The sequence below is a fragment of the Calidithermus timidus DSM 17022 genome (assembly GCF_000373205.1).
Taxonomy (GTDB): domain Bacteria; phylum Deinococcota; class Deinococci; order Deinococcales; family Thermaceae; genus Calidithermus; species Calidithermus timidus.
In genome coordinates this window covers 164,999-221,452 of record NZ_KB890700.1, presented here as the reverse complement: position 1 = coordinate 221,452, position 56,454 = coordinate 164,999, and the positions used below count along the sequence as shown (strand labels likewise).

Here is a 56,454-nt window from a genome sequence, read left to right as displayed (position 1 = left end):
CCCTGCCCCTGTCGCGGCTGGAGTTCGACCTGCTGCTCACCCTGGCCCAGCACCCTGGGCTGGTGTGGAGCCGGGCGCGGCTGCTCGAGCGGGTGTGGGGCGGGAACTTCCCTGGCGTCGAGCGCGTGGTGGACGTGCACATCGCGGGCTTGCGCCGGAAGCTGGGCGAAGACGGCGACAACCCCCGCTACATCGAGACGGTGCGCGGGGTGGGCTACCGCTTCCGGGAGGAATGATGTTCACACGGCTGTTCCTGACCCACCTGCTGGCGGCGCTGGTGGCGCTGGTGGCCTTGCTGGGCTTCGCGGAGTGGCTGGCCCCACGCTTCTACCAAAGCCACATCGAGCGGATGGTGGCGGCCATCGGGCCGCAGGGCCACGAGCTGCAAACCGACCTCGAGCGCGGCCTGCGCTCGACCCTCACCGCCGCCTGGCTGGCCTCGCTGCCGCTGGCCGGGCTGCTGGCGGCGGGCACGGCCTGGGTGGTCTCGAGGCGGGTAAGCCAGAGCGTGCGGCTGCTGGCCCGCGGCAGCCGAGAGATTGCCCAGGGGCATTACCGCAACCGCCTGAAGGTTCAGGGGCGCGACGAACTGGCCTCACTGGCCCAGGACTTCAACCGCATGGCCGAGGCGCTGGAACGGGTCGAGCAGGGACGAATTGAACTCATCGGCTCCGTCGCCCACGAGCTGCGCACGCCCCTGGCCGGGCTGCAGGGCTACGCCGAGGCCCTGGCCGACGGGGTGCTGCCGCCCGAGCAGGCCGCCGAGCGCATCAGCCACGAGGTGCGGGCCATGCGCCGCCTGGTCGAGGATTTGTCGCTGGTCTCGAGGGTCGAGGCCGGGGCGGTGGAGATCCGCCCGCAGACGCTCGACCCCGTCGAGGCCCTGAGGCAGGCCCTCGAGCGCTTCGCGCTGGTGTTCGCCGAACAGGGGGTGGCCCTGCGGCTCGAGCCCTGCGGGCCGCTGCCGGCGGTGTGGGGCGACCCCGAGCGCCTGCAGCAGGTGCTCTCCAACCTGCTCGCCAACGCCCTGCGCCACACCCCGCCCGGCGGGGAGGTAGCACTGAAGGCCGAGCCGGCGCGGGGCGGGGTGCGCTTCAGCGTGCGCGACACCGGCCCTGGCATACCCCCCGAGCACCAGGCGCGGGTCTTCGAGCGCTTCTACCGCGTGGACTCGGCCCGCAGCCGCCAGGACGGCGGGAGCGGGGTGGGCCTCACGGTCGCGCGGGGATTGGTCGAGGCCATGGGGGGCAGTATGGGCCTGAAGAGCGGGGTCGGGCGCGGCAGCACCTTCTGGTTCACGCTACCGCCAGCCCGATCCTGAGCCCTGTCGCGCTCTTCCCTCGCGCTGCGCCTGATCCGGTGGGAAGGGGCGCCCTAAAGCGTCACGAAGGGCTCGAGCCGCCCTTTGACGAGGGCCAGCACCCGGTAGGGCTGGGTCTTGGGGCCGGGCATCCCCGGCGTGCCCGAGGGCATGCCCGGCAGGGCGATCCCCTCGATCCTGGGCCGCTCGCGCAGCAGCTTCTGGAGGGCGGCCAGCGGGACGTGCCCCTCCACCGTGTAGCCCGCGAGGCGCACGGTGTGGCAGCTCTGGGCCTCGGGCGGGATCCCGTAGCGGCGCTTGAGGGGGCTGAGGTCGTCCTGCAGCACCACCTTCACCAGGGCGCCTTGGGCCTGGAGGAACTTCACGTACTCCCCGCAGCAGCCGCAGGTGGGCGACTTGTAGAGGGTGGCCTCGAGGCCCTTTAGGGCACTCCCCTGCTGCGCCAGGGCTCCGCCGGCCAGGCCCAGGGCGAGACCGCCGAGTATCTTCAGCGCTCGTCTTCGATCGGGTTGATGGGTCATAAGCTTCCTCTCCGACAGAGGCTAATGCCTTGGTGTTAAGCCTTTGTAAACCCGGTAGTTTCAGCCGGCACTCAAGGCAATTTCAGGCGGGAGGGCTAAAGTTGAACCTCCTCCCCCGCCGGCTCGAGCTTTAACCCTGCCTCTCGTCGTCCGGAATTGCCAGCAGGATCAGGGCCGAAAGGCCAAATTTCAGGAGATCCAGCCATGCAGCCAGCACCACCCCCACGGCACCACCGGCATGAGCCCCACCATGCAGGCTTGCATCGGAACCTGCGGGCAGTGCCGCACGCCTCACCACCGTTCAACCCTGCCTGCCGCACGGCGGCCAGCACGTCGGGCCCAACCGCATGACCATTATGATGGACTGTGTACAGATTTGCGAAACGGCCAAGGACTTCATGCTGCGGGGCTCGCGGCTAAACGCCCGGGTCTGCCGGGCCTGTGCCGACGCCTGCCGCCGCATGGCCCAGGCCGCCGGATGCCCGCCCCCTCGAGCCCCCGGCCGTGGCCGGGGGTTGCCCTTTGCACAGGCTTAACACTCCACGCGTAGGCTCAAGCAGGAGGAATTATGAACCGACGCGAACTGTTGAAGTACGGAGCCCTGGGCCTGGCGAGCAGCTACGGGCTCTTTAGGCTCCCCGCCTTTGCCCAAAGCCCCTTTCCCCAGCCCCGCACGCTGGAGGTGCGCCGGGCCGATGGCGTGGTGGAGGCCCAGATCACCGCCCGGCAGGGCAACCTGATCCTGAGCGGCAAGCCCGCCCGGCTGATGACCTACGGTGGCTTCCCCGGCCCTATCCTGCGGGTGCGCGAGGGCGAGACGGTGCGGCTGAACTTCACCAACAACCTTCCCGAGCCCACCAACCTGCACCTGCACGGCTTGCACGTGCCCCCCAGCGTGGACGACCCGCTCGCCGTGATCCCGCCCGGCGAGAGCCGCCTTTATGAGTTCGCGATCCCCAAGGGCTCGGCGGGGACTTACTGGTACCACCCCCACCTCCACGGCCGGGTGGCGGAGCAGCTCTACGCGGGGCTGGCGGGCCTGCTGGTGGTGGAGGGGCCCATGGACGCCCTGCCCGAGTTGAAGGGGGCCGAGGAACACTTCTTGGTGCTCAAGGACTGGGCTTTCTCCGGCGACCAGATCCCGGCCTGGACACAAATGGACTGGATGAACGGCCGGGAGGGCAACCTGCTCACCGTCAACGCCGCCGTGCGCCCGACCCTGCGGGCCCAAAAAGCCACCCTGCGCCTGCGCCTCCTGAACGCCAGCAACGCCCGCTACTACCGGCTGGCGTTGGAAAACCATCCCCTCTACCTCATCGCCACCGACGGCGGCTTCCTGGAGAAGCCCGTCGAGCTCACCGAGCTCCCGCTGGCCCCCGGCGAGCGGGCCGAGGTGCTGGTGCGCCTGAGCCGGCCCGGCAACTACCGGCTGCAGGCCCTCCCCTACGACCGCGGCGCGATGATGATGCACGGGAGCATGAACGGCATGAGGGGCGACCAGGGGATGGGCCAAGGGATGGGGGGCATGGGCGACGCGGGGATGATGGGCCCCATGATGGGCATGGGAGCCACCCACCTCGAGACCCTGCTCACCCTCGTGGCCCCGGCCAACCCCAAGCCCCTGCCCCTGCCGGCCTCGCTGGCCCCCGTCGAACCGCTCGAGCCCTCCAGGGCCGCCGCCACCCGCCGCCTGGTACTGGGCGAGCGCATGATGCAGGCCGAGTTCTTCATCAACGACCGGATGTTCGACCCCGGCCGGGTGGACATCCAGGCCAAGCTGGGGACGCTCGAGGTCTGGGAGATCGTCAACAAGACCGACATGGATCACCCCTTCCACCTGCACACCTACCCCTTCCAGGTGCTCTCGCGGGACGGCAAGCCGGCGCCCTACCGGGCCTGGAAGGACACCGTGAACCTGCGCAAGAACGAGACCGTACGGATCGCGGTGCCCCTGCGCGACTTCAGCGGGGTCACCGTCTACCACTGCCACATCGTCGAGCACGAGGATCGGGGGATGATGGGGGTGCTCGAGGTCCGGCCTTAGCCCCCCTTCCCCGGCAGCGGAGGTGAGCCATGGAATCCTCGAAAAAAGCCCAGCACGTTCGGCGGCAGGCCAGGGTGGTCGCGCTCCCCCCGCCCCGGCCCCTGCCCCAGCTACCCCTGAGGTCGGAGGTGGGCTGCTGGTCGCCGCGGGCGACTTCCTTGGGACGGTCGGGCCGGAGGTGTAGGCCGGCCCTCCGCCTGCGAGGTGGAGGCCCACCTGAAGACCCTCCGGGGCGACGAGCGTTTCCTGGGACGCTAATGGGTCTGTGCCACTTCGGGGAGCACCGGCCAACGGGGGATTTTCCTCTTCGGCGAGGAGGAGTGGGCCACGGTGCTGGCTTCCTATGCCCACGTCTACGCCTGGGGCGCGGTCGCACGGGGCCTGGCCGAGGCCATGGGGGGCAGTATGGGCCTGAAGAGCGGGGTCGGACGCGGCAGCACCTTCTGGTTCACCCTCCCCACTTCGGCTTGGTAAGGCGGCTTCTACTCGAGGCAGCCTTGCGAGTTTAATTTTGACCCATGAAGCCCAGCCGGCTCCTTTCGGCAGTGACGGCTGTGGGCCTCGGCACAGCTCTGGCCCAGCCCAACCCCCTCGAGCACCCCATGGCCATCGAGGCCATGCGGCAGGGCAGCTACCCCGGCTCTGCCATCGTCCTCGAGCAGCGCCTGGCCCCCGGCTCCAACTACCAGCGCTACATCGCCTCTTACCGCTCAGAGGGGCTCAAGATTTACGGGCTGCTCACCATCCCCAACGGCAAGAAGCCCCAGGGAGGCTGGCCAGGCATCGTCTTCGTGCACGGCTACATCCCCCCCGAGCAGTACCGCACCACTGAGCGCTACGTGGCCTATGTCGACGGCTTCGCCCGCCGGGGCTACGTGGTGTTCAAGATCGATCTACGCGGCCACGGCAACTCCGAGGGCGAGCCCAGTGGGGCCTACTGGTCGCCGGGTTACACCATCGACGTGCTCAACGCCTACGCCTCGCTGCGCCGCTTTGGGGAAGTCAACCCCGAGCGCATCGGCATGTGGGGGCACTCGATGGGGGGCTATCTGACCCTGCGGGCCATGGTGATCGACCGACGCATCCGGGCCGGGGTGATCTGGGCGGGGGTGGTGGCTCCCTACAGCGACATCCTGGGCGGCTGGCGGCGGCCCAGCCGCCCAGGCACCATCCCCTCACAAGCCCGTCGCCGACGTGAGGAGTTCATCCGTCAGCACGGCACCCCCCAGAGCAACCCGGCTTTCTGGAACGCCATCTCGGCCAACAGCTACCTAAGCCAGGGGATCTCGCCCATCCAGCTCCACCACGGGCTGGCCGATAGCGTGGTCCCGGCGAGCTTCTCCCAAAAGCTCTCGGCCCAGCTCAAGGCAGCCGGGCAAAGCCACGAGCTCTACCTCTATCCCGGAAACGACCACAACCTCAGCCAGAGCTTCGCCACCGCCATGCGCAAGTCGGTGGCCTTCTTCGATCGCTACCTCAAGTAACCACCTTCCCATCACCTCCCAGCGAGGTTTTACGCCAGCTTAACAATACCGCCGTAGGATATAGCTGGAGGTCGAGATGATGGGATGGCCTTATGGCTACGGAATGATGGGCGGCTGGGGTTGGCTCGGGATGCTGATCCAGTTAGCCGTCCTGGTGCTGCTGGTCTACCTGCTGGTACGGGCCTTCTCCCGTCCATCGAGCGAGGGGCGGGATCGCGCGCTGGAGATTCTGCGGGAACGCTACGCCAGAGGGGAACTCGACAAGGAGAGCTTTGAGCGGATGAAGCGCGACCTGAGCGGGTGAGGAGGCATGCCGTGAAACGCAAATTGCTCTGGTTGGGAATCGCAGGCCTGGCCGTGTTGGGGATAGCCCTCACCCAGGGCATGTGGGGCAATCCGGGCTACGGGTACGGCCCTGGAATGATGATGGGCGGGGGGATGGGAATGGGCATGATGAGCGTTTACCCCGCCCAAGCCCAGCCCATCTCCCCAGCCGAAGCCAAGGCCCGGCTCGAGGCCTTCGCCAAACGCTTTAGCCCCGAGGCCAGGCTCAAGGACTTCATGAGCTTCAGCGAGAACTACTACGCCCAGGTGGTCGACGCCAGGGGCAACGGCCTGGTGGAGATCCTGGCCGACCGCTACACCGGCAACGTCTACCTCGAGCCCGGCCCCAACATGATGTGGAACACCCGCTTGGGCATGGGCTACGGCATGATGGGCATGATGCAGAGTCAGCCTCCAGCCACCACCCGCTACAACAAGGCTGCCGCGCAGAAGTTGGCTGAGCAGTTCCTCAAGGGCTACCTGCCGGGGGCCAAGGTTCTGGAAGGTCAGGCCTTCGGTGGTTACTACACCTTTGACTTTGGCCGCAAGGAGATCGAGGGCATGCTCTCGGTGAGCGCCTACACCGGCGAGGTCTGGATCCACACCTGGCACGGGATTTTCCTGGCAGAGTAGCGGGCATGCGTACCGATTGAGGGTCGGCAGGTGGAAGCCACCGAACCTTCGCTGGGCCAGTACGTCGCCAGCCTCAAGACCAGCAAAGCCCTCGTGCGCGACCGTGAGGCCTTTCTCGAGCGCTGTCGGCGCAAATACCAGACCCCGAGCCTCGCAGGTTTTCCCATGGTGGGCCTGGGTGGAAGTTGCGGAAAGCCCGCCTTTTTGCTACCTTTCGTCATTCGTTTCGACCGGGATACCGTGCTGGCTCTGGAGGCCGTGGCCGAGCGTTTCGGCATGTACGTGGAGTACGGGGCCTACCCCCACCTCAAGCTACCCGACGAAACCGAAATTGCCGCCGTGCAGGACTGGACAAACGCCACGCTGGTGTTTCTGCGGCCTTCTTACGAGCACAAGGAAGAATTGCTCGCCGCGGTTGCCGAGGCTCTGAAGCCCTAAGCCTCACTCACCGGCAGGGAAAGTTGGTGGGGGTTGACCTTTTGCATGATCCGGACTACTTTGATCCTATACCCCACCTCAGGTGGGGTGGGTATGAGACTGGAGGTCTAGCCATGTTGAAAACCCCAGGGCACGGCGATCGGCGTGAAGGGGTGCTCGAGCTCACCCTCAAAAACTGCCACGACGCCTCCGAACAAGCTGGCCTAGAAAGCTATCTGGCCCGGCTGCCCGGCGTCAGCGGTGTCCACTTTGACCGCACCCGCGCCGTGGCGCACGTGAGCTACGACCCTGGGCGAATCGGTGCCGAGGCCCTGCGCCGGCGGCTCGAGCAAGGCGGCTATGGCTGCACCTGCCGGGACTGCCAGGCTTCGGCCAGCCAGCCCGGCCATCCCGGGGCCGGTCACGCGCATTCGCATCCCGGCCCCACCCAGCCTCACGCGCATGGTACCGCTCCGCTCAAAGCCCATGACGCACATGCCGGGCACGGGGCAGCCATGGTAAATGACATGCTGCGGCGCTTTGTGGCCTCGCTGCTGCTCACCCTGCCCATCGTGCTCTTCTCCCCCATCGGAGGGGCGCTGGGCTTCCCCGAGATGCCGCCCTTCGGCCTCTCGATGGGGCTGTGGGGTTTCCTGCTGGCAACGCCGGTGGTGTGGTGGGGGGGCTGGCCCTTCATTCGTGCGGCCTGGCGGGCCCTGCTGCGGGGCGAGGCCAACATGATGACCCTCATCGCCACGGGCATTTTGGTCTCCTACACCTACTCGCTGGGGGCCACTTTCTTTTTCGAGGGCGAGGTGTTTTACGAGGCGGCGGCCATGCTCACCACCTTCAGCCTGGCGGGGCACTGGCTCGAGATGCGCGCGCGCTTCGCCACTGGCCGGGCGGTAGAGGCCCTGCTCAAGCTGGCCCCCGCCACGGCCCGCGTCCGGCGGGGCGGGCAGGAGGTGGAAATCCCACTCGAGCAGGTGCTGGTGGGCGATGAGGTCGTGGTCAGGCCCGGCGAGAAGGTGCCGGTGGACGGGGTGGTGATCTCGGGGCAGAGCTACGTCGACGAATCCATGATCACCGGCGAGCCCATCCCCGTGGCCAAGACCCCCGGCGCGAAGGTGATTGGGGGGACGGTGAACCAGACCGGGGCCTTCACCTTCGAGGCCACGGCGGTGGGTGCCGACACCGCGCTCTCGCGCATCGTGCAGATGGTGCGCAACGCCCAAGCCTCCAAGGCCCCGGCCCAGCGCCTGGCCGACCTGGCCGGGAAGTACCTGGTGTTCATCGCGCTGGGCTCGGGCGTGCTCACCTTCCTCTTCTGGTACTTCCTGGGGGCGCAGGGGTTGGTCTTCGCGCTCACCGCAGGGGTTTCGGCCATCGTGGTCGCCTGCCCGGACGCCTTGGCCCTGGCGACCCCCACGGCCATCACCGTAGGGGTGGGGCTGGCGGCCCGGGAGGGCGTGCTGTTCAAAAACGCGGCGGCGCTCGAGGCCACCGCTGCCCTGGATACCGTGGTCTTCGACAAGACCGGCACCCTCACCGAGGGCAAGCCTGCCCTCACCGACCTGATCCCCGCTCACGGCATGGACGAGAAAGCGCTGTTGCGCTTCGCTGCCTCCGCCGACCAGCCCTCGCAGCACCCTCTGGCCCGCTCAATCCTGCAGGCGGCCGAAGAGCAGGGCGTGGGTGTGCAGCCGCCCGACGCCTTCGACTCGGTTCCAGGTCACGGGGTCGTGGCGACGGTGCAGGGCCGGAGGGTACTCATCGGCAATAAGAAGCTGATGGAGCGGGAGAGGATAGCGCTGGGGGACCTCGAGGCCCAAGCGGCCGAACTCGCCGCCCAGGGGAAGACCGTCGTATACGTGGCGATAGACGGCAAGGTCGTGGGGCTCGTCGCCGTGGCCGACGTGATCCGCCCCAGCGCGGTGGAAGCGGTCAGAGCCCTGCACGCGCTGGGACTGAAGACGGTCATGCTCACGGGGGACAACCGCCGCACCGCCGAGGCCGTGGCCCGCCAGCTCGGCATGGACACGGTGATCGCCGAGGTTCTGCCCGAGGAGAAGGCGGCTAAAGTGAGGGAGCTCCAGGCTCAAGGGCGCAAGGTGGCGATGGTGGGCGACGGGGTGAACGACGCCCCCGCCTTAGCCCAGGCCGAGGTAGGCATGGCCATCGGGGCCGGCACCGACGTGGCCGTGGAGACCGCCGACGTGGTGCTGGTGAAGAACAACCCCGCCGACGTGGCCCGCAGCATCGCCCTGGCCCGCAAGGTGCGCGGCAAGATCAAGCAGAACCTCTTCTGGGCGGCCATCTACAACCTGCTCGCCATCCCCGTCGCGGCGGGGGCACTCTACAACAGCTACGGCATCCTGTTGCGGCCCGAGTGGGCGGCGCTGCTGATGAGCGCCTCGACCGTGACCGTGACGGTGAACGCACTGCTGCTGGGGGTGAGGTCGCGGCGGCGCTTTACACGGGCTTAACACAAGTCCCCCACTATCTTGCACGGAGGTAGGAGAGATGATTCGAAGAATCGTGGTGCTTACACTCGCGCTCGGCTTAGCCCTGGCCCAGACCGACCATTCGCAGCACGGCGGGATGCCGATGAAGAGCATGGGAGCGCTCGAGAAGCTCTCGGGCAAGGACTTCGACGTCGCCTACATGTCCATGATGATCGAGCACCACAAGGGCGCGGTGGAGATGGCCCGGGCGGCGCTCGAGGTGTCGAAGGATGAGCGCGTCCGCAAGGCGGCCCAGGACATCATCGCCGTGCAGAACAGGGAAATCGCCCAGCTCACCGCCTGGCTCAAGGGCTGGTACGGCCTGGCGCCCTCCCGGATGTACATGGACATGATGCGCGACGACATGAAGACCATGATGGACGCCGCCATGACGGGGATGAAAGGCCAAAACCCAGACCGGGCCTTCCTCGAGGGCATGATCCCCCACCACCAGGACGCCATCGACATGTCCGAGCTCGCCCTGAAGAAGGCCAACCAGCCCGAGCTCAAGAAGTTCGCCCAGGAGGTCATCGCCGTGCAGAGCCGCGAAATCCAGCAGTACCGCCAGTGGCTCGCGACGCTCTAGCCTTCAACATCCCAACTTTTCCCACCCCACCCGGGGTGGGGTTGACTTTATCCGGTACGGGGCCTAAGCTGATCCCGTACCCCTCCCCTAGGGGGGTGGATGGAGGCAAGCGATGATCACGGAGCTCAAGGTCGAAGGCATGAGCTGCGGCCACTGCAAGATGAGCGTCGAGAAGGCCCTCAGGGGCGTGCCGGGCGTGGAGAAGGTAGAGGTCTTCCTTCAGGAAGGCAAGGCCATCGTCGAGGGCAGTGCTCCCGTAGAAGCGCTCATCGCCGCGGTGCAGGAAGAAGGCTACGGCGCGTCGGTTCGGCAGTGAGAGGGGCGAGCGTGAACCCTATCGCCGAACACACCCTGCACCTCGAGCCCAAAGTGCGCGAAGACGCCCGCAACCGGCTGCTCTCGGCCAAGGGGCACCTGGAGGGCATCTTGAAGATGCTCGAGGGCGAGCCCTACTGCGTGGACGTGCTCAAGCAGATCAAGGCCGTGCAGGGCGCTTTGGACAAGGTGGGCGACCTGGTGTTGAAGAGCCACCTCGAGCACCACGTGGCCAGCGCTGCCCTGCGGGGTGATACCCAGCGGATGGTGGAGGAGCTGATGGAGGTGCTGAAGTACCGCTAGGGGCGCGGTTGGGGTCTGGCTGGTGAAGCGAATGAAAGAGCTGCACATTGGCGTCGAGGGCATGACCTGCGCGGCCTGCGTGAACCGGGTCGAGCGCGGGCTCAGGAAGGTCGAGGGGGTCGAGGTGGCCTCGGTCAACCTGGCCACCGAGAACGCCAGCGTCGTCTACGACCCCGAGAAGACTACCCCGCAGACCCTCGTGGAGAAGGTCAGGGAGGTGGGCTACACCCCTGTGGTGGCCGAGGTCGAGCTCGGGGTCACGGGCATGAGCTGCGCGGCCTGCGTGGGGCGGGTGGAACGGGCCTTGAAGCGGCTGGACGGGGTACTGGAGGCCAGCGTCAACCTGGCCACCGAACGGGCTACGGTCAGGTTCCTTCCGGCCAGCGTGGGCCCGGCCCAGTTCAAGCGGGCCATCCGCGACGCGGGCTACGGGGTGCTCGAGGCGGGGGCGGGCCAGGACCGCGCCGACCTCGAGCGCGAAGCCCGCGCCCGCGAGATCGCCAGCCTGCGCCGCTCGGTGCTCATCTCGGCGGTATTCGCCCTTCCCTTGCTCCTCATCGCCATGCTGCCCATGCTGTTTCCCGCGGTCGAGGGGTGGCTGATGAGCACCTTCGGGCACGGGGTCATGGTCACGCTGAACTGGGTGATGCTGGCCCTGGCCACCCCGGTGCAGTTCGGCCCCGGCCTGCGCTTCTACCGCCACGGCTGGGCCGCTTTGCGCGCGGGCTCGCCCGACATGAACAGCCTGGTGATGATCGGCACCAGCGCGGCCTACTTTTACAGCCTGGGCGTGGTCCTCTTCCCTGGCGTCTTTCCCCCACAGGCCCGGCACGCCTACTTCGAGGCCTCGGGTGTGGTGATCACGCTGATCCTGCTGGGCAAGTACCTCGAGGCCCTCGCCAAGGGCCGCACCTCCGAGGCCATGAGGCGGTTGCTCTCCCTGCAAGCCAAGACGGCGAGAATCGTCGAGGGCGCGCTCGAGCGGGAAATCCCTGTAGACGAGGTGCTACCGGGCGACGTGATCTCGGTCAGGCCCGGCGAGAAGGTGCCGGTGGACGGGGTGGTGGTCTTTGGGCAGAGCTACGTCGACGAATCCATGATCACCGGCGAGCCCATCCCCGTGGTCAAGACGCCCGGCTCCAAGGTAATCGGGGGAACCGTCAACCAGCATGGGGCCTTCACCTTCCGGGCTACCGCGGTGGGCGCGGATACCGTGCTCGCGCAGATCATCAAGCTGGTCGAGGGTGCCCAGAACTCCAAGCCCGCCATCCAGAACCTGGCCGACCGGGTGGTGGCGGTGTTCACCCCCATCGTGCTGGGGATCGCCCTCTTCACCGCCCTCACCTGGCTGCTTCTCGGCGGGGAAAACGCCCTAAGCTTTGCCCTGGTCAACACGGTGGCGGTGCTGATCATCGCCTGCCCCTGCGCGATGGGTCTGGCCACCCCGGTGAGCATCATGGTGGGCACCGGCAAGGCCGCCCAGATGGGGGTGCTCTTCCGCAAGGGCGAGGCCCTGCAAACGCTGCAACAAGCCCAGGTAATCGCCCTCGACAAGACCGGCACCCTCACCAAGGGCAAGCCGGAACTCACCGACCTGCAGGTCATGGGGGGCTTCGAGGAGGCCGAAGTGCTACGCCGGATCGCCTCCCTCGAGCAGAAATCCGAGCACCCCATCGCCCGCGCGATCGTGAAGGCAGCCGAGGCCCGGGGGCTGGAGCTCGTCGAGCCCCAGGGCTTCGAGGCCCTCCCCGGCTTTGGGGTGGGCGGATGGGTAGGGGAGAACCGGGTGGAGGTGGGAGCCGAGCGCTACATGGCGCGGCTGGGCATTGACGTGAGCCCCTTCGCCGCCCTGGCCCAGCGCCTGGCCGAGGCAGGCAAAACCCCGCTCTACGCTGCGGTGGGCGGGAAGCTGGCGGCGGTTTTAGCGGTGGCCGATCCCCTCAAGGAGGGGACCCCCGAGGCCATCGCCCTGCTGCACCGCCAGGGCTTCAAGGTGGCGATGATCACCGGCGACCATGCCCGCACCGCGCGGGCTATCGCCGAGCAGCTCGGCATAGACGAGGTACTCGCCGAAGTCCTGCCCGAGGGCAAGGCCGAGGCGGTGAAGCAGCTTCAGGGCAAAGGCTACAAGGTCGCCTTCGTGGGCGACGGCATCAACGACGCTCCCGCGCTGGCCCAGGCCGACGTGGGGCTGGCCATCGGCACCGGGACCGATATTGCCATGGAGACCGCCGACGTGATCTTGATGTCGGGCGACCTGCGCGGCGTGCCCAACGCCATCGCGCTCTCGCGGGCCACCCTGCGCAACATCCGGCTCAACCTGTTTTGGGCCTTCGCCTACAACATCGTGCTGATCCCGGTAGCCGCGGGCGTGCTCTACCCCTTTACCGGCTGGCTGCTCTCGCCGGTGCTGGCGGGCGCGGCCATGGGCCTGTCCTCGGTCCTCGTGCTCTCCAACGCCCTGCGCCTGCGGCGCTTCCGGGCACCGCTGAGGGCGCCGGTGATCGATGATCGCAGGGGTCGTACGCCCCACATCCTGCCTCGCACGCAAGACGCTAGGCGCGACAGCCCATAGCTTGTGGCCCTCAACCACGCCCTCCCGCATGGGATATATTCCCCTTGTGAAGCTGGCAGGTCGCTACAGACTCGAGGCTCCCCTGGGCGAGGGGGGCATGGCCGAGGTGTGGCGAGCCACCGATGAGCGCGTGGGGCGGCAAGTGGCGGTGAAGATACTGCACGCCTACGTGCACCCCGCCGAGCGCCAGCGCTTTTTTCAGGAAGCCAAGGCCCTCTCCAAGCTCTCCCATCCCGGCGTGGTGCAAGTCTACGACCTGGGGCAGGAGGAGGGCCGCACCTTCTTCGTGATGGAGCTGGTGCAGGGCGGAAGCTTTGACCAACTGGGCCCCTTTGAAGACGGACTGGAGGGCCTGCGGCTGCTGGAGGCGGCGCAGAAGGTGCTCGAGGCGCTGGCTCACCTGCACGAGCGCGGGGTGATCCACCGCGACCTCACCCCCCACAACATCCTGCTCACCGCCGAGGGCCACCCCAAGGTGATGGACTTTGGCCTGGCCTACTTAATCCAGGAGAGCCGCCACCTCACCCGCACCGGCTACACCCTGGGCACCCCGCAGTACATGGCCCCCGAACAGGCCAAAGGCCTGCCGCTGAGCCCCAAGGCCGACCTCTACAGCTTCGGTGCTGTGCTCTACCGCACCCTCAGCGGCAGGCCGCCCTTCGAGGGCGAGAACGATCAATCGGTGCTGTATCAGCACGTCTACGAGGAGCCCAGGCCGCTGCTCGAGGTCAATCCCGCCGTGCCTCCTTCGGTCTCGAGGCTCTCCCAGAGCCTGCTGCACAAGGACTCCGGTCCCAGGCCCTCCGCGGCGGCGGCGGCCCACAGCTTGGGTGAGGTGCTGCGGGAGTACCGCGAACACCTCAGCGCCACCCCCAGGGGCGGCCTCAGCCGGAGCGGTCGCTACCCCGGTGGCCCCGCCGAACCGGGGCGGCTCGAGATCGCCGGAAACTACGACCTGGGGGGTGAGGTGGCCTGGCCGGGCGAGCTGGTGGCCTGGGAAGGCCGGTTGTGGGTTGGGTCTGGGCGGGGAGTGGCCCGCTTCGACCTGGCCGAGGGCCGGGTGCAGCGCCTTCCCCTGGCCGACGAGGTCAGCGCCCCACCGGCCTTCGGCAACGGGCGGCTCTACGTCGGGGCCTGGGACGGCACGCTGAGCGCACTCGAGCCGTCCGGACGCCTGGCCTGGAGCTTCCCCACCCGCGCCGAGATTACCGCCGCCCCCCTGGTCCTGGACGGGCGCATCTACCTGGCCGGGCGCGACGGCTTTTTGCGCTGCATCGACGAGGGGGGAAGCCTGATCTGGGCCTTCCAGGCGGGCGGTCATCTCTCGGCCTCCCCTACCCTCTACCGCGGGCTCCTGTTCGCCGCCGCCGAGGACGGCTGGCTCTACGCCCTCGATCCCCTCAGCGGTCACCTACGCTACAAGGTCGAGACCGGCCCGGTTCACGCCAGCCTCCCCGCTGCCCGGGGCATCCTGCTGATCCCTACGTGGGCGGGGGAAGTCCACGCCTTCGACCCGCTGGGGCGCGAGGTGCTGTGGAGCTTCGAACTCGAGGGCGAGGTCTGGGGGCCGCCCGCCCTCGACCACCGGCGGGCCTACCTCAGCAGTTGGGGCGGCAAGCTCATCGCCGTGAACCTGGAGAGCGGCGAGGAGTGCTGGAGTTACCCGGCGGGCAAGGTCACGGCGGGGCTCTCGCTGGCCGGAGGCCACGTCTTCGCCGCCACCGAGGAGGGCCGGGTGCTGGCGCTCGAGGCCAGCAGCGGCAGGCTGATCTTCGAGGCCAGCGGCCTGGGCCCCGTGCAGGTCCCCCCGCTCCCCTACCGCGCCGCGCTCTACGTCGCCAGCCTCGAGGGCAGGCTCTATCGCTTCACGGAGAATTGGTGAGCGGATGGGAGCCGTCAACGGACAGCATGCCTGGGTCGTGCGTCGAACGCCCAATCTAAAGGCCCTTATCCCATCCACGCCAACCCTGTCGGGCCTGCTCGATGGCCTCTCGCAGGCTGACCTCGAGCCGCTTTTTGTAGCTCGCGGCGACCTTTCCCCCCTGCTGCTCGAAGTGCCGGAGGTAGGCCAGGGTGAAGTCCAAGTCGCCGGCCCGGCCCAGGGCATCCTGCAGGCGCCTGAGGTCGTCGGCGTCGTGCCCTAACCACTCCCTGGCGTAGCGCAGGCGGCGTAGGGCTCTGCGCAGGCTGTGCAGGGCCTCGAGGGTGTCCTCCTGGGCCCAGGTGGCGGCCCGGCGTCGCAGGCGGCGCTCGAAACGGGGCAGGCGGGCTTGGGCCTGGGGAATGGGGATGGGGGGTAGGCTCGGTAGGGCCCACAGCAGCCCCGCCATCCGGGGGGAATCGAGCGCGGGAACGAAGGCGGCTCGAGCGGCTTCGAGTTCCTTCCGGAGCCACCTGGCGAAGGCTCGGGGCTGCTCGCCGCTCAGCAGCACCTCGAGGTCGCGCACCCGGCCAGCCACCCGCACCAACCAGGCCAGGTCGTCCTCGAGCACGCTCATGCCCGCCAACTCGAGCCACACCCGCAAGCGCCGAGCGGCCACCCGCAGCTGATGCACTCCCTCGGGGTCGGAACCCTCGCGAGCGATGGGCAACTGTTCACGCAGGTGAAGGATCCAGCGCCCTGGGTCAATCACAGTTTTCTCCCGATGGCCGGGGGCAAAAAGGCCAGCAGGCGCATCCCGCCGGGCTCGAGACGGCCCTCGAGGTGGGCCGCCCCGCCCTTCTTGAAGGGAAAGCGCTCACCCAGGCGTTCCCCGGTGAGCAGCCAGGCGCACAGCTCGCCCATCCAGGGCTCGTGCCCCACCAGGGCCACCGACTCCCCCCGCAGCTGCTCGAGCAGCGCGCTCGAGGGGGCTTCGGCCAGATGGGGCGTCACCTCGGCCTCCCCCCGCAGCAGCGGCTTCAGCAACTCGGCGGTCTGCACCGCCCGCAGCTTGGGGCTGAAGTAGAGGCGATCGAAGCCGACGCCCAGCTTCTTCAGGGCCCTGACCATGAGCTTGAAGCGTTCGACCCCCTCCGGCGTGAGGGGCCGGGCATCGTCGCCCTGGCCGGGGAGGGCGTTGGCGGCGATGGCGTGGCGCACCAGGAAGACTTCCATCTCCCTCACCTCGCCCACTCCACCACCAGCTCCCGCCCAAAGGCCTGCCTGAAGAGCTTGGCTTGCTTGCTGGCCTCGGCGATCTCGACCCAGGGTTCCTCTTCGGCCTGCAGGCCCAGTCGCACCCGCTGATCCCCCAGCCCCACCTCCAACCCCCCTACCCGACCCGCGCGGGAGCGCTCGAGGTACTCCGCCAGGCGCAAAATGGCCGCCAGGCGCAACAGGCGGCGGGGGTCGCCGTCCTCGAGCAAGCCCTTATAGATGCCCACCTTGGGCTCGCCCTTGCGGTGGTAGCGCACCAGCAGGCCCAGCAGCGCCTGCTGGCGGTGGGTCATACCGGGAATGGCCGCACCCATGATCAAGTACTCCCCGTGCTTGTGGTGGTCATAGTAGGCCACGCTCATGCCGATGTCGTGCAGCAGAGCCGCCTCGTCGAGCAAGCGCTCCTCCTCGGGGCCATAGCCGTGCAGGGGCCCCAGGGCGCGGAAGAGCTGGCGGCAGAGGTGGCGCACCCGTGCGGTGTGCCCGAAGTCTTGGGGGTAGCGCGCGAAGAGGTTGCGCACGCTGAAGCCGCGCACGTCGCCGAGGAGATGGGGAGCGGGACAAAACTCCTCGTAGAACACCCCTTCGCGCACCCCCTGCCCCGAGACCCACAACCCCCTGAGCCCACCCTCGCGCAGCACCGTGCGGTAGACCAGCCCCCCAGCCACGATGATGTCGGCGCGGTCGCTCTGCAAGCCCTCGAGTTCACGCCGCTCGGTCAGCGGCATCTTCAGCAGGCGCTCGAGCAGCTCCTCCAAAGCGGAGCGCTCGAGCCAGTAGCCGTGCAGGAGGTCCAGCGGGTAGTTTTGCTGCTTCTGCACGAGCTTGGCCAGGTTGCGGATGGTGCCCCCCATCGCCACCAGCGGCAGCGGCTCCTCGCGCACCTGCTTCAGCACCTCGCGCATCTCCTTCTTCACGAAGCGCTCGAGGTCCTCGACCTCGCCCTTCCTGGGCGGGTCGGACTTCAAGAACAACTCGGTCAGCCGCACCGCCCCCAACGGGTAGGCCCGCCCGAAGCTGTAGCGGCGCTGCGCCATGCGGGAGAGCTGGGCGCTGCCCCCGCCTAAGTCCATCACCCAGGCCTCCTCGAGGGCGAAGCTGTTGGCGACGGCCATCACCCCGTAGCGGGCCTCGTCCTCGCCCGAGAGGATGCGGATGTTGAGCCCGAGCTCGCGCACCCGGCGCAGGAATTCGGGCCCGTTCTCGGCGTCGCGGGCGGCGCTGGTGGCAATCACGCGCACCTCCTCGAGCTCGGTGGCCTCGGCAAAGTCGGCATAGAGCTTGAGCGCCGAGAAAGCCCGCTCCATGCCCTCCTCGCTCAGCCGGCCCTTACTGGCCAACCCCTCTCCCAGTCGCACCGGCTCGCGGATCTCGTCGATCAGTCGGAAATGCTTGCCGGGCTCGAAGAGGTAGACCACCAATCGACTGGTATTAGAGCCCAGGTCCACGATACCGATGCGCTGCATGGCCTAAATCATAAGACTTCTGCAGAGCTCGCCGATGGGCGAGGATCATTCAGGGCAGCTTCTGCCCGTCGTGCTTGCCTCCCCACAGCGCCTCCTGGCCCTCGGGGCCGAGGAGGAAGGTGTTGCGGTCGTCGTTGAGCTGAGCCCGCAGGAGCTCGAGCACCTTGCTTTTAGCCCGGCTGCTCTGGATGGGGAAGAACAGCTCGTAGCGGTGGTCGAGGTTGCGGGGCATGAGGTCGGCGCTGCCGGCCCAAACGCGCCACTTACCCTTGTTTTTGAAGGCGGCGATGCGGGCGTGCTCGAGGTAGCGCCCTACCAGGCTGCGTACTTTGACCCCAGGCCAAAGCACGGTGAGGGTAGAGCGCACGATCAGGTGGACCCTGGCTCCCTTGTGCAGGGCTTTCTCGAGGGCAGCCAGGATGGTGGGATCGGTGAGGTGGTTGCACTTGAGGATGATCTCGCCCTTTTTGTGGGCCTCACCCTCGATGGCTTCACACAGCGCCTCGCGGATACCCTCGGCGGTGCGCAGAACCGCGAGGTGGGGAACGTGGTTGCGCTCGAGGGCCCCGAAGAACGTGGCCACGTCCTGGCCGATGCGGGGTTCGGCGGTGAAGAGGGATAAGTCGGTGTAGAAGCGTCCGTTGAGCGGGTTGTAGTTGCCGGTGCCCAGGTGGACGTAACCCTGCCCCTCCCGCCGCACGTAAAGGGCCTTGGCGTGCACTTTCTTGCTCGGCAGGGGCAGCACCCGCACCCCCGCGCCCTGAAAGCGCAGGCTCCACTCGAGGTTGATCAGCTCGTCGAAGCGGGCCCGGCCCTCCAGCAGCACCGCCACATCCTTGCCAGCCTTGGCGGCCTGGATCAGGGCCTCGGCGATGCCGTTGCCCTGACCGATGCGGTAGAGGGTGGCGCGGATGGCCTCGACCTTAGGGTCCTGGGCGGCGGCGAGGGCGAAGGCTTCGACCTGGCCGTAGTCCTCGAAGGGGTGGTAGAGCACCAGGTCGCGCCGGTCCAGGTAGCCCCAGGGGTCCGCGAGGAAGCCCTTGACCCTGAGGGGCTTGTTGGCCGCGAAGCGGGCGCTGGCCGGTCCCCCCTCCACCATGGTGTTCACGAAGCGTAGGTCCAGGGGGGGGAGAAGCCGGAACACCTCCTCCGGCTCCAGGCCCAGGGCCACCCGGATGCTCTCGGCCCACAGCTGAGGGAAGTCCTCCTCGAGCTCGAGGTGGCTCACCCGGCCATCCAACCTCGCCTCCAAGGCCTCGGGCAGTTCGTCCCAGTCGGCGCGGGAGCGCTCGAGCTGGGCCAGCCGGATCAGACGGAACTCGAAGAGCTGGCTCTTGGTGGGCACGAAAAGGTCGGAACGCATGCGGATGAGCGCCCCCAGCCGCACGTAGCCGCCCTCGCGCCCAGGAATGGGCAGCAGGCGGGGCAGGCTGTCGGGCAGGCGGATGAGGTGGTGCATCAAGCCGTCCCCGGCAGCGAAGTACAGCGCCCTGGGCGAGAGGTCGGCGATGGCCTCGGGGGGGATCAGGTCGGTGCGGGGGGCCACCTCCTCAGCCAGATAAGCCCCGAAGTACTGCTGTTCGGCCTTGGTGAGCTGGGCGGGCTCGAGCACGTGGATCCCCAGCCCGGTGAGTTCGCGCAGAAACTCGCGGTAAAGGCGGCTGGCCTCCTGCGCCTGGCTGAGGGCTTCTTGCAAGAGGGCCAGGTAGCTTGACCCACCGCGCTCCTCGAGAAAGGCCCGTGAAACGCGCGCGGCGAAAAACTCGTCGGTGTTGCTGGCCCAGATGGCCAGAAAGCGCAGCCGCTCGAGCAGGGGAAAGTCCGGGCGCAGGCTTTGCAGCAAGACCCGCCGGTTGAAGGAAAGCCAGGAGGCCTCCTGGCTTAGGTACACCCCACGGATCTCGAGGTTCCCCCCGTTCCTGGGCTTCATCAGCCTGGAGTCTGTCGCTTTTTTGTCAGGGGAGTGTGGGGAGTTTTTGTTCTTGCGCTTACCCACGCCACCTACGAGTGTAGCCAAAGATCCCCCATGGAGGCCAGAGCGGGGTTCAGGAACTGCTGGTGGCGGCTCGAGGCTGCTGCTGCGTTGGGGTATAACACTTCCATGCCCCCCCACACGGCTCCCAGGCGCTTCTACGGCTGGAGGATCGTCTGGGCGCTGGCCCTGACCACGACCATTTCTTACGGCATCCTCTACTACGGCTTCGGCGTGCTGGTCAAACCCATGGAGGCCGAGCTGGGCTGGAGCCGGGCCCAAACCTCGGGGGCCTACTCGCTGGGGCTGTTGATCTCGGGACTGATGGCGATCCCGGTGGGCTACTGGGTGGACCACCGGGGAGCGCGGGGCCTCTTGCTGCTGGGCTCGCTCTTGGGCAGCCTGATGCTGCTGGCCTGGTCGCAGGTGCACAGCTTGGGCGCCCTCTATGGGGTATGGGTGGGGATGGGCCTGGCGATGGCCCTGGTGCTCTACGAGGTGGCCTTCACGGTGGTGGCGGTGTGGTTTCGCCGCTGGCGCCACCGGGCCACCTTCGTCATCACCATGGTGGCCGGGCTGGCCAGCACCCTCTTCGTACCGCTGGAAACGCTGCTGGTCGAGAGCCTGGGCTGGCGCAGTGCCCTGGTGGTCCTGGCCCTGATCTTCGGGCTGCTCACCCTGCCCCTGCACGCCGTCGTGCGCCGCCGCCCCCAGGATTTGGGCCAGTGGCCCGACGGCGAGCCCGACCCCGGCGTACAGCTTCCCGAAACCAGCGTGAGCGCCCGGGCCGCTTTCGCGGAGGCGAGCTTCTGGTGGCTGGCCACCGCCTTCACCCTCTTGAGGCTGACCACTGCCGCCATTGGAGCGCACGGGGTGCCGCTATTGCTCGAGCGCGGCTACAGCCCGGCCTTCACGGCGGCTGCCGTGGGCTCCATCGGGCTGGTGCAACTGCTGGGGCGAGCCTTCTTCCTGCCCGGCAGCCAGCGCTGGTCGCTCTACCACGCCACGCTGGGGGTGATGTTCGCCCAAGCACTGGGCTCGCTGGCCCTGCTGCTGGTGCCGGGCAGCCTGGGCGTAGGGGCCTTCGTGCTGCTGTACGGTATGAGCAACGGCGCGGGCACCCTGGCCAGAGCCGGGCTCGTCGCCGAGCTCTACGGCTCCGAGAGCTACGGGCGCATCAACGGGGGCATCAGCCTGGTGGTCTCGCTTACCCAGAGCCTGGGACCTATCGGCGCAGGGCTGCTGCACGGGGTTGCGGGCAGCTACGACGCGGTGCTAGGGGTTCTGGTCGCCGCTTCGCTGCTGGCGGCCTTGTGCGTACGGCAGGTTCGACTGAGCGGTCAAGCGCTCGAGGAGGCCCAATCGTGACCTGAGGGTTTGCCGCAGGTCCGCCAGCGGCTTCAGCAGGTTGGGCTGTCCCTGGAGGGCTTGCCCAGACGGCGCCGCCGCACTGCACCTGACCCTGAGCTGACCCAGAGGGGTAGACTGAAGCAAGATGAGGCTGCTCATTCTCTGCACCGCCAACTCCGCCCGCAGCCAGATGGCCGAGGGCTGGGCCCGCTATTACGCGCAGAAGCACGGCCTGGACCTCGAGGTCCACAGCGCGGGCACCAAAGCCACCCGGGTCAACCCCAACGCCATCGCGGCCATGGCCGAGCGGGGCATCGACATCTCCACCCACCACTCCAAGACCCTCTTCGACGTGCCCGACCCCTGGAACTTCGACTACGTGCTCACCGTCTGCGACTCGGCAGCCGAGAACTGTCCGGTCTACCCGGCCAAAACCACCCGCCTACACCACTCCTTCCCCGACCCCGCCGCAGCGGCGGACGAGCCTAAGGCCTTCCGCGAAGTGCGGGACATGATCGGCCCCTTCATCGAGCAGTTGATCCTGGCCCTCAAGCAGGGCAAGGACGTGGCCGCGGTGGAGGCAGGCTGAACCGGGCTCGAGGCGCTTTTACCCCCCTCCCATTCACCCCGAATCCCCACTCCCCAGACTATGGGGCGTGCTTGGTTGGATCCTCGGCCTGACCCCCTGCCCCAACTGCCCTGGATTCCCCATGGCAGCGAGCTGCGACTGGTCTCCCCCGATTACCGCACGGTCTATGCGGTGTATCAGGTGCGCCAGCGTCGCCTGATAACCCCCTCCAAACCCACGCCAATCAGGGTATCCAAGGAGCCGAGGGGATTATTCGGACACCCGGCAGGATTCACGTGTACAATGGGCTCAGTGCTTCCAGGGGCGATGTGTGGCTGCAGGTCAGGGAGAAGCCCCAACGAGTTGCTGACCCGCACCTATCGCCTGGAGCTGCCCGGTGGCAAGGTGTTGCCGGAGGTACGATGAAACAGATCTTGCTCATCGAGGACGACCCTGAAATCGCCCGCCTGTTGCAGCTCGAGCTGGGCGAGGCAGGTTTCAACGTGGACTGGGCCAACGGAGGCATGGCCGGGCTGGTGCGGCTGCGCGAAGTCCCCCCGGACCTGGTGATCCTGGACTTGGGACTGCCGGATTTGGACGGGGCCGAAGTAGCCCGGCGCATCCGCTCGAGCACCGAGGTACCCATCATCGTGCTGACCGCCGCCGACTCGGTGGAGCGCAAAGTGAGCCTGCTGTCGGGCGGGGCCGACGACTACATCGTCAAGCCTTTCCACCCCGCCGAGTTGCTCGCGCGCATCCAGGTGCAGCTTCGCCACCGTGAGGGCGGAGAGCAGATCCGGGTGGGGGGTCTCGAGGTGCACCTGGCTAAGCGCCAGGTCAACTTCGACGGCCACGAGATGAGGCTCTCACCCAAGGAGTTCGAGCTGCTCTCGCTGCTGTGCACGCGCCCTGGCAAGGTCTTCAGCCGGGTGGAGATCGAGGAGCACCTGTGGGGCCGGCCCTTAGAACGCGACTCCAACGTGGTCGATGTGCACATAGCCAACCTGCGCTCCAAGCTGCGCGAAGCCGGAGCTTACGGCTACTTGCGCACGGTCCGCGGCGTGGGATACGCGCTGCGGCAGCGTGATAAGGAGTAGGCGAGCAGGGAATGACAACCGTCAAAGTATGCCGAGGGTCAGGGGCTAAGCATTTCGCGTACGGCCCCTGGCATTTGGCGTATTGCGGATTGCGTACGCCGTAGGACGTACGACCCATATGACCTTCCGCCTTCGCCTGATCCTGGCCTACACCGTCATCTGGGGCGTGCTGCTGTTGCTGGCGGTGGGAGTGACGACGTACGCGGTGCGCCAGGGGCTGTACCGGCAGGTCGAGCAAACCCTGTTGCACGATGCCCAGCGCCTGGGAGAACTCTACGACAGCCCCAACCCCGGCGGGGTCTCAGCGGAATCGGGCGGTACCCTGATCACCATCTACAAGCTGGACGGCGCGGAAGCAGGGGAACCTTACGAGATTGCCGATAAATCCCAGCAGTTGCCCAAGGAGGTGGTGCTGCAGGCCGGGATGGCTCCCCGCATCTATCGAGCCCCCACCTTCCGCGCCGCCTACATCCGCACCCAGCAAGTAGGCGTCTTCGCGGTCAGCCAGGACACCACCTTCATCGAGAACATCTCGCGGGGCGTGGCCCGTTCACTGCTGCAGACGCTGTTTCTGCTGCTGCCCATAGGCGCGCTACTGATGGCGGTGTCGGGCAGGGTGGCACTGGCCCCTTTGCAACGGGCTGCCTGGGCGGTGCGCACTCGAGGCCCCAACAACCTAACCCCCCTGCCCTACAACGGGCCCTCCGACGAGTTGGGCCAGATCATCGAGCGGGTGAACTCGCTACTGGAAGCCCTGCGCGAAGCGCAGAGCCGGGAGCGGGCTTTCCTGGCCGAAGTTTCCCACGAGCTGCGGACCCCCCTCACCGCCCTCAACGGCAACCTGGACCGACTCTCGCGCAATCCCGGCGATTCCGAGGCCTTGCTGCGGGCTCGCCGAACCGCCGAGCACCTCTCGAGGCTGGTCGGCGACCTGCTCTCGCTGGCCAGGGGCGAGGCCGAGCGCACGGTCAACCCCCACATCGTCCCGCTGGGCGAGTTGCTGAGCCAGGCGGTAGGCGAGTACCCGGGCGTGACGCTGTTCCTGCCGCCCAATCCCCCCGAGGTATTGGGCGACCCCGACCGCCTGCTACAACTCGCCCGCAACCTCATCGCCAACGCGGTCCGGGCCGCCGGGCGGCCCCAGGGGGTGCGGGTGCGCACCTGGACAGACGAGGCTCCCCCGGCCAACACGGCAGTAGCCGGAGCGCTGCAGACCCAGAAGTGGGCCGCCTTCTCGGTCACCGATGACGGGCCGGGCATCCCGCCCGAGCTGCTGCCCCGCCTCTTCCAGCGCTTCGCTCGAGGCCCCCAGGGCGGCACGGGGCTGGGTCTGGCCATCGCCAAGCAGATCGCCGAGGCCCACGGGGGGCGCATCCTGGTCTCCTCCCAACCGGGCAAAACCCGCTTCGCGGTGTACCTGCCGCTGTTGGCAGATGGAGAGGAAGAAGCGGGGTAAAAAAGGCCGCAGCCATCGGCGAGGAGCCGGGGCGTCGTGCATCCCCCCAAGGGACGCCACCACCCTCCGCAAGGCGGATGGTCTAGCCGGGCTTCAATCGATTCGGTTACCTGGGCTTCAGAACACCCTCCTACGGACATTTGACAAAGCCCCGCCCCCGACTCGAGACTAAGGCTCGACATGAAAGTGGCGCTGTTCGTGACCTGCCTGGTCGACCAGTTCTACGCCGAAGCAGGGGTGGCGGCGGTCCGACTGCTGCGCAGTCTCGGTTGCACGGTAGCGTTCCCCCCGGCCCAGACCTGCTGCGGCCAGCCCGCCTACAATGCGGGCTACTGGAGCGAGGCCCGCCAGATGGCCGAGCATACCCTGGGGGTGTTCGAGGACGCCGACTACGTGGTGCTGCCCTCGGGCTCCTGCACCACCATGCTGCGGGCCTTCTACCCCGAGCTCTACCGCGACAACCCCAAAATGTTCGCCCGCGTCAGCAGCCTCAGCAGCAGGAGCTACGAACTGGCCGAGTTCATCGTCAGGGTGCTGGGCATCACCCGCCTGGGGCAGGGCCTCGCCGGGCAGCGCATCGCCTACCACCACGGCTGTCACGCTTTGCGCGAGCTGGGCATCAAGGACGAACCCATCGCCCTGCTGCGGGGCGCCGGGGCCGAGATCGTCGACTGGCCCGCCGCTACCGAGTGCTGCGGCTTCGGCGGGTTGTTCTCGGTCAAGCTGCCCGAGGTGTCGCTGGGCATGGCCGACCGCAAGCTCTCGACCCTGCCCGAGATCGACGTGCTCACCAGCGCCGATGGCGGCTGCTTGTTGCACCTGTCGGGCCGCATCCAAAAGCGTGGACTGCCCCTCCCCGTCAAACCGCTGGCCGCGGTGCTGTGGGAAGCAACACAAAACCGCAAGGAGGATCCCCATGCGGCTTAGGGCCAACGAATACCCCAAGGAATCGGCGCGGGTCATCCGGGAAGAGCCCCACGTGCGCGAGTCGGTGACGGGGGCCACCCTCAACTTCGACGCCAAGCGCCGTGCGGCCTATGCCGAGGTGGATTCCGAGCAGTGGCGCCACTTCGCCGAAGCCGTCAAGAACCACGTGCTGATGAACCTCGAGCACTACCTCGAGCAGGCCGAGGCAGCCCTCGAGCGAAGCGGTGTTCGGGTGCACTGGGCCGAAGACGCCGAAGCCGCCCAGCGCATCGTAGCCGCGCTGGTGCGCGAGAAGGGCGTGAAGCGCGCGGTCAAGGCCAAGACCATGCTCTCGGAGGAGCTGGACATCAACCCGCTGCTCGAGAGCCTGGGCGTGAAGGTGCTCGAGACCGACTTGGGCGAGTACATCATCCAGCTCCTGGAGCAGCCCCCCAGCCACATCGTGGGCCCGGCCATCCACCTCAACCTCGAGCAGATCCGCCGGCTCTTCCACGAGCGCTTCGGCACCCCCCTCGACGCCGCGCCCGACGCCCTGGCGGCGGCGGCCCGCAAACTGCTGCGACAGGGCTTCCTCGAGGCCGACCTGGGCATCAGCGGCGCCAACTTCGTGGTGGCCGAGACCGGGACGCTGGTCCTCATCGAGAACGAGGGCAACATCCGCCTCTCCACCTCCACCCCCCGCCTCCACGTCGCGCTGGTGGGCATCGAGAAGCTCCTGCCCCGCTTCTCCGACCTCTCGGTGTTTCTCTCGCTCACCGCCCGCGCCGCCACCGGCCAGCGCCTGGGCACCTACGTCTCGCTGATCCAGGGCCCCCGTCGCCCCGACGAGACCGACGGCCCCGAGGAAGTCCACGTCGTCTTCGTGGATAACGGACGCAGCAGCGTTCTGGCCGACGATGAGGCCTGGGAGACCTTGCGCTGCGTGCGCTGTGCGGCCTGCCTCAACGCCTGCCCGGTCTACCGCCAGACCGGCGGCCACGCCTACGGCTACGTCTACTCCGGCCCCATCGGTGCGGTGCTGAGTCCTGGGCTGGTGGGCCTGGAGAACACCAAGCCCCTCCCCTACGCCTCCTCGCTGTGCGGTGCCTGCTTCCAGGCCTGCCCGGTGCGCATCCCCATCCCCAAGCTGCTCCTCACCTGGCGCCACCGCGCCGTCGAGGAGGGCCTCACCCCCCGCTTCGAGAGGACCGCCCTCAAGGGCTACGCCCTGGCCATGACCCAGCCCTGGGCCTACCGCCTGGCCTCCAAAGCCCTGCGTCTGCTACCCAAGAAAGCCCTCGACAACACGGTAGTCCCGGTGCTCAAGGCCTGGGTGGAGGGCCGGGCCGGGTTGCAGCCGAGCCCCAGGAGCTTCAGGGAGTTGTGGGAGGAGGGGATCGACTGAGGCGCTGCGCCAACTGCCTGACCACGCCCTGTTCTACCGGACAAGCTGCCTGGTCGCATCTGGCGGCAGTTTCCTTTTACCGATCTCCCAGGAGGAGCGGCGCGATCTTGGCTACAACCTCCTCGAGCAACCTGTAGGGCGCCTTACAGATAAAGTCGGCCCGGCGCACCCGCCAATCCAGGCTGCGAAGCTGGTCGCTCAGCACCACCCCACTTACCGAAAGGCCCTCCGGTAGCGCTACCTCGAAGGGGTAGCCTTTGACCTGGCTGGTCAGCGGGCATACCAGCGCAAGGCCCGTTTTGCCGTTATAGGCCGCCGGAGACAGGACTAACGCGGGGCGGCGCCCCCGCTGCTCGTGCCCGGCCTGCGGGTCCAGGCTCAGCCATATCAGGTCACCACGTTCAGGCACATAGGGCGGCACTACCAGACCTCTCGACCCACTACCGGCCCGAAGTTCTGCTCGGCGTGAAGGTTCTCCTCGGTGATCGCTTCGATCAGGTCCTCGAGCCGGTAGCGCGGCTTGTCCACCGGCTCGAGCCAGAGTTTGCCGTCCTCAAGGCGAAGATCTACCCTAGCTTCAGGCTTCAGGCCCAGCTCTGCCGCGAAACTCTTGGGGATCCGGAGGGCTAAACTGTTTCCCCACTGCTGCACTTTAGTTCGCATAAGTATCTACAATGAAGATACGGCGTTCATTGGTCAGCGTCAACAGACGCCGTATGGGCGATGTTCTTGTCCTGGATAGTGCGTCAAGGCGTATACTCCGGCAAATGCGCGAGCGCATCCTCTCCCGTGTTCGCCGGGCCCTCGAGCACCGCCCCAGCCCCGTCCTCCCTGACCCCCTTACCCTGCCCGCTCTCTCCCGCGAGGAAGCCGTCGCCCTCTTCGGCGAGCGGCTCAGCAGCAACGGGGGCGAGGTGGTGCGGCTCCCCGACTTGGGAGGGGCGCGGGAGTGGCTCGAGGGCTTCGCCCAAAGCTTCAGCGGCGCGGCGGTGAGCCGGATGGTGCCCCCCGTGCTCTACCCCGACCTACCCCCCCTACCGCCGGAGGAGGCGCCGCTGGGCATCTCCTGGGCCCTGGGCGCGGTGGCCGAGACGGGAACAGTGCTGCTCTCCAGCCGCGAGGGGCGGCACACTGGGCTGCTCCCCCCCACCCACCTGGTCTTCGTGCCGGAAGAAAAAGTGTACGGAAGGCTGCTCGAGGCCCTTCGGGCGCTCAAGGAGGACCTCCCCTCAGCCATCGGGCTGCACTCGGGTCCCAGCAAGTCGGCAGACATCGGGCAGGTCATGGTGCGGGGGGTTCACGGGCCGGGGCGGCTGGTCGCGGCCCTGATCGCCGAGCTGAGCGACTGATGCGCGCTACAGCCCAAGCACACTGCACGGAAAAAACCCTCACAAATGCCAATTTAGATGGCCAATGCGCCCGGGGGCCGATAAAAAAACACTTGAAAGCCAATCCACATATATTTTGGGGCTCGAGGCGTACACTCCCTCCATGAAGGCCACAACCCTAGGTGAGTTGAAGCGCTCCTACCCCATGGAGAAGCTCCGGCGCAGCGTCAAAGACGAAGCCCGTGAGAACCTCATCGCCAAGCTACGCTCAGGCGAGCGGCTGTTCCCCGGCATCCAGGGCTACGACGACTCGGTGATCCCCGCGCTCGTCAACGCGGTGCTGGCCCGCCACAACTTCATCTTGCTGGGGCTGCGGGGGCAGGCCAAAAGCCGCATCCTGCGCCAGATGACCGAACTCCTCGACGAGGAGATTCCCGCCCTGCCCACCGATCTGCGCGACAATCCCCTCAAACCCCTTTCCGCCGAGGCCAAGCGCCTGCTCGCCGAAGCCGGGGACGACGCCCCCATCGTCTGGGTTCCGCGCGACGAGCGCTACGTGGAGAAGCTGGCTACCCCCGACACCACCGTAGCCGACCTACTGGGCGACATCGACCCCATCAAAGCTGCGCGGCGCGGCACAGGGCTCTCCGATCTCGAGGCCGTGCACTACGGTTTGTTGCCCCGCGCCAACCGGGGTATCTTCGGCATCAACGAGGTCGCCGACCTCGCCCCCAAGGTGCAGGTGGCGTTGTTCAACATCCTGCAAGAGGGAGACGTGCAAATTCGGGGATACCCGGTGCGGCTGCAGCTCGACGTGTGGATCGCCTTCACCGCCAACCCCCAGGACTACACCGCCCGCGGCAAGATCGTCACCCCCCTCAAAGACCGCATCGGCTCGGAGATCCGCACCCACTACCCCAGGACCCTCGACGAGGGCTTGGCCATCACCCAGCAGGAAGCCTGGACCGCCCGCGAGGAGGGGCTCTACATCCCCTCCTACGTGGCCGAGGCCAGCGAGGCCGTGGCCTTCATGGCACGCGAGGACAAGCGGGTGGATAAGACCTCAGGGGTTTCCCAGCGCCTGTCCATCAGCCTGCTCGAGCTCGTAGCCTCCAACGCCGAGCGCCGTGCCCTGCAGTACGGCGAGCGCACCGTGGCCCGTCCCATCGATCTCTACTTCGCCCTGCCCGCCATCACCGGTAAGATCGAGCTCGAGTACGAAGGCGAGCTGCAAGGGGCCGAGCGGGTGGCCCGCGACCTGCTGCTCAAAGCCTTCGCGACGGCCTACGGCGAGCGCTCCAAGGGGCTCAAGACCGATGAGATCGTCGATTACTTCACCCAGGGCAACCTGCTGACCCTACCCGAAGACGCCAGGGGCGCTCTGAGGGAGATGGAGCAGGTGCCCGGTCTGCTGGAAGCCGCCCGCCGCCTGGAAAGCCACAATACCCCCGAAGCCCTGGTGGCTGCGGGGGAATTCATCCTCGAGGGCCTGGCCGGCCGGCGCAAGATCGCACGGGGTGAGGAGAGCTACAGCGCCCCCATCGAGCGCGAGCGGGAGCGCTGGGGAAGCGGGAACTGAGATGTCAAACGCCGAACGCCCAATGCCAACCGCCGGGGCTGGGCTCTTCCCTGGCGTCGGACGTTGGGCGTTTAGCGCTCGGCGTTGCCGGAGGCAGCATGCGCGTTCGCTATAGCAAGTACGAAGCCAGCCTCGACGACCTGACGAGCTCCGAGCTCATGGACATGCTCGAGGACTTCCTCCTCGACTCGGGCTTCTCCGACCCCTACAACCGCTATCAGCCCGACCCCGACCGCCAGCCCACCCTCGAGGACCTCTACGACGCCCTCTTGCAGGCGCTGCTCGAGCAGGATCGCATCCCCGAGGAGTGGATGCGTGAGGCCCGTTTCGCCAACCGCAAGGAGGACACGCGTCTCTACCGCGAGATCCAGAGGCTCATCCAGCGCCTACAGGACGAGGGCTTCATCCGACTCGGCAGCAACGACCCTACCGAGCCCGCTCAGGGACAGGGAATGCAGGGCGAGGCCCAGGAGACCCGCCTCGAGCTCACCAACAAGTCGGTGGACTTCCTGGGCCTGCGCTCGCTGCGCTCGTTGATGGGGGCTCTGGGCAAGAACAACCCCGGCGCCCACGCCACCCGGCACTACTCCTCAGGCGTAGAGGCCAGCGGCGAAACCAAGCCCTACGAGTTCGGCGATCAACCCAATCTCAACATCTCCGAGACCCTCAAGCGCGCGGTCATGAAGGGGATGGAGAACCTCGAGGAAGAAGACCTCATCATCGAGCTCGCCGAGTACACCGCGGCCATGAACACCGTGGTGCTCTTAGATTGCTCGCACTCCATGATCCTCTACGGCGAAGACCGCTTCACCCCGGCCAAGCGCGTGGCCTTGGGGTTGTCGCACCTCATCCGCACCCAATACCCTGGCGATCAGGTGCGCTTTGGCATCTTCCACGACTCCGCTGAAGAGGTTCCGCTGGGCCGGTTGCCCACGGTGCAGGTGGGACCCTACCACACCAACACCGCCGAGGGTATCAAGCTCGCCCGCAAGCTGCTGCGCAAGATGGGCGGGGAGATGCGGCAGATCATCATGATCACCGACGGCAAGCCCTCCGCCCTCACCCTGCCCTCGGGGCAGATCTACAAGAACGCCTGGGGCCTCGATCCCGTGATCCTGGCCGAAACCCTCAAGGAAGCCACGTTGGCACGCAAGGAAGGCATCCCCATCCACACCTTCATGCTCGCCCGTGAGCCCGAGCTGCTGGCTTTCGTCAAGAAGCTCACCCAGATCACCCGCGGCAAGGCCTACCTGACCACCCCGGCCAACATCGGGCGCTACGTGCTCATGGACTTCCTCACCCGCAAGATCAGCCGCAACTGAGCGCGGCTCCCACAAATACCGCCTACAGCCGCCCCTGATGCTGCACGGCGCGCGGCGTAATGTTGGGAACGCGACGAGTCGAGCGCTGCTGGTGGGGAGGGAGTCTTTGATCGCAAGCCTCGAGCCTCCCGCCCCCGGACCCTGCCTTTCGCCGAGGGCCCAAAGCCGCCGGCATACCGCAGGGTGATGTTAAAGGAAAGCTCAATTTATCCTAAAAAACCAGTCACAGCCGGCTTTGTCTCCAAAACATCACATCGATCGCGGACTTTTGGGCTCGTAGAGGCTGGCGTTTTCACTGGCATTAAAGGAAGTTAACACACCGAAAATTCAGTCGGAAAGCCTGTCATAATGGGGCCTTGTGAATTTCACCCTTCAGGTCGTCATCAGTCTGGCCTCAAGCTCGGGTATTGGGGTAAAGTTTTTGCGCAAATCGCGAGAAAGCTAAACGCGGCTTTAAGTCCCTCTAAAGGAGGGGCGTCGTCGCCTCATCTATAAATAACGGGCGGAGTTACATTCCGTTACCTCCTTGAGGCCAAGATGATGAATAGCGAACGATCCTCCACTTCCTTTCGGGAGCGCGCAGGGGCCCTTGGGCTGGGCCTGCTGATCGTCCTGCTGGCCGCGTGTACCAGCAGCCCGCAGGGGGGTTACAAGCCACCTGCCCCCACCTCACCGGCTGGAGATGGGGTGCTCATCACCCAGTACGACGCCTGTATCGGGCCCTGCTCGAGCCAGCCCCCCACCACCTGGCGCACCCGTCAGAACATGGTCTACAAGCCGCGCCAGTTTCAGGCTGGGGCCAAGCTCGACCTGGCCAACCCCACCCGCAAGGTGGTGCAGGCCCCCGGCCCCTACGCCGGCTGGGACTACCTGGCCCTCAACGAGGAGCAGGACCTGGAGAGCGAGTTCTACTTGCGCCGCGAGGCCAAGGTGGGCATCGCCCTCTATGGCTCTTTGCCCTCGTGGATGCAAGAACAGGGATGGGTGAAGGAGGGCTCGTTCACCAGCACACCCGCCTACTCCGACTCCGGCTCCCAGCGGGTAGATGTGTACGTGAAGGTGCTCTCCGCCGGCCTCCACCGCTTCGGCAAGTTCGGCAACGTCGCCCCCGCTTTCTTGCTGGCCGAAGCCGATGGCACGCCCTCCAAGCCCCCGGCTTATCCTGCGGGCCTCGAGGAGCCCAGGCCCAACCAGAAGTGCCCGGCTTGGGTCCACGACTCCTACAACGTGCGTGACCCCGATGGGGGATGGCGTCACGGCTGGCATCCCCCCATCGACAGCACCTACTGGTGCTACTTCGACCACGAGCACGGCTCCAAGCCCTTGCCCGAGATTGAAAAGCTCATCAAGGAAGCGGCCTCCGCCTTGAACCAAGGCTATGGCTACGTCGCAGACAAAGCCAACAAGACCGCTTTCTGCACCTCTTGCCACCAGCCCCTCGAGGAGTACCGCGAAGGCAACAAGAACTATAGCTTCTACTGGGAAGGCAACGCCTGGATGGTGAACTTCCACCAGGCCACCGCCCACGACAACATCGCGGTCAATGAGCACCACACCTGGGGTGTCACCATCGCCGATGCCGGCTCGAGGCTGCTGGCCGACGTGCACCTGATGGCCAACACTGGCTACGCCGAAAGCGCCCACGACAACATCAAGATCATCCACCCCAAGGCCAAGCCGCAGCAGGATCCCCGCTACCGCTACGGGGCTCACCGCGGCCTCCCCTTCACCGACCAGCAGGGTTATGGCCCCTACGCCGCCGTAGACCTGAACACCCTTCTCACCAGCGGCAACCGCTCCTATATCACCGTGGACTGGATCCGCCGCTGCGCTCCCCAGCCCCTCATCCGCAACCCCTTCGACCCGTCGGACCCCAACCTCTACCACACCTGCGCTTCCATGCCGGACGTGGGGGGGGCGGGCCTGGACCGCTGGTTCAACATCCCAGGAGGGGATGAGGGCCGGGGCTTCTGTGTGGTCTACAACCGCGACGTAGACCTCACCGACGGCAAGATCGACGGCTACGGCTACACCGACCCGCTGGGGCTCGAATTGCGGCGTCCCACCGATCCCGACGCGGTGCGTCAGTTCGTGCGCCCCGACTTGCCGGGCGGCCAAATCTGCCAGATCACCGAGCTACGCTTCGCCGGTGACGGGTTCAACCTGCAATACTACGGGGTCGCCGCCAACCAAAACAACTCCACCTATCCCTACTACGAGGACGCGGTGAGGCTGGGACGTAGCAAGGGAATCACCAACTAGGTTCTGCTGACATTTAGTAGCAGTAGCCGCTGAGTACTCCGATGGCCAAGAGCCACTCCCGCTATTGCCGCACCCCCCCGCTCTGCCGGAAGAGGGCCGGGGTCTCGCCGTACAGGGTCTGCCCGTCCGGGGCCCGATAGACGTAGCGTAGGCTCGGCGCAGCCTTGCTCATCAGCAACTCGGGGCCGACTGTTAGCGTTTTGTTATACCAGGCCAGCAAAATGTGCCCCGGAGGTAGAGGTTATGCTCAACCTGCTCAAGCGCATCACCCTGGCGACGGTCTTGGTTCTTCTTTCCTTTGGGGCCCTGGCTTCCCCAGACCGCTACCGGGACGATGGCTATGAATACAAGGAGTACAAGCGCTCTGGGTACCTGGAGGTCAAAGGCCGCCTGACACAGTTCAACCCTCAGGCCGGCACGATTAGCCTGAACGGCCAACAATACAACTTAGCCGATAGGGTCTTCTACAAGTACGGTCGACCCAAGGTGGGCGACTACGTAGAGATCAAAGCCTACCGGGAAGGGGGGCGCTGGGTGGTCTACCAAATTGAGGTCAAGTACCGATAAAACCACCTATGCCCTTCGTGAAGAGTTTTCTGGTCGTGCTGGGGTTTGTGGCGCTCCTGGCAGGGGTAGCCCAGATGGTGCCCTACGGACGCGACCACAGCAACCCCCCGGTACAGATCGAGCCGGCCTGGGACAGCCCAAAAACCCGCGAGATGTTCATGTCCGCCTGCGGCGACTGCCACAGCAACCAGACCCGCTGGCCCTGGTACAGCCACATCGCTCCCATCTCCTGGCTGGTGCAGTACGATGTGGAAAAAGGTCGCGCCGAGCTCAATGTCTCGGAGTGGGGCCTGGGGGAAAATGAGGGGGAGGAGGTGGTGGAAGCCGTGCTGGAGGGCTACATGCCCCCGAAGCTCTACACCCTTATGCACCCGGAGGCCCGCTTTACCCCCGAAGAGCTGCAAACCTTCCTGGCCGGGTTGAGGGCGACTTTTGGCAGCGAAGGAGAGGGCGAAGTGCATGAGGAGGAGGAAGAACACGGCGACTAATCGCTCGCCGACTCTACAAAGGTGGGGATTGCCCTTGGGGTAGTTTAGGAGCCAGGTTCCATGCGCATCTTGCTGGTAGAGGACGAACCCGACCTAGGCCAGGCCCTAGCGGCCCTTCTGCGCCAGGAACGCTACGAAGTAAGCTGGGCTACCTGCCTCGAGGAGGCCTACCGCCTTCTGGCCGAGGCCGAGCCCGACCTCTTGGTCTTGGATGTCATGCTGCCCGATGGGGAGAACGCGGGGTTTGAGCTGGCCCGCAAGCTTAGGGATAGCGGCTTCCTGAACCCCATCCTCTTTCTCACCGCGCGCGACAGCCTAGAAGACCGGGTGGAGGGCCTGGATCTGGGTGGGGACGACTACCTGACCAAGCCCTTCGATATCCCTGAGTTCAAGGCCCGGGTGCGGGCCCTGTTGCGGCGCGAAAGCCAGGTCAAGCGAGGCGGGTTTGAACGCGGGCCGCTGCGGGTGGATTTCGTAAACCGGCGGGTCTACTGGGAAGGGCAGGAGATTAACCTGAGCAAGCAGGAATTTGCCCTGCTGGAGGCTTTTGCCCTGTACCCGGAGAAAGTTTTTACCCTAGAGGAGCTTTTAATCAAGTTCTTCCCCGAGGCCACATCGGGGGTTTACGCGGTGCGGATGGGGGTGGCCCGGCTGCGGAACAAGCTTGGGCCAGAGGTGGTGGCAACCGTACCGGGAGGATACCGCCTTGGGGTTTCGTGATCGCTTGCTGCTGGGGCTGGTGTGCTTGGTCTTGGGGGTAGCCGGGCTACAGATGGGGCTGGGCTACTGGAGCTTTAGCCGCTCGCTTGACCAAGACTTCCGCACCGACCTGCAGAAGTATGCCCTTCTGGTGGCGGAGGCCTTGGATCTGCACCAGCCCATCCCCACCCTAAACCCGCAAAAAGTTCCGAGTTTCTCCGGCTACGCGGGGCGCTTCCGCCTGCTGCAACAAGACCGGCTCATTTTCGAAGGCGGCGGCCCCTTCCCCGAACAAGACCCCGACTGGTGGACATACCGGCAGCCCCTATCCAATGGGTATGTGCTCGAGGTCGCCCTGAGCCAAAGCGAGCACAACCGGGCCTTAGGCGAGTACCTGCGCACCGGCGGGCTTACCCTGCTCTTCTCGGTGGGGTTGGCGCTGCTGGTGGCCTGGGGGCTGCGCCTCTATTTGCTGCGGCCCATCCTGCGCCTCGAGCAGGCCACCCATAGCCTGGCCCAGGCCCGCTTCCCCGAGCCCCTGCCGGTACAGGGGCGGGACGAGCTGGCCCGTCTAACCCAAAGTTTCAATCAGATGGTGATAAAAGTACGCCGTGCCCTGGAGCGGGAGCGCAGCTTTACCCGCTACGTCTCCCACGAGCTGCGCAATCCCTTGGCGGCCATCAAGACCACCGCCGAAGCGGTGCGGCTGGGGGCTTTGCCCCCCGAGGCCCTCCACCCGGTGTTGGAGCGCAACCTCGAGCGCGTCGAGCACACCCTAAACGGCCTGCTGGCCCTGGCCCGGGGGCTCGACAGCTATACCGAGGTGGAATTGCCCGAGGTGCTGGAGGCCCTGCTCCGGCGCCTGCCTGAGGAGGCTCGCCAGAGGGTACTGTTCAAAAGCGAGCCGGCGCGGCTCAGACTACCGCAAGAGGCCTTCGAGGCGGCGGTGCAAAACCTGTTGGACAACGCGCTCAAGTACAGCCGTGGAAGGGTCTGGCTCGAGTTTTCCCAAAACCCTCACCCCACCCTCCGGGTGCGCGACGAGGGCCCCGGGGTGCCCGAGGAGGCCCTGGCCCGCCTGGGCGAGCCCTTCTACCGCCCTCACCGGCAGCCGGGAGGGCTGGGCCTGGGCCTGGCCTTTGTGCGGCAGGCCGTAGAGCACATGGGGGGCCGGCTCGAGCTGCGCAACCACCCCCAGGGTGGCTTGGAAGCAACCTTGGTACTTCCAGGGGGTCTTGGTGTTTAGGTTGATGAGCCGCCGTTGGTTACTGGGCTGGCTGCTGGGACTAGCGAGCCTGGCCTGGGCCGATGGAAAGGACAAAGATAAAAAGGGCAGCAACGATAAAGACAAAGATAAAGAGGAAAAAGAGTACAAAAACTCTCACCGAACCCTATACACCGAGGTTAGCCTGGCCCACGATAGAACGGTGGCAACCCGCGCTGGTCAACTCTCCACCGACTCACCTTGGGCTCCTTTCCTGGCCCCAGGCATGTGGTTGCGGGCTGAAGGCGTGTGGCAGGAGAAAACCTTTGTCGCCGATGGCTTGGAAATTATACAACCTACCCGTTTCAGCTACTTCCGGGGACCGGCCCATCTTCTGGGCCTTTCAGGGGGGTGGGTGGAGGCTTGGTACACTTTTGACGGAGCCACGACCAGGCGCTTTGCCCTACGCCAAACCATTCCTGGCCAAGCAGAAGTGCGCTTGCTGGCCTACGCTGGCCCCGAAGGTTGGGTGGCGCTGCCCCCTTCCCTACCTGCACCTCCCAGCGCGGGCCAGGGGTGGTGGCTGGTTGAAGGCCGGCTTCAGGGCCCCAGCCTGATCTGGAAAACCCCCCGGCGTTTTCCCTAAAGCTCAAGCCCAGATTAAGAAGCGTTGCCTTGCTCCATTATGGGTGTGTTATGCGCGCTGTATATCCTTCCCGGCGGAGGTGAAAAGGTGAGGCACAAAGCAGGTTTACTAGCCTTCGTAGGTTTGCTCCTGCTTGCAGCGTGCAGCAATCCCTCTGCGCAGCCCCCCACAGAAAGCGTGAGCTTGAGCGGGGTGGTGGGGCAAGCCGGGGGGCAGCTTACCCTGGGAGGGCTTTCGCTCGACGCCAGCGGGGCCCGTGTGTTAGTGGACGGAGAAGAAGCTACTTCCCAGGCCCTGCAACCGGGGGTGGTGCTGAGCGGGAGCGGTGAGCGTTCTGCAGACCGCATGCGCCTGCGGGAAGTGGAGGTGCAGTACCGGGTGCGCGGGGTGGTGGACGCGGTGGACGTAGCCCAGGGGAGCCTCGAGGTGCTGGGGCTCAAGGTTCAGGTCAACGCCATGACCTACCTCTACGAGGAAAACCCCGACGATACCTACACCCGCCTGACCCTGGCCGACCTCCAACCGGGCGACTACGTCAAGGTGGCCGGGATACCCCAGGACGACGATACCATTGTGGCCACCCGCATCGAGCGTAAGCCCATTGCCCCCACCGACCCCGCCTACAGCCGGGTCTCGCTGCGGGTGCGGGTACGCGACCTGAACACCTCCGCCTTCACCTTCAGCTATGGGCTCAAGACCTACACGGTGAACTACGCCTCGGCCCTGGTGCAGGGCACCCTGCGCGAGGGGGCGATGGTCGAGGTCAAGGGCGCCCAAAGTGGCCAGACCATCCAGGCCAGCAAGGTGCGGGTTTATGGGATGACCAGCCCGGGTACCAAGCTCGAGCTGAGCGGCCCCCTGGCCAACCTGGACGAAACCGCCAAGACCTTCCGGCTCATGGAGTATACGGTGAACTACGCCGGCGCACGGGTCAAGGGCACCCTGCGCGAGGGGGCCTGGGTCAAGGTAGAAGGCAGCCTGAGCAACGGCGTGTTGATGGCTTACGAGGTGGAGGTCAAGTACAGCCACAGCGGCTCGGGCCCCTACACCGGCGAGATCGAAGGCCCCCTGAGCGCCGTGGACACCGCCGCCCTCACCTTGCAGGTAGGCAACCAGACTTTCTGGGCCGATGCGAACACCCTCATCAAGTGGAACGACGCCCAGGGCCAGTTCAGCGACCTGCGGGTAGGCGACTGGGTGGAGGTTAAGTTCGATACCGGCCGCGCCAACAGCGCGGGTCAGGCCTACGCGGTCAAGATTGAGGTCAAGCGGTATGCCGCGACGCCGAGCCGTCCGGTCGAGCTCGAGGGCACCCTCACCCACTTCGACGCGGCGGCCCGCACCTTCCAGGTCAACGGGGTGCAGGTCAGCGTCACCCCCAGCACCCGCTACGAGGTTTACGACAAGCTGGTGACGGCCGAGGCCTTCTTCGGCGCCGACCGCACTGGGGCCCGTGTGGAGGTCAAGGGCTTCCTGAATAGCAGCGGTCTGGAAGCCAGCAAGGTTGAGGTCAAGAAAAAGTAAGGCGCACCCGTACCCAGCGCGGCCTTTGGCCGCGCTGGTTTTATTCGGCCCGGATTGTCCTAGCACAATCTCCCAACTTGTACCTTTCGCCTGTTTTAACCCTGCGCATATAATGCCCTCCATCCAAAGGAGGGCAGTGTGGGCGTGCGGGTCAGGCTGCGGCAGGGCAAACACATGGCTTTGTACCGCCATATCGCCGAGGAGTTCCGCACTCGCATCGCCACCGGCGAGCTGCCCCCCGGCACCCGGCTGCCCACGGTGCGGGCCCTGGCCCGCGAGGTGGGCACCACCCGGCTCACCATCCACAACGCCTACCGCGAGCTGCAAACCGACGGGCTGATTGAGTCGGTGGTGGGACGGGGTACTTTTGTGAGTGCGCAGGCCCAGCCCACCGCACAGCCCAGCTTTAGCGAGCGCTTGGAGCCCGACCTGGTGCTCTCCGACCTGCACCGGTTGCAAAACGCCCGGGTGCTGCACAACCTGGCCCTGGCCGCCGGCGACCCCGAGCTCTTCCCCTATGAGGCCTTCTGGGGCTGCCTGGAGGGCCTGCGCCCCCGGGCCCGGGAGGTCTTCGGCTACGGCTCGGTGATGGGGGAGCCCGAGCTCAGGGTGGCCCTCAGCGAACTGCTTGGGCAGCGCGGCGTGCAGGCCGACCCCGTCGAGGTGTTGGTCACGGTGGGGGGGTTGCAGGGGCTGGCCCTGGTCTGCCGGGCCCTGGCCGAGCCGGGCGAAGAGGTGTTGCTGGAGGAGCCCACCTACCTGGGCCTGCTGGGAATCCTCAAGCAGTTCCGCTTGAAGCCCTTGCCCGTGCCGCTGGACGAAGGCGGCCCCCGGCTGGAGGTGCTCGAGGCCCTTCTGAAGCGGCACCGCCCCCGCTTTTACTACACCATCCCCAGCTACCACAACCCCACCGGGCTGCGCTTCCAGGAGGGGCGGCTGTGGCGGCTCTTGGAGCTTTCGCAGGCCCACGGCTTTAGCCTGGTGGAGGACGACACCCTGGGCCTTCTGAGCTACGAGAAGGTTCCCCCCACCCCGCTTTTGGCCCTGGCGCAAAAGATGGGCCTAGAGGCTCGGGTTGTGCATCTGGCCAGCCTCTCCAAGGTGCTGATGCCGGGGTTACGCATCGGTTACCTGGTGGCGCCCGCGGACTTGCTCGAGCGCTTCACCGCTCTGCACAACGTCTCCGACATCACCGGCCCCCCGCCCCTCTTGCAGCGGGCCACGGCCCAGTTCATCCGCCAGGGCGGCCTCAAGCAACACCTCCGCCAGGTCATTCCCATCTATCAGAAGCGCCGGGATGTGCTGCTACAGGCTCTGAAGCGTCACATGCCCGAAGGCGTGCGCTGGAGCCAGCCCGAGGGAGGGTTCTCTTGTTGGGTGAGCCTGCCCCGGCTTTTCTCCACCCTGGAGCTATACCACCAAGCCCTGGCCCAGGGCGTCGCCCTCACACCCGGGGAGGCCTTCTTGGTGCAGACCAACGAGACCATGCACTTCCGGCTCTGCTTCGGGACCGAGCGGGGTGAGGGGCTGGAGGAGGGGGTGAAAAGGCTGGCACAACTGATTAGGGTGCGGTTTTCATCGGCTTGAGGCAAAAATAGCCTGGAGGTTGGGGAATGGAGAATAGACCCAAGCAGGTGCGCGGGGCGCACTACGTGGACGTAGACAACACCTATCTGGAAAAACGGCGTCTGCGTAAGAGCGCGGGCTGGGTGCTGTTGTGGGGCCTGGGGGTGGGGGCGGTCATCTCGGGCGATTTCTTCGGCTGGAACTTCGGGCTGGCCGCGGGAGGCTTTGGCGGGCTTTTGCTGGCTACCATCGTGGTAGCGGTGATGTATGTGACCATGGTGCTCTCCATCGCCGAGCTCTCCACTGCCCTGCCCCACGCGGGGGGCTTTTACTCCTTTACCCGCAACGCATTCGGCCCCAACTGGGCCTACCTGAACGGGGTTACCGACCTGATCGAGTACGTGATTACCCCGGCGGTGATCGTGGTGGGCATCGCGGGCTACATGAACGCCCTGATTCCGGGGGTACCGGCTTGGATCTGGTGGGCGGTCTTCTATGCCCTATTTGTGGGCATCAACATCCGGGGCACGGCCCTGACGCTCAGGGTTTCGCTCATCGTGACCCTGCTGGCCCTGGGGGTGCTGGTCTTCTTTTACCTGGCGGCGGCTTTCTCCGGGGCCTTCAGCTGGGAGAAGGTTTTCAACATCGTGCCTGCGGAGGGGGGCAGCAGCTTCCTCCCCTTCGGCTGGTACGGGGTCTTTGCCGCCCTACCCTTTGCCATCTGGTTCTATCTGGCCATCGAGCAACTCCCCCTGGCCGCCGAGGAGTCGCATGACGTGGTGCGCGACATGCCCCGGGCGCTCATTCTAGGCATCCTCACCCTTCTGGTGCTCTCGGTGCTGACCCTTGTTTTGAATACCGGCGTGGCGGGTGCTAAGGAAGTGGGGGAGTCGGGCGCGCCACTGGAACTCGGCTTCAAAGCAGTCTTTGGTGATGCGGCGACCAGTACCTTCCTGACGCTCATTGCCATTACCGGCCTGGTGGCCAGCTTCCACGCCATCATCTACGCCTACGGGCGGCTCATCTTTGCGCTCTCGCGGGCCGGCTACCTGCCCACCGGGCTTTCCATCGTGAGCCGCTACCACACCCCGCACTATGCCCTCATTCTGGGGGCGGTGGTGGGCTTCCTGATGTGCGTGCTGATCAGCACCTTCTCAGACAGCGTGGGGGCTGCCTTGCTCAACATGGCGGTCTTCGGCGCGGTGATTTCCTACGCCATGGTGATGTTCGCCTACATCCGCCTGGCCCGCACCCGCCCCGACCTGCCCCGGCCCTACAAGAGCCCGCTGGGCGTACCGGGGGCCTGGGTGGGGGCCATCCTGGCCCTAGTCTGCTTAGCCGCCACCTTTGCGGTGGAGAGCTACCGGCCTGGGGTGGTGGGCACGGCGGTCTTCGTGGTGCTGATGATGGCCTACTACTGGTTCTTTAGCCGTTTCCGCCTGGTGGCCCAGGCCCCCGAGGAGGAAGCCGCGCTCGTTGCCGAGGCCCAGCGGGAGATTCGCTGAGGCTGAGGCGGCTGGCCTGATCGCGATGAAGGCGACGAATCCCTCCATCCCAGCTTTCTTTGCAGGGGAGGCCGGTACCGACGCACATCCTCTGGGGGTGGTTCGCTGCATCGGTGCGGAGGTCTGAGCTTGGAAACGCGACAAGGGGTTTGAATGAACGAGGACGCTGCGAGAAAGCTGAGCCGGCTGTCCCAGGCGGTCAATGCGGGCGAGATCGAGACCGTGCTGGTGGCCTTTCCCGACCACTACGGCCGTCTCATGGGCAAGCGCTTTGAGGCCGAGTTCTTTGTAGAGCAGGTGGCAGAGCACGGCACCCACGGCTGCGACTACCTGCTCACCACGGATATGGAGATGGAGCCGGTACAGGGCTATCGCTTTGCCAACTGGGAGCTGGGCTACGGCGACTTTCACCTGGTGCCCGACCTTTCCACCCTGCGGCCTGCGAGCTGGCTCGAGAAAAGCGCCATCGTGCTGTGCGACCTCGAGGACGAGCGCACCCACGCCCTGGTGGAGGTAGCCCCCCGCACGCTTCTGAAGCGGCAGCTCGAGCGGGCCCGAGCCCTGGGCTATACGGTGATGGCCGCCTCGGAGCTGGAGTACTACCTCTACCAGATTTCTTATCCGGAGGCCCATAAGCAGGGCTACGCCGGGCTCGAGCCCGCCGGCTACTACCTGGAGGACTACCACCTGCTCCAGGGCACCCGCGAGGAGCCCTTCACCGCCGCGGTGCGGCGGCACCTCAAGGCCTCGGGAATCCCGGTGGAGAATTCCAAGGGCGAGTGGGGCCTGGGCCAGCACGAGGTCAATGTGCGCTACGCCGAGGCCCTGGAAATGGCCGACCGGCACGTGCTATTCAAACAGTGCCTCAAGGAAATTGCCGACTCTATGGGCCTCTCGGTAACCTTCATGGCCAAGCCCCACCACGGCCAGGCCGGCTCCTCTTGCCACATCCACCTCTCGCTTTGGAAAGAGGAGCAGAACGCCTTCGCCGGTGAGGAGAGCTACGGGCCGGTTCGGGGGTCTACCGTCTTCGGGCAGTTTCTGGCGGGCTGGATCGCCCACGTGCCCGACCTGATGCCCCTGTACGCCCCCACGGTGAACTCGTACAAGCGCTACGAGGACGGCTCCTGGGCCCCCACCCGGCTGGCCTGGAGCTACGACAACCGCACCGCCGGGTTCCGCGTGGTGGGGCACGGCAGCTCGCTGCGCATCGAGTGCCGCATCGGCGGGGCCGACCTGAACCCCTACCTGGCCCTGGCCGCGGCCCTGGCCTCGGGGCTTGCGGGCCTCGAGCGAAACCTCACCCCACCCCCCATCTTCCAGGGCGACATCTACCAGGCCCGCCACCTGCCCCGCGTACCCTACACCCTGGGCGAGGCGGTGGAGGGCTTCGCGCAGAGCGCCTTTGCCAAAGAGGCCCTGGGCGAGGCCGCCCACGAGCACTACACCCACTTCTTCCGCACCGAGTGGCAGGCCTTCAACCGGGCTGTAACCGACTGGGAGCGCAAGCGCTACTTCGAGCGGATATGAATGGGGCCCCAAACCACTACACCCGATTGAGCGACTTGAGACAACGCTGGAGGTTTTCATGCAACTAGCCGATAAGGTGGCCCTCATCACCGGGGCCGCGAGCGGGATTGGCCTCGAGGCCGCCTTGCTCTTCGCCCGCGAGGGGGCCAAGGTGGTGGCGGTGGACGTCTCGGAAAAAGGCCAGGAGACCGCCGAGCGCATCCGGGCCTCTGGAGGCCAGGCCCACTTCGTGCGGGCCGATGTTTCCAAAGCCGCCGATGCCGAGCGCATGGTGATGGAGGCCGAGCGGGCCTTTGGCCGACTCGACATCCTCTTCAACAACGCCGGCATCTCCCACGCCGAGGACGACGACGCCATCCACACCAGCGAGGCCGTATGGGACCTCACCTTCGCGGTGAACGTGAAGGGGGTTTTTCTGGGCTGCAAGTACGGCATTCCCGCCCTTAGGCGAGCCGGGGGCGGGGTGGTCATCAACACCGCTTCCTTCGTGGCTTTCCTGGGCGCGGCCACGCCCCAGCTGGCCTACACCGCGAGCAAGGGAGCGGTGCTCTCCATGACCCGCGAGCTGGCGGTGATTCACGCCCGCGAGAACATCCGGGTCAACGCCCTCTGCCCCGGGCCCCTGCAGACCGAACTCCTGATGAAGTACCTGGACACCCCGGAAAAGCGCCAGCGCCGCCTGGTGCACATCCCCATGGGCCGCTTCGGCCAGGCCAGCGAAATCGCCCAGGCCGCTTTGTTCCTGGCCAGCCCGGCCTCCTCCTTCATGACCGGGGCGGCCCTGCTGGTAGACGGGGGCATCACCGCAGCCTACGTCACCCCGGAGTGAAGGCCATGCAGATACAAAGAACCATCAGCCCGGTGGACGGGCGTGTGTACGTAGAGCGCGAGCTGGCCGGGCCAGAGGCGCTCGAGCGGGTCCTTGACCGCGCCACCCGGGCCCAGCGGGCTTGGGCCAAGACCCCTTTGGAGGAGCGGCTGGCCATCGTGGAACGCATGGTGGAAACCATGCTGGGGGCCGTAGAGCAGGTCGCCCTGGAGCTCACCTGGCAGATGGGCCGGCCCATCCGCCATAGCCCCAAGGAGATTACCGGCGGTTTTGCCGAGCGGGCCCGCTACATGGCCCGCATCGCCCCGGCGGCCCTCCAGGACATCCCGGCAGAGGCGCTTCCGGGCTTCACCCGCTTCATCCGGCGTGAGCCGCTGGGGGTGGTGCTGGTGCTGGCCCCCTGGAACTACCCCTACCTGACCTCGGTCAACACCATCGTGCCGGCCCTGCTGGCCGGGAACGCGGTGGTGCTCAAGCACTCAGCCCAGACCCCGCTGGTGGCCGAGCGCTACGCCTGGGCCTTCCAGGAGGCCGGGCTGCCCGAGGGGGTCTTCCAGTACCTGCACATGGACCACGACCTGACCGCAAAGGCCATCGCCGACCCACGGGTGGCCTTCGTGGCCTTCACCGGTTCGGTGGCCGGGGGGCGGGCGGTGGAGCGGGCCGCGGCGGGGCACTTCAAGGGGGTGGCCCTCGAGCTCGGCGGCAAGGACCCGGCCTACGTGCGCGAGGACGCCGACCTCGAGCACAGCGTGGTGAACCTGGTAGACGGGGCCATGTTCAACTCGGGCCAGTCCTGCTGCGGGGTGGAGCGCATCTACGTGCACGAAGCGGTGTATGAGCCCTTCGTGGAGGCCTTTGTGGCCGAAACGCTCAAGCTCAGGCTGGGCAACCCCCTAGACCCCGAGACCACCTTAGGCCCCATGGTGCGCGCCGAGGCCGCCGAGTTCGTGCGGGGCCAGATTGCCGAGGCCCTAGCCCAGGGGGCGCAGGCCCTCATCGACCCCCGCCACTTCCCCGCCGACGCGCCGGGCACCCCCTACCTGGCCCCCCAGGTGCTGGTGAACGTGAACCACAACATGCGGGTGATGGTGGAGGAGAGCTTTGGCCCGGTGGTGGGGATTATGAAAGTGCGCAGCGACGAGGAAGCCCTGGCCCTGATGAACGACTCCCCCTACGGCCTCACCGCTTCCATCTGGAGCCAAGACGAAGGGGCCGCTTTGGAGCTGGGGGAGGGCATAGAGACCGGCACGGTCTTCCTCAACCGCTGCGACTACTTAGACCCCGCCCTGGCCTGGACGGGGGTCAAGGAGTCTGGGCGGGGTTGCTCGCTCTCCATTCTGGGCTACGAGCAGCTCACGCGGCCCAAGTCGTATCATCTGCGTAAGCTATGAGGGTTGCTGTTCTGGTCTGCGATGAGCCCCCACCGGGGCTTGAGGGCATTGCGGGCGACTACCCGGCCATGTTCGAGCGGCTTTTGGGCCTCCCCCTCACCCCCTTCGACGTGCGGAAGGGCGCCTACCCCGCGCGGGTGGAAGACTTCGCGGGCTACCTGATTACGGGCTCCCGCGCCTCGGTCTACGACCCATTGCCCTGGATTCTCCCTTTGGAAGACTTTGTGCGGGCGGTGGCGGCCTCGAGGAGCCGGCTGGTGGGGGTCTGCTTCGGGCACCAGATGATCGGGCAGGCCCTGGGGGGGAAGGTGGAGCGCTGGGCAGGGGGCTGGGGGGTGGGGGTGCACCGGTTTTCGGTGTACCAAAAGGCCCCCTGGATGGCACCCCCCCTGGAGGAAGTCCGGCTCATCCTCTCCTGCCAGGACCAGATTACCCAGCTCCCCCCAGGGGCGGAGGTGCTGGGTGGGAGCGCGTTCAGCCCCTACGCCTTTATCCAGGTGGGGGAGAACGTGCTGGGGATGCAGCCCCACCCGGAGTTTCCCAAGGCCTTCGCCGAGGCCCTGCTGGAGCAGCGGCGCGAGCGGGTGGGCGAGGCCCGCTACGCCGAGGCTAAGGCCAGCTTTGCCCTGGAGCCCAGCGCGAAGGAGGTGGCGGGCTGGATCCGGAATTTCCTCGCTACCGGGACTTCTTAAAGCAGTACCCGCCCTTTGACGCGCTTACCGAGGCCGACTGGGCGGGCCTCGAGGGGGCTTTGCGCCGGGTGCGCTTTGAACCGGGGGCCGTGATCCTCTCCCCGGCCCAGCCCGAGGCCGAGGGGCTTTTTGTGGTCTACCGGGGGGCGGTGCGCCTCGAGCAGGACGGGCAGGGGGTAGCCTGGCTCGAGCCCGGCGAGGGTTTTGGCTACCCTTCCCTCTTGGGACAGCAGCCCCCCAGCCTCACCGCACGGGCCGAGGGCGAGGTCGAGTGCTTGCTCCTCGCCAAGGAAGCCTTCCGCCGCCTCCTGGAAAAAGCCGCCTTGGCCCTCTTTTATAGCGCCCGCCTGGCCGAGCGGCTCCGGATGCTGCAGCCCGCGGCCCTGAGCCTCCCCGACCTGGGGCAAGAGGCCCGCGAAGTGGCCGAAGCGGCGGTCTGGCTCGAGGCCGATTCCAGCGTGGCCCAGGCCGCCCGACGCATGCGCGACGCGGGTGTGAGCGCCCTCCTCCTGCGGGCCCCAACCGGCCTGGCCATCCTCACCGACCGCGACCTGCGCAACCGGGTGCTGGCCGAGGAACGCTCCCCAAATACCCCGGCCCTCGCGGTGGCCAGCGCCCCGGCCCGCACCCTCCCTGCCCACACCCCCCTCTACGAAGCCCTGACCTACATGGAGGCCCAGGGCATCCACCACCTGCCCCTGCTGGAGGGGGACAGGGTGGTGGGCCTCCTCACCGACCGGCTCTTTTTGCGCCGCTGGTTGCAGACCCCGCTGGCCCTGCTGCGCCGCCTGGAGCAGGGCGAGGCCGGCCTGCTGGCCGAGTACCGCGAGCAGCTTTACGCCATCGTGCGGCAGATGGTGGCCGCCGGTTTTAGCGTGCAGGCCATCACCCGCCAGGTGAGCCTGCTGAACGACGCCCTGACCCGCAGCCTCCTGCGCCAGGCCGAAGCCCGCTTAGGCCCACCCCCCTGCCCCTACGTCTGGCTGGCGCTGGGCTCCGAGGGCCGCACCGAGCAGGCCCTCCTCACCGACCAGGACAACGCCCTGGCCTACCAAGACCCCCAGGCCCGCCCCTACTTCCAGGCCTTGGCCCAGCAGGTGCTTTCGGGGCTAATAGAGGCCGAGTTTCCCCCCTGCCCGGGGGGCTACATGGCCGACCGCTGGGGCTACGCGCTCCCGGGGTGGATGGCCCACTTCCGGGCCTGGCTCGAGGCCCCCGCGGGGGACGCCTTGCTGGAGGCCCAGATTTTCCTGGACTTCCGCGCGGTGGCCGGGGGGCTTTCTTTAGAACCCCTGCACGGCTTCCTGCGCCAGGCCGCCCAGAGCCGACCCTTCCTCACCGCCCTGGCCCGCTCGGCCCTGGTCTTTACCCCGCCGCTGGGGTTTTGGGGGCGCATCCACTGGGAGGAGGGGCAGGTCAACCTGAAGAAAGGGGGGATTGCCGCTATTGTGGCGCTGGCGCGGGTGTATGGGCTCGAGGCCGGCGCTCTAGCCCGCCCCACCCTGGAGCGCCTGCGGGCCGCCGCAGAAGCCCAGCTCATCCCCAAAGACGAGGCCGAAGACCTAAGCGAGGCCTTCCTGTTCCTCTCCCACCTGCGCCTCAAGCACCAGCTGGGGGCCCTCGAGCGGGGAGAGCCCCCCTCCAACCGGGTGGCCCAGCCCTCCCTCAGCCCGCGGGAAGAACAGATGCTGCGGCAGGTCTTCCTGCGCATTCGCCAGGCCCAGCAGGCGTTGGCGGGGCGGTTTAGACTACAAACCCTATGATAAGAGTTTGACCCAATTTGGGACGGGGCTTTTCAACCGAAAGCTTGGTCGGTAAGACGAAAACATACGCTGCTCCCAGATTTTTGCGCAGTTCGCCGGGGTTCTCCAACGGCATCAAAACCCCAGTCGGGTGAGGGTTGGGCTGGCTTGCAACCACAAGATGGGGATGTACCGGTATGGTATAGCTACTCCAAAATGCGGATACCTGCCGGGACTTTTTCGAAGTGGCTGGTTGGAAATCGGCGGCTAAACGGCACTTTGGCTCAGAATTCAAACTCTTGCTTGATAAAAACCCGACAACTCCTATCCACATTTGCGCTGCACGCGCTGCAGCGCAAATTACTCAAGCAAGAGGCAGCTGTAGACGGCATTCGTGGGAACCGCTCTCACTCCGAGAGCCCTCGAGCCAGCACCGCTCCTACCAGCAAGATCCACATGGTGAGGTAAAAACCCACCAGCGCCAGCAAGAAGCCGGCGATGGGACCGTAGAGCAGCTCGTAATACTGCGCCCTGGGCAAAAGCAGCGGCAGGCCCAGCCGCATCCCGTCCCAAGCCAGCGCCGCCACCGAGGCGGCCACCACCGCCGCCCCCAGGCGCGGGGCGGGCAGCGGCAACAGGACATAGGTCAGCAGGAAGAGCACGAAGGCCCCGATCAGGGGAAGGGCCACCTCGAGTCCCCCCCGCAACATGCCCAGCTCAGGGGGCAGGTAGCGCAGCAGGAAGGACAGGGCCAGCCCTCCCAGGGCCAGCAGGATCAGGGCCAGGCCCAGCATCAGCGGGGCCAGGAGCGCCAGCACCCTCGAGCGCACGTAGCGCCAGGAGCGCTGCGCCAGCCGCAGCAGTTTCTGAGCGGTCATAGGGATATGGCCTTCTGCCGGGCTTGGCGGCTCGCTTTGCTGCAAGTTGGGCGCGAGCCCGCCGAAGATGAGGCTCAGGGCGTAGGCCAGCGCGGCGAAGAAGTTGCTCGAAGCCCACAGCAAGACCACCAAACTCCCCAGCGTAATCGAGAAAGCGCCCCGGGTGAGGAAACTCACCAGGCCACCGGCGAGCTCGGGCTCGGTGGGCAGCAAGTAGACCGTCAGCTCGACCAGGCGCAGCAGAAAAGCGCTCCTCAGGTCCTCGTTGCCCGAGAGCACGAAGCCGAAAACCCCCACCAGCAAGAACAACAGGGGCATCAAGCTGAACAGGGCGTAATAGGCCAGGGCCGCCGCGAAAAAGGGGAGGTGGGCGTCGGTGTAAGCCCGGTACATCCGGGAGAGCCAGGGGTTCATGACCTACAGCGCCCCAAGCTCACTCCCGCACCTGCCCGCTGCCCAGGGCGATCCACTTGGTGGTGGTCAGCTCACGCACCCCCATCACCCCGTAGGCGTGGAGCTTGCTGGTGGAGATGCCGATCTCGGCCCCCAGTCCCAGCTGGAAGCCGTCGTTGAAGCGAGGCGAGGCGTTGAGGAGGACCAAGGAGGCGTCTACCTCGCGCAGGAAGCGCATGGCGTGGGCGTGGTTATTGGTGCAGATGACTTCGGTGTGGCGAGAACCGTAACGGGCGATGTGGGCGAGGGCTTCCTCGAGCGTGTCCACTACCTTGAGGGTGAGGATGAGGTCGAGGTATTCGGTGCGCCAGTCTTCCTCGCTGGCCACCTTTACCCTGGGCAGGATCTGGCGCGTGCGCTCACAGCCGCGCAGTTCGACCCCGGCTTGGCTCATGGCCGCCTCGAGCCGGGGCAGGAACTCGGATGCGATGGAGGCGTGGACCAGGACCTTCTCCAGGGCGTTGCAGGTGCTGGGCCGCTGAACCTTGCCGTTGAGGGCGATATCCACGGCCTTATCCAGCGCCGCACCCTCATCGACGAAGAGGTGGTTGACCCCCTCGGCGTGGGCCAGCACCGGCATGCGGGCCTCGCGCTGCACGAGTTCGATGAGCTCCTTGCCCCCGCGGGGGATGATCAGGTCCAGCAAGCCCCCTAAGTGGCACATCTCGAGGATGGCCGAGCGGTCGGTGGTGGGCACGAGCTGGATGGCCTCCCCCGGCAAGCCCACCTCCCAAAGCGAATCCTGCAGCAGTCGCACCAGCGCCTCGTTGGAGCGGAAGGCCTCCTTGCCCCCGCGCAGCACGATGGCATTCCCCGCCTTCAGGCTCAGGGCGCTGGCCTCTACCGTGGCGTTGGGGCGCGACTCGTAGATGAAGCCGATCACCCCCAACGGCACGCGCATCCGGCCTACCTGGAGCCCGTTGGGGCGTAAGGAGAGCCCCTCGATCTCCCCCACCGGGTCAGCCATCTCGGCCACCTGGCGCAGGCCCGTCACCAAGTCGTCGCGCACCCTGGGGGTGAGCCTCAGGCGGTCCAGCTTGGCCCTGGAGAGCCCGGCGGCCTCGGCAGCCTCGAGGTCCTGCCGGTTGGCAGCCTCGAGGAGCGCCCAGTCGCTTTGCAGCCGTGCCGCCGCCCGCCGCAGGGCTTCGGCCTTGGCCGCCGGAGAAGCGCTGGCCAGAACCCGCGCAGCCTGCCTGGCGCTTTGCGCCATCCGCACGATGACGCCGTGTTCAATCTCCCCGATCATGCCCTCGAGTCTACCCGAAGCCTCCAGCGGCCAGCTCGCTGGCGAGGGCGAAGTAGTCGCGATGGATCACCTCGTCGGAGTGCTTGTAGCCCAGGATGGCCTCGAGGTCGCGGGTCTTGGCCCCCTTGATGCGCTCAATCTCGGCGGAACTGTAGTTGACCAGGCCCACCCCTACCAGCTTGCCCCTCGGATCAAGGCAGCGCACCGCCTCCCCCACCCCGAAGCTGCCCCTCACCCCGCGAATCCCCGCGGGCAGCAGCGAGGCCCCGTCCTCGCGCAGGGCCCTGGCGGCCCCGGCATCCACTAAGATCTCCCCGGCAGGTTTGGGAAGCTGGGAGAGCCAGAGCTTCTGCCCGCTGTAGCGACGCTCTCCCGCCGCGAAGAAGGTGCCCACCGGCTCACCCTGCAAGGCCTGGAGCACGACCCCCGGGCGGGTGCCCGGCAACAACAGCATGGGGATCCCGGCAGCCTGGGCCTTCTCGGCGGCCAGCAGCTTGCTGCGCATGCCTCCGGTCCCGACCTGGTTGGGGTTGTCCCCGGCCATCCTGAGCACCTCGGCATCCACCTTTTCCACGTAGGGCACCGGACGGGCCCGGGGATCGTGGCGCGGATCGGCGTCGAAGAGCGCTTCGATGTCGGAGAGGATGATCAGCAAGTCGGCCGCTATCAGCGAGGCGATGAGGGCCGAGAGCTGGTCGTTGTCGCCGAACTTGATCTCCTCCACCATCACCGTGTCGTTTTCGTTGATTACCGGCACGATGCCCCACTCCAGCAGGGTCTTGAGGGTGTGACGGGCGTTGAGGTAGCGGTGGCGGTGGGCCAGGTCCTCGGCGGTGAGCAAGACCTGAGCCACCTTGAGGTCGTACCAGGCGAAAGCCTGCTCCCACAGTTGCAGCAGCGCCGGCTGCCCCACCGCCGCTGCTGCCTGCTTGCCGGGCATGGTGCGCGGGCGCTGCGTCAGGCCCAGCCGGGCCATGCCCATAGCCACAGCCCCCGAGGAAACCAGCACCACTTCCCGCCCTTCCCGGCGCAAAGCGGCGACCTGTTCGGCGATGGCCAGCAGCCTCCTGCGCCCCTCTTTGCCGCTCAACACCGCGCTGCCCACCTTGAGCACCAACCGGCGGTAAGGTGGTGAGGTAAGCGGGACTCGAGCCCTCTGCATGCCGGATTTAGCATAGCGAATCCGCCAGTGGCTTTCAGCCGCTTATAATCCCTAATCGCATGGCGCTATATGCCGTGGACAAACCCCTTGGCCTCACCTCGCACGACGTGGTGGACTTGGCCCGTCGCCGCCTGAACACGCGCCGGGTGGGCCACACCGGAACCCTCGACCCGCTGGCTTCGGGCGTGCTGATCCTGGCCAGCGAGGCCTCGACCAAGCTCGTACCCTACCTTTCCGCCGAGGACAAGGAATACCTGGCCTGGGTGTCCTTCGGGGCCACCACGCCCACCCTCGATGCCGAGGAACCCCCGACGCAGGTCGAGCCCGTGCGTTTCGGGCGAAAGGACCTCGAGGCCGCCCTACCCTACTTTCTGAGCCTATCCGAGCAGCTCCCCCCCGCCTATTCAGCCGTCAAGGTAGGGGGGGTGCGGGCTTACGAGGCCGCCCGCAAAGGGCACGAACTCGAGCTCACCCCCCGGCCGGTGCGCTACGTCAGCCTGGAGCTCTTGGCCTTCGACCCGGCCCCCAGGCCCTACCGCATCGGGCCGACCGTCAACGGCTGGAGCTTGCAGGAAAAGGGCCGGATGGTCGAGCTGCCCAGGCTCAGCGGCGCATTCCCCACCGCGGTGATCCGGGTGGTGGTGGGCTCAGGCACCTACATTCGCTCCTTCGCCCGCGACCTGGGCGAACGCCTGGGCAGCAAGGCCTTTCTGTCCGGCCTGGTGCGCACGCGGGTGGGCAGCGTGGGCCTCGAGCGCTGCCAGGACCCCCGCGAGATCGACCCCAAGCAAACGCTGGGCGAACTCGAGGCCCTCTCCTGCCCGGTGGTCGAGCTCTCCCACGCCGAGGCGCGGAAAGTGCTCGAGGGCATCCCCCTGCCCATCCCCGCGCGGGGCATCGTGGCCCTGGTAGACCGTCAGCGCCGGCTGCTGGCCATCGCCGAGGGCGACGGGTTCAAGCTCAAGATCCGGCGGGTGTTCAAGGGCGGAGGGGGGGCCTGAGGATCGGCTGCTGCGTGCCCGTGGGCAACCCGCCCCAATTTCGTGAGCCGACTTCCCATCTGATACCAGATTCGGTTAGTTCGTCACCGAATGGTGACGAACTAACCCGACCGAAGGGAGTGCTCTAGGATTCAAAAAGATAGCCCCTGGGTTTTTGGTTTTGAAGAGTATCTTTTTGAATCCGGTATGAACCGACGTTCTCGAGGGATTTTGGTTGGACAAAAGGCCTGGCGATGTGTTATAACGGACAAGTATGTCCTCGTAAGTCCCCCAGAGGCTTCTACGGAGGGCAGCCCGTCGCGCAGACTACCCCACCCGAGCCCACACAGAGCTGGGCAGGGTTTTTGGCGCGACAAAGGTTGGAGGAAACAGGCGGATGGAAGACAAGGCAACCCAGACCCCGGCCCAAGCCGGAAACCCAGAAGTATTTAGCATGGAGCAGGCCCTCCAGGACGCGGAGGCCCGGCTCGAAAAGACCGTTCAGCGCGGCCAGGTGATCACCGGAACCGTGGTGTTCAAGACCAACGACGGCTTCATGGTGGACATCGGCACCCGCACTGAAGGGATCATCCCTTTCAACCAGCTCACCGAAGCCAGCCTACCCCAGGAGGAGTTGGAGAAGCTCCTCAAGCCCGGCGATCAGGTCACGGTCTACGTGGTGCGCGCCGACCTGGAAAGCGGACAGATCATCCTTTCCAAGAAGCGTGCCGAGGCCGACCAATCGTGGGTCAGGCTCCAGGAGCTCTTCGAGAAGGGCGAGCCCGTGGTCGTTCAGGTCCAGGAGAAGGTCAAAGGGGGTCTGGTGGCGCTGATCGAAGGCGTACGGGCCTTTCTTCCCGCCTCGCAAGTCGACCTGCGCCGCACGCCTGAGCTCGACGAATACGTAGGCCAGAGCATCGCGGTCAAGATCATCGAGCTCAACCGCAAGAAGGGCCGCGTGATCCTCTCGCGCCGGACCATCCTCGAGGAGGAGCAGAAGAAGCTGCGCTCGAGTCTGCTCTCCAGCCTCCAGGAAGGACAGGAGGTCGAGGGGCAGGTGGTCGAGGTCACCGAGTTCGGCGTCTTCGTGGCGCTGGGCGGCGTCGATGGCCTGGTGCACCGCTCGGAGATCACCTGGGGCCGCTTCACCCACCCCCGCGAGGTCATCTCCAAGGGCCAGACCGTCCGGGCCAAGGTGCTCTCGGTGGATGCCGAGCGTGAGCGGGTCAACCTCTCGATCAAGGCGCTGGTGTCGGACCCCTGGATCAGCGTCAGCGAGAAGTACCCCATCGGCTCGCGCGTGAGCGGCAAGGTGGTGGGCCTGACCCAGTTCGGGGCCTTCGTGGAAGTGGAGCCGGGGCTCGAGGGCCTGATCCACGTCAGCGAGCTCTCCTGGACCAAGCGTCCCAAGCACCCCTCGGAGATCCTCAAGGAGGGCCAGGAGGTCGAAGCCGTGGTGCTGCGCATCGACCCCGAGGAGCGCCGCCTGAGCCTGGGCCTGCGCCAGACCCAGCCCGACCCCTGGAAGACCCTCCCCGATCGCTACCCGCCGGGCACTCCCATCAAGGGCAAGGTGACCGGCCTGACCGAGTTCGGCGTGTTCGTGGAGGTCGAGCCCGGCATCGAGGGCCTGATCCACGTCTCCGAGCTCGACCACACCCGCATCGAGAAGCCCTCCGAGGTCTTTAAGAAGGGCGACGAGGTCGAGGCTGTGATCCTCAACATCGACCCCGTCGAGCAGCGTGTTTCGCTCTCGCGCAAGCGCCTGCTGCCGCCCCCTGTTCCCAGCGAACTGGGCGAGGAAGACCGGCCCCGCCGTGGCGCAGGCGCTGCCCGCGAAGGCCGCTCCGAGCAACGCGCCGGCGCCAGCAAGCGCAAGAAGGGCCCCCGCGAGGGCCGTGCTCGCGAGCGCGACTACGATATGAGCGGCATCGATGCCGGCGGCATCGGATCCTACTCCTCCGGCGAGACTTCTTCGGCCAGCGTCAAGCTGGGCGACATGTTCGGCGACCTGCTCAACCAGCTCAACCTCGAGGAAGAGGCCGAGAAGAAGTAAGCGCGGTTCCCACGAATACCCGGCACGGCAAAACCCGCCGTGCCGGGTATATTATACCGGATTCAAAAAGATAATCACCCAAACCAAAGACCTTCAGAGGCTATCTTTTTGAATCCCAGAGCACTCCCTTCGGTCGACCGCCCCGCCTTGGCGGGGCGGCGTCCCCATTCGGGAACGAGCGGACCGAACCCGGTATAAAAGGACCAACGGCCCCTGGGGGGCCATTGGTCTCGAGCGGGCTCAGAGCAGGGAGAGCAGCTTGTTCTTGACCTGCTTGGCATCGAGGCCCTTGAGGTTCATGCCCTTGGAGCGCTCGACGAGCTCGTAGACCTTGTGCACGTGGGTGGTGGCCACCTTGAAGGTGATGCTGTGCTCGCCGACCTGCACGGTGACTTTGCGCAGGTTGGGGGTCTGCCAGCGCTTGGAGATCCCGGTGGTCTTCTTGCCCACGCCGCCATCGGCCTTGGCCTTACCACGGCGGATGACGCTGTTGACCACCATGGGGCGCTTGCCGCTGATTTCACAAACTCTCGACATTGCTTTCCTCCGGCTTAAGCTGGCCCTGGCCAGCCTCACGACAACGCGCACGAGTATAGCACACCCCTGCAGCTATAGCCAAGTGCTGCGATAAACTGGGCCGGTATGCCAGGGATTGCGATCATTGGAGCCCAGTGGGGCGACGAGGGCAAGGGCAAGGTCACCGACGCCCTCGCGCAGGACGCCGACTTCGTGGTGCGCTACCAGGGTGGGGCCAATGCAGGCCACACCGTCATCGCCCACGGCAAAACCTTCAAGCTCAACCTCCTCCCCACCGGGGTGATTCATCCCCAGGCCACCAACGTGCTGGGCGACGGGATGGTGATCGACGCCTTCCGCTTCGCCGAGGAGCTGGCGGCCATCCGGGCCGAGGGCCTCGAGCCCAAGGTGCTGGTCTCGGAGAAAGCCCACCTGGTGCTGCCCCACCACAAGCATGTCGAGAGCCGCCACAACTTCGTGGGCACCACCAAACGCGGCATCGGCCCGGCTTATTCCGACCGCGCGAGGCGGGTGGGCATCCGGGCAGGCGACCTGCTCGACGAAGCGGTGCTGCGCGATCGGCTAGAGACCTTGCTCATCGAAAAACCCAACTCCACCCGCGAAGCAGGCTGGGACTCACCGGAAAAAGCCCTGGACGACCTCGAGCGCATGCGTGACATCCTGGCCCCCCACATCGCCGACACCGGCCAATTGCTGCGTGAGGCCATCAGGCAGGGCAAGAAGGTGCTCTACGAAGGGGCTCAGGCCACCCTGCTCGACCTCAACTACGGCGATTACCCCTACGTCACCAGTTCCCACCCCACCGTGGGCGGCATCATCGTGGGAGCCGGGGTCAACCACAAGGGCATCAACAAGGTCTACGGGGTGGCCAAGGCCTACGCCACCCGCGTGGGCAACGGCCCTTTCCCCACCGAGCTGCCCGAGGAGGAAGCCGAATACCTGCGGCAGAAGGGCGGCGAGTTCGGCGTGACCACCGGGCGGCCCCGCCGCACCGGCTGGCTGGACCTGCCGCTCCTGAAGTACGCCTGCGAGGTCAACGGCTTCGACGGCCTGGTGCTGACCAAGCTCGACGTGCTCAGCGGCTTCCCCAAGGTGAAGGTGGGGGTCGAGCACACCCCCGGCGGGGTGCGCTACGCCGAGCTCGAGGGCTGGGGCGAGCTGGCAGGGATCCAGAGCCGCGAGGCCCTACCCAAGAGCGTGCTAAAGCTGATCGAGATGATCGAGGAGTACACCGGGGTGCCGGTGGTGATGTTCTCCACCAGCCCGCGCCGTGAGGACACCTTCGGCGCGGTGAGCTGGGTCTGATACCAGATTCGGTTAGTTCGTCGCTTGAACAGGCCTTGTGCCTGCCCCTATGGCGTCTTGATCTCTTGATCTATCGACCCAGCGCGAAGGGATTGAAGTTGGTATCGCGGTCGTAGTAGTCCTCCCCCTCGTGCTTCTTGAGGAAGCCCACCACGGCGTAGGTGAGGGGGGTGAACAGCACCTCCACCCCCACCTTGAAGACGTAGTTGGAGACGAACACCGTCCACAGCAGAGCGTTGTCCCAGATGCCGTAAAAGGCGATCAGCAGGAAGATGCCGGTGTCGAGCCCCTGCCCTACCAGCGTCGAGCCGATGGTGCGCGTCCACAACCAACGCCCCTGGGTCGCCAGCTTGAGCTTGGCCAGCACGAAGCTGTTGACGAACTCGCCTACCCAGTAGGCCACCAGGCTGCCCAGCACGATGCGCGGTACCAAGCCCAGGACGGTGGAGAAGGCCTGGGCCGCGCCCTGGCTCTGCGGGTCGCCGGGAGTAGGAAGGAGGTTGACCAGGCCGAAGGTCAGCGTGGCCAGCATCAGCAGGAAGAAGCCCGTCCAGATCACCCGTCGGCTGCGCTT

The 56,454-nt window shown here is 66.5% G+C and carries 52 protein-coding genes (2 of these 52 only partly in view); 40 read left to right on the top strand and 12 right to left on the bottom strand.

What is annotated here, in order from left to right; genetic code table 11:
• Positions 1–236: the final stretch of a response regulator gene (locus tag B047_RS0114050; protein ID WP_026234907.1), read on the top strand. Its footprint begins 430 nt before the window's first position; only the last 236 of its 666 coding nucleotides appear in the window; its start codon lies off the left edge, out of view; the stop codon is at positions 234–236.
• Positions 236–1,321: a sensor histidine kinase gene (locus B047_RS0114045; RefSeq protein ID WP_018467611.1), complete on the top strand. Its 1,086-nt coding sequence runs from the start codon at positions 236–238 to the stop codon at positions 1,319–1,321. The genes B047_RS0114050 and B047_RS0114045 overlap by 1 nt, the downstream gene beginning before the upstream one ends.
• A 53-nt stretch (positions 1,322–1,374) precedes the next feature.
• On the opposite strand, the gene B047_RS0114040 is transcribed toward B047_RS0114045, so the two are convergent.
• Positions 1,375–1,842 carry a DUF411 domain-containing protein gene (locus B047_RS0114040; RefSeq protein WP_018467610.1) on the bottom strand — a complete coding sequence of 156 codons (468 nt, stop codon included), beginning with the start codon at positions 1,840–1,842 and terminating at the stop codon, positions 1,375–1,377.
• 311 nt (positions 1,843–2,153) lie between these two features.
• Between B047_RS0114040 and B047_RS18775 the strand changes: the two genes are divergently transcribed.
• From B047_RS18775 to B047_RS0113975, 13 genes are all read left to right on the top strand, one after another.
• Positions 2,154–2,378, top strand: a complete 225-nt coding sequence (locus B047_RS18775; protein WP_476695747.1) for a four-helix bundle copper-binding protein — start codon at positions 2,154–2,156, stop codon at positions 2,376–2,378.
• A gap of 32 nt (positions 2,379–2,410) precedes the next feature.
• The gene (locus tag B047_RS0114030; RefSeq protein ID WP_018467608.1) at positions 2,411–3,886 is read left to right on the top strand and encodes a multicopper oxidase family protein; all 1,476 of its coding nucleotides are present in this window, start codon (positions 2,411–2,413) and stop codon (positions 3,884–3,886) included.
• 330 nt (positions 3,887–4,216) lie between these two features.
• Positions 4,217–4,360 carry an ATP-binding protein gene (locus tag B047_RS17995; RefSeq protein WP_018467607.1) on the top strand — a complete coding sequence of 48 codons (144 nt, stop codon included), beginning with the start codon at positions 4,217–4,219 and terminating at the stop codon, positions 4,358–4,360.
• A 44-nt stretch (positions 4,361–4,404) separates the two neighbouring features.
• Positions 4,405–5,370 (top strand): alpha/beta hydrolase family protein, encoded by a 966-nt coding sequence (locus tag B047_RS0114020; RefSeq protein ID WP_018467606.1) that lies wholly within the window; start codon positions 4,405–4,407, stop codon positions 5,368–5,370.
• A gap of 76 nt (positions 5,371–5,446) precedes the next feature.
• Positions 5,447–5,674, top strand: a complete 228-nt coding sequence (locus tag B047_RS0114015; RefSeq protein ID WP_018467605.1) for an SHOCT domain-containing protein — start codon at positions 5,447–5,449, stop codon at positions 5,672–5,674.
• Between the two features lie 11 nt (positions 5,675–5,685).
• The gene (locus tag B047_RS0114010; RefSeq protein WP_018467604.1) at positions 5,686–6,327 is read left to right on the top strand and encodes a hypothetical protein; all 642 of its coding nucleotides are present in this window, start codon (positions 5,686–5,688) and stop codon (positions 6,325–6,327) included.
• A 30-nt stretch (positions 6,328–6,357) separates the two neighbouring features.
• Positions 6,358–6,765: a hypothetical protein gene (locus tag B047_RS0114005; protein WP_018467603.1), complete on the top strand. Its 408-nt coding sequence runs from the start codon at positions 6,358–6,360 to the stop codon at positions 6,763–6,765.
• A 113-nt stretch (positions 6,766–6,878) separates the two neighbouring features.
• Positions 6,879–9,230: a heavy metal translocating P-type ATPase gene (locus B047_RS0114000; RefSeq protein WP_018467602.1), complete on the top strand. Its 2,352-nt coding sequence runs from the start codon at positions 6,879–6,881 to the stop codon at positions 9,228–9,230.
• A gap of 37 nt (positions 9,231–9,267) precedes the next feature.
• Positions 9,268–9,834: a DUF305 domain-containing protein gene (locus B047_RS0113995; RefSeq protein ID WP_040779913.1), complete on the top strand. Its 567-nt coding sequence runs from the start codon at positions 9,268–9,270 to the stop codon at positions 9,832–9,834.
• A gap of 112 nt (positions 9,835–9,946) precedes the next feature.
• Entirely contained in the window at positions 9,947–10,150 is a 204-nt protein-coding gene (locus tag B047_RS0113990) for a CopZ family metallochaperone (RefSeq protein WP_018467600.1), read from the top strand.
• Positions 10,151–10,161: 11 nt separating this feature from the next.
• Complete coding sequence (locus B047_RS0113985) at positions 10,162–10,452, top strand: metal-sensitive transcriptional regulator (RefSeq protein ID WP_018467599.1); 291 nt, start codon at positions 10,162–10,164, stop codon at positions 10,450–10,452.
• A gap of 31 nt (positions 10,453–10,483) precedes the next feature.
• Complete coding sequence (locus B047_RS0113980; protein WP_018467598.1) at positions 10,484–13,027, top strand: heavy metal translocating P-type ATPase; 2,544 nt, start codon at positions 10,484–10,486, stop codon at positions 13,025–13,027.
• 28 nt (positions 13,028–13,055) lie between these two features.
• Complete coding sequence (locus B047_RS0113975) at positions 13,056–14,909, top strand: protein kinase domain-containing protein (protein ID WP_040779911.1); 1,854 nt, start codon at positions 13,056–13,058, stop codon at positions 14,907–14,909.
• Between the two features lie 55 nt (positions 14,910–14,964).
• Here B047_RS0113975 and B047_RS0113970 read toward each other — a convergent pair whose 3' ends face one another.
• From B047_RS0113970 to B047_RS0113955, 4 genes are read right to left on the bottom strand one after another with little or no spacing between them, the layout of a single operon-like run.
• Positions 14,965–15,660 (bottom strand): CHAD domain-containing protein, encoded by a 696-nt coding sequence (locus B047_RS0113970; protein WP_018467596.1) that lies wholly within the window; start codon positions 15,658–15,660, stop codon positions 14,965–14,967.
• On the bottom strand, positions 15,657–16,124 hold the full coding sequence (sixA, locus tag B047_RS0113965; RefSeq protein WP_026234903.1) for a phosphohistidine phosphatase SixA: 468 nt from the start codon (positions 16,122–16,124) through the stop codon (positions 15,657–15,659). The genes B047_RS0113970 and sixA overlap by 4 nt, the downstream gene beginning before the upstream one ends.
• 5 nt (positions 16,125–16,129) lie before the next feature.
• Positions 16,130–17,632, bottom strand: a complete 1,503-nt coding sequence (locus B047_RS0113960) for a Ppx/GppA phosphatase family protein (protein ID WP_018467594.1) — start codon at positions 17,630–17,632, stop codon at positions 16,130–16,132.
• Positions 17,633–17,681: 49 nt separating this feature from the next.
• Positions 17,682–19,562, bottom strand: coding sequence for a polyphosphate kinase (locus B047_RS0113955; RefSeq protein WP_018467593.1), 1,881 nt, complete (start codon positions 19,560–19,562; stop codon positions 17,682–17,684).
• 171 nt (positions 19,563–19,733) lie between these two features.
• Here B047_RS0113955 and B047_RS0113950 point away from each other — a divergent pair, with 171 nt between their 5' ends.
• From B047_RS0113950 to B047_RS0113925, 6 genes are all read left to right on the top strand, one after another.
• The gene (locus tag B047_RS0113950; protein ID WP_018467592.1) at positions 19,734–20,972 is read left to right on the top strand and encodes an MFS transporter; all 1,239 of its coding nucleotides are present in this window, start codon (positions 19,734–19,736) and stop codon (positions 20,970–20,972) included.
• A gap of 127 nt (positions 20,973–21,099) precedes the next feature.
• A complete protein-coding gene (locus B047_RS0113945) occupies positions 21,100–21,543 on the top strand; it encodes an arsenate reductase ArsC (RefSeq protein WP_018467591.1) in 444 nt (147 codons plus the stop codon).
• Positions 21,544–21,944: 401 nt separating this feature from the next.
• A complete protein-coding gene (locus B047_RS0113940; RefSeq protein ID WP_018467590.1) occupies positions 21,945–22,619 on the top strand; it encodes a response regulator transcription factor in 675 nt (224 codons plus the stop codon).
• Positions 22,620–22,737: 118 nt separating this feature from the next.
• On the top strand, positions 22,738–24,075 hold the full coding sequence (locus B047_RS0113935; protein ID WP_018467589.1) for a sensor histidine kinase: 1,338 nt from the start codon (positions 22,738–22,740) through the stop codon (positions 24,073–24,075).
• Positions 24,076–24,255: 180 nt separating this feature from the next.
• On the top strand, positions 24,256–25,002 hold the full coding sequence (locus B047_RS0113930) for a (Fe-S)-binding protein (RefSeq protein ID WP_018467588.1): 747 nt from the start codon (positions 24,256–24,258) through the stop codon (positions 25,000–25,002).
• A complete protein-coding gene (locus B047_RS0113925; RefSeq protein WP_018467587.1) occupies positions 24,992–26,386 on the top strand; it encodes a LutB/LldF family L-lactate oxidation iron-sulfur protein in 1,395 nt (464 codons plus the stop codon). Before B047_RS0113930 ends, B047_RS0113925 begins: the two co-directional genes overlap by 11 nt.
• A 76-nt stretch (positions 26,387–26,462) precedes the next feature.
• On the opposite strand, the gene mazF is transcribed toward B047_RS0113925, so the two are convergent.
• Positions 26,463–26,795, bottom strand: a complete 333-nt coding sequence (mazF, locus tag B047_RS0113920; RefSeq protein ID WP_245533751.1) for an endoribonuclease MazF — start codon at positions 26,793–26,795, stop codon at positions 26,463–26,465.
• Between the two features lie 11 nt (positions 26,796–26,806).
• Positions 26,807–27,049, bottom strand: a complete 243-nt coding sequence (locus B047_RS0113915) for an AbrB/MazE/SpoVT family DNA-binding domain-containing protein (protein WP_026234900.1) — start codon at positions 27,047–27,049, stop codon at positions 26,807–26,809.
• 104 nt (positions 27,050–27,153) lie between these two features.
• Between B047_RS0113915 and B047_RS0113910 the strand changes: the two genes are divergently transcribed.
• From B047_RS0113910 to B047_RS0113825, 16 genes are all read left to right on the top strand, one after another.
• Positions 27,154–27,735, top strand: coding sequence for a LutC/YkgG family protein (locus B047_RS0113910; RefSeq protein WP_018467584.1), 582 nt, complete (start codon positions 27,154–27,156; stop codon positions 27,733–27,735).
• A 142-nt stretch (positions 27,736–27,877) separates the two neighbouring features.
• The gene (locus tag B047_RS0113905; protein WP_018467583.1) at positions 27,878–29,293 is read left to right on the top strand and encodes a sigma 54-interacting transcriptional regulator; all 1,416 of its coding nucleotides are present in this window, start codon (positions 27,878–27,880) and stop codon (positions 29,291–29,293) included.
• Positions 29,294–29,391: 98 nt separating this feature from the next.
• Complete coding sequence (locus B047_RS0113900) at positions 29,392–30,615, top strand: vWA domain-containing protein (protein WP_018467582.1); 1,224 nt, start codon at positions 29,392–29,394, stop codon at positions 30,613–30,615.
• Positions 30,616–31,155: 540 nt separating this feature from the next.
• Positions 31,156–32,877 (top strand): hypothetical protein, encoded by a 1,722-nt coding sequence (locus B047_RS0113895; protein WP_018467581.1) that lies wholly within the window; start codon positions 31,156–31,158, stop codon positions 32,875–32,877.
• Between the two features lie 243 nt (positions 32,878–33,120).
• Entirely contained in the window at positions 33,121–33,444 is a 324-nt protein-coding gene (locus B047_RS0113885) for a hypothetical protein (protein WP_018467579.1), read from the top strand.
• An 8-nt stretch (positions 33,445–33,452) separates the two neighbouring features.
• Positions 33,453–33,932, top strand: coding sequence for a heme-binding domain-containing protein (locus B047_RS0113880; RefSeq protein WP_018467578.1), 480 nt, complete (start codon positions 33,453–33,455; stop codon positions 33,930–33,932).
• 60 nt (positions 33,933–33,992) lie between these two features.
• Complete coding sequence (locus B047_RS0113875; protein WP_018467577.1) at positions 33,993–34,652, top strand: response regulator transcription factor; 660 nt, start codon at positions 33,993–33,995, stop codon at positions 34,650–34,652.
• On the top strand, positions 34,639–35,877 hold the full coding sequence (locus tag B047_RS16890) for an ATP-binding protein (RefSeq protein WP_157205938.1): 1,239 nt from the start codon (positions 34,639–34,641) through the stop codon (positions 35,875–35,877). The genes B047_RS0113875 and B047_RS16890 overlap by 14 nt, the downstream gene beginning before the upstream one ends.
• A 781-nt stretch (positions 35,878–36,658) precedes the next feature.
• Positions 36,659–38,005, top strand: coding sequence for a DUF5666 domain-containing protein (locus B047_RS0113860; protein WP_018467574.1), 1,347 nt, complete (start codon positions 36,659–36,661; stop codon positions 38,003–38,005).
• 138 nt (positions 38,006–38,143) lie between these two features.
• Positions 38,144–39,592 carry an aminotransferase-like domain-containing protein gene (locus B047_RS0113855; protein ID WP_018467573.1) on the top strand — a complete coding sequence of 483 codons (1,449 nt, stop codon included), beginning with the start codon at positions 38,144–38,146 and terminating at the stop codon, positions 39,590–39,592.
• Between the two features lie 26 nt (positions 39,593–39,618).
• Positions 39,619–41,076: an ethanolamine permease gene (eat, locus tag B047_RS0113850; RefSeq protein WP_018467572.1), complete on the top strand. Its 1,458-nt coding sequence runs from the start codon at positions 39,619–39,621 to the stop codon at positions 41,074–41,076.
• Positions 41,077–41,229: 153 nt separating this feature from the next.
• Positions 41,230–42,606, top strand: a complete 1,377-nt coding sequence (locus B047_RS0113845) for a glutamine synthetase family protein (protein WP_018467571.1) — start codon at positions 41,230–41,232, stop codon at positions 42,604–42,606.
• 58 nt (positions 42,607–42,664) lie between these two features.
• Positions 42,665–43,435, top strand: a complete 771-nt coding sequence (locus B047_RS0113840) for a glucose 1-dehydrogenase (protein WP_018467570.1) — start codon at positions 42,665–42,667, stop codon at positions 43,433–43,435.
• Positions 43,436–43,440: 5 nt separating this feature from the next.
• Entirely contained in the window at positions 43,441–44,829 is a 1,389-nt protein-coding gene (locus B047_RS0113835; RefSeq protein ID WP_026234899.1) for an aldehyde dehydrogenase family protein, read from the top strand.
• Positions 44,826–45,521 carry a gamma-glutamyl-gamma-aminobutyrate hydrolase gene (locus B047_RS0113830; protein ID WP_018467568.1) on the top strand — a complete coding sequence of 232 codons (696 nt, stop codon included), beginning with the start codon at positions 44,826–44,828 and terminating at the stop codon, positions 45,519–45,521. The genes B047_RS0113835 and B047_RS0113830 overlap by 4 nt, the downstream gene beginning before the upstream one ends.
• Before the next feature lie 68 nt (positions 45,522–45,589).
• Positions 45,590–47,284, top strand: coding sequence for a putative nucleotidyltransferase substrate binding domain-containing protein (locus B047_RS0113825; protein ID WP_018467567.1), 1,695 nt, complete (start codon positions 45,590–45,592; stop codon positions 47,282–47,284).
• Positions 47,285–47,670: 386 nt separating this feature from the next.
• Here B047_RS0113825 and B047_RS0113820 read toward each other — a convergent pair whose 3' ends face one another.
• From B047_RS0113820 to proB, 3 genes are read right to left on the bottom strand one after another with little or no spacing between them, the layout of a single operon-like run.
• Complete coding sequence (locus B047_RS0113820; RefSeq protein WP_018467566.1) at positions 47,671–48,555, bottom strand: YhjD/YihY/BrkB family envelope integrity protein; 885 nt, start codon at positions 48,553–48,555, stop codon at positions 47,671–47,673.
• Positions 48,556–48,574: 19 nt separating this feature from the next.
• Positions 48,575–49,840 carry a glutamate-5-semialdehyde dehydrogenase gene (locus tag B047_RS0113815; protein WP_018467565.1) on the bottom strand — a complete coding sequence of 422 codons (1,266 nt, stop codon included), beginning with the start codon at positions 49,838–49,840 and terminating at the stop codon, positions 48,575–48,577.
• 10 nt (positions 49,841–49,850) lie between these two features.
• Positions 49,851–51,002: a glutamate 5-kinase gene (gene proB / locus B047_RS0113810; RefSeq protein WP_026234897.1), complete on the bottom strand. Its 1,152-nt coding sequence runs from the start codon at positions 51,000–51,002 to the stop codon at positions 49,851–49,853.
• Between the two features lie 59 nt (positions 51,003–51,061).
• Here proB and truB point away from each other — a divergent pair, with 59 nt between their 5' ends.
• Both truB and B047_RS0113800 read left to right on the top strand, forming a co-directional pair.
• Positions 51,062–52,003, top strand: a complete 942-nt coding sequence (gene truB, locus B047_RS0113805; RefSeq protein WP_018467563.1) for a tRNA pseudouridine(55) synthase TruB — start codon at positions 51,062–51,064, stop codon at positions 52,001–52,003.
• 376 nt (positions 52,004–52,379) lie between these two features.
• Positions 52,380–54,038: a 30S ribosomal protein S1 gene (locus tag B047_RS0113800; protein WP_018467562.1), complete on the top strand. Its 1,659-nt coding sequence runs from the start codon at positions 52,380–52,382 to the stop codon at positions 54,036–54,038.
• 240 nt (positions 54,039–54,278) lie between these two features.
• On the opposite strand, the gene rpmB is transcribed toward B047_RS0113800, so the two are convergent.
• Positions 54,279–54,575, bottom strand: coding sequence for a 50S ribosomal protein L28 (gene rpmB / locus B047_RS0113795; protein ID WP_026234896.1), 297 nt, complete (start codon positions 54,573–54,575; stop codon positions 54,279–54,281).
• Between the two features lie 105 nt (positions 54,576–54,680).
• Here rpmB and B047_RS0113790 point away from each other — a divergent pair, with 105 nt between their 5' ends.
• Positions 54,681–55,880: an adenylosuccinate synthase gene (locus B047_RS0113790; RefSeq protein WP_018467560.1), complete on the top strand. Its 1,200-nt coding sequence runs from the start codon at positions 54,681–54,683 to the stop codon at positions 55,878–55,880.
• 70 nt (positions 55,881–55,950) lie between these two features.
• Here B047_RS0113790 and B047_RS0113785 read toward each other — a convergent pair whose 3' ends face one another.
• A protein-coding gene (locus tag B047_RS0113785) for a queuosine precursor transporter (RefSeq protein ID WP_018467559.1) crosses the window boundary here: on the bottom strand, positions 55,951–56,454 show its 3' portion. 177 nt of this gene lie beyond the right edge of the window; the window shows 504 of its 681 coding nt (coding positions 178–681); its start codon lies beyond the right edge, outside the window; the stop codon is at positions 55,951–55,953.

Excerpts from the sequence above, each read along its gene's own strand:
- B047_RS0114045 (WP_018467611.1), top strand. The coding sequence starts at position 236 with ATGTTCACACGGCTGTTCCTGACCCACCTGCTGGCGGCGCTGGTGGCG.
- B047_RS0114040 (WP_018467610.1), bottom strand. The coding sequence starts at position 1,842 with ATGACCCATCAACCCGATCGAAGACGAGCGCTGAAGATACTCGGCGGT.
- B047_RS0114030 (WP_018467608.1), top strand. The coding sequence starts at position 2,411 with ATGAACCGACGCGAACTGTTGAAGTACGGAGCCCTGGGCCTGGCGAGC.
- B047_RS0114020 (WP_018467606.1), top strand. The coding sequence starts at position 4,405 with ATGAAGCCCAGCCGGCTCCTTTCGGCAGTGACGGCTGTGGGCCTCGGC.
- B047_RS0114015 (WP_018467605.1), top strand. The coding sequence starts at position 5,447 with ATGATGGGATGGCCTTATGGCTACGGAATGATGGGCGGCTGGGGTTGG.
- B047_RS0114000 (WP_018467602.1), top strand. The coding sequence starts at position 6,879 with ATGTTGAAAACCCCAGGGCACGGCGATCGGCGTGAAGGGGTGCTCGAG.
- B047_RS0113995 (WP_040779913.1), top strand. The coding sequence starts at position 9,268 with ATGATTCGAAGAATCGTGGTGCTTACACTCGCGCTCGGCTTAGCCCTG.
- B047_RS0113990 (WP_018467600.1), top strand. The coding sequence starts at position 9,947 with ATGATCACGGAGCTCAAGGTCGAAGGCATGAGCTGCGGCCACTGCAAG.
- B047_RS0113980 (WP_018467598.1), top strand. The coding sequence starts at position 10,484 with ATGAAAGAGCTGCACATTGGCGTCGAGGGCATGACCTGCGCGGCCTGC.
- B047_RS0113975 (WP_040779911.1), top strand. The coding sequence starts at position 13,056 with ATGGGATATATTCCCCTTGTGAAGCTGGCAGGTCGCTACAGACTCGAG.
- sixA (WP_026234903.1), bottom strand. The coding sequence starts at position 16,124 with ATGGAAGTCTTCCTGGTGCGCCACGCCATCGCCGCCAACGCCCTCCCC.
- B047_RS0113960 (WP_018467594.1), bottom strand. The coding sequence starts at position 17,632 with ATGCAGCGCATCGGTATCGTGGACCTGGGCTCTAATACCAGTCGATTG.
- B047_RS0113955 (WP_018467593.1), bottom strand. The coding sequence starts at position 19,562 with ATGAAGCCCAGGAACGGGGGGAACCTCGAGATCCGTGGGGTGTACCTA.
- B047_RS0113950 (WP_018467592.1), top strand. The coding sequence starts at position 19,734 with ATGCCCCCCCACACGGCTCCCAGGCGCTTCTACGGCTGGAGGATCGTC.
- B047_RS0113945 (WP_018467591.1), top strand. The coding sequence starts at position 21,100 with ATGAGGCTGCTCATTCTCTGCACCGCCAACTCCGCCCGCAGCCAGATG.
- B047_RS0113940 (WP_018467590.1), top strand. The coding sequence starts at position 21,945 with ATGAAACAGATCTTGCTCATCGAGGACGACCCTGAAATCGCCCGCCTG.
- B047_RS0113935 (WP_018467589.1), top strand. The coding sequence starts at position 22,738 with ATGACCTTCCGCCTTCGCCTGATCCTGGCCTACACCGTCATCTGGGGC.
- B047_RS0113930 (WP_018467588.1), top strand. The coding sequence starts at position 24,256 with ATGAAAGTGGCGCTGTTCGTGACCTGCCTGGTCGACCAGTTCTACGCC.
- B047_RS0113925 (WP_018467587.1), top strand. The coding sequence starts at position 24,992 with ATGCGGCTTAGGGCCAACGAATACCCCAAGGAATCGGCGCGGGTCATC.
- B047_RS0113915 (WP_026234900.1), bottom strand. The coding sequence starts at position 27,049 with ATGCGAACTAAAGTGCAGCAGTGGGGAAACAGTTTAGCCCTCCGGATC.
- B047_RS0113910 (WP_018467584.1), top strand. The coding sequence starts at position 27,154 with ATGCGCGAGCGCATCCTCTCCCGTGTTCGCCGGGCCCTCGAGCACCGC.
- B047_RS0113905 (WP_018467583.1), top strand. The coding sequence starts at position 27,878 with ATGAAGGCCACAACCCTAGGTGAGTTGAAGCGCTCCTACCCCATGGAG.
- B047_RS0113900 (WP_018467582.1), top strand. The coding sequence starts at position 29,392 with ATGCGCGTTCGCTATAGCAAGTACGAAGCCAGCCTCGACGACCTGACG.
- B047_RS0113895 (WP_018467581.1), top strand. The coding sequence starts at position 31,156 with ATGAATAGCGAACGATCCTCCACTTCCTTTCGGGAGCGCGCAGGGGCC.
- B047_RS0113885 (WP_018467579.1), top strand. The coding sequence starts at position 33,121 with ATGCTCAACCTGCTCAAGCGCATCACCCTGGCGACGGTCTTGGTTCTT.
- B047_RS0113880 (WP_018467578.1), top strand. The coding sequence starts at position 33,453 with ATGCCCTTCGTGAAGAGTTTTCTGGTCGTGCTGGGGTTTGTGGCGCTC.
- B047_RS0113875 (WP_018467577.1), top strand. The coding sequence starts at position 33,993 with ATGCGCATCTTGCTGGTAGAGGACGAACCCGACCTAGGCCAGGCCCTA.
- eat (WP_018467572.1), top strand. The coding sequence starts at position 39,619 with ATGGAGAATAGACCCAAGCAGGTGCGCGGGGCGCACTACGTGGACGTA.
- B047_RS0113845 (WP_018467571.1), top strand. The coding sequence starts at position 41,230 with ATGAACGAGGACGCTGCGAGAAAGCTGAGCCGGCTGTCCCAGGCGGTC.
- B047_RS0113840 (WP_018467570.1), top strand. The coding sequence starts at position 42,665 with ATGCAACTAGCCGATAAGGTGGCCCTCATCACCGGGGCCGCGAGCGGG.
- B047_RS0113835 (WP_026234899.1), top strand. The coding sequence starts at position 43,441 with ATGCAGATACAAAGAACCATCAGCCCGGTGGACGGGCGTGTGTACGTA.
- B047_RS0113830 (WP_018467568.1), top strand. The coding sequence starts at position 44,826 with ATGAGGGTTGCTGTTCTGGTCTGCGATGAGCCCCCACCGGGGCTTGAG.
- B047_RS0113820 (WP_018467566.1), bottom strand. The coding sequence starts at position 48,555 with ATGAACCCCTGGCTCTCCCGGATGTACCGGGCTTACACCGACGCCCAC.
- B047_RS0113815 (WP_018467565.1), bottom strand. The coding sequence starts at position 49,840 with ATGATCGGGGAGATTGAACACGGCGTCATCGTGCGGATGGCGCAAAGC.
- proB (WP_026234897.1), bottom strand. The coding sequence starts at position 51,002 with ATGCAGAGGGCTCGAGTCCCGCTTACCTCACCACCTTACCGCCGGTTG.
- truB (WP_018467563.1), top strand. The coding sequence starts at position 51,062 with ATGGCGCTATATGCCGTGGACAAACCCCTTGGCCTCACCTCGCACGAC.
- B047_RS0113800 (WP_018467562.1), top strand. The coding sequence starts at position 52,380 with ATGGAAGACAAGGCAACCCAGACCCCGGCCCAAGCCGGAAACCCAGAA.
- rpmB (WP_026234896.1), bottom strand. The coding sequence starts at position 54,575 with ATGTCGAGAGTTTGTGAAATCAGCGGCAAGCGCCCCATGGTGGTCAAC.
- B047_RS0113790 (WP_018467560.1), top strand. The coding sequence starts at position 54,681 with ATGCCAGGGATTGCGATCATTGGAGCCCAGTGGGGCGACGAGGGCAAG.